This is a genomic window from Mucilaginibacter oryzae, assembly GCF_003148845.1.
Lineage (GTDB): Bacteria > Bacteroidota > Bacteroidia > Sphingobacteriales > Sphingobacteriaceae > Mucilaginibacter > Mucilaginibacter oryzae.
Genome location: NZ_QGHA01000005.1, coordinates 115,344 through 173,014, shown reverse-complemented (window position 1 = coordinate 173,014; position 57,671 = coordinate 115,344). Strand labels below are relative to the sequence as shown.

The window sequence follows — 57,671 nt, the reverse complement described above, 5'->3', positions numbered from 1 at the left end:
CTTCCAGGTGGTAAAAAACCAGGGTTTCCAAAACCAGTTCAGGTCTTCGCCGGTGGCATCGTTCATGGCACGGAAAAGATCATATGGTAGCGGGTGTTTAAAAGCCCAGTTTTTAACATATTCACGCAGCGCATAATCAAAACGCTCCGGGCCCACCACCACATTGCGTAAAATATCCAAACCCAGGGCTGTTTTTACATAGTATTGTCCATAATCGTTCAGGCCTATGGCTTCAGGCGCCGTCATGAGCGGATCTTTACTGTTGCGGTAACCGGCCAGGATGTTCTGTGCGGTATTTCCTCTTTCAGCGTATTCGCCGTTGTTAAACTCCTTGCTGGCATATTCATTAATAAAGGTATTAAAGCCTTCGTCCATCCACATATACTTGCGCTCGTTTGATCCGACGATCATCGGGAACCAGTTATGACCGATCTCGTGGGTAACATCGCCCCACAACTGGCCTTTTTTAAGGTTGCTGAGACAAAAGATAGCGCCTGGATATTCCATACCTAAAGCTACGCCCGATACATTGACTGCTGAGTTCCATGGATATTCAAAATACAACTTCGAATAAATCTCCATGCTATTTTTCAGATATTCGGTAGAGCGGCCCCAGGCATCATTGCCGGAACTTTCAACCGGATAGGCTGATTGGGCTATACCCTTGCGGCCTGATGGTAAGTTAACCCTTGCTGCATCCCAGATAAAAGCATCCGAAGCGGCCCAGGCAACATCGCGGGTGTTCTGCATTTTAAAATGCCAGGTGAGCGTGCCTTTAAATGGGCGGGTGGCACCCTTGCCAACCTCGCCCGCGCTGATGATGGTAACGGTTTTATCGCTGTTGCGGGCTTCCTGCAAGCGTTTTTGCTGGGTAGCAGTTAACACCTCATCGGCGTTTTGTAAATCGCCGGAACCTACAACTATTTTACCCGCCGGGGCGGTGATGTAATAATCAAAATCTCCGTATTCGCAATAAAATTCACCTAAACCCATGTAGGGCAAGGTATTCCAGCCCTCCACGTCATCATACACGCACATGCGCGGGTACCATTGGGCAATTTCGTAAACGTAGCCCTGTTTAAACTTTTTACGCCCCATGCGGTCGGCCCCGTAAAACGGGATAGCAAAATCATAGTTAATTTTCACTTCTATTTTTTCGCCTTTACCATCCATAGGGGTGTTGAGGCGTAATTGCATACGGGCATCGGTTATAACAGGATCAACTTTATAGGTTTCGCCTTTGTAAGTAACGGTAACCGATGCAATGTGGTAACCGCCGCGGTTAAAGCCGCGCACATCAAAGCGATCGCCCGATATTGGCGTAACTGCCGCCCCGCGAGAATCTGGTTTAAACAAGTTTTGATCCAGTTGCAGCCACAGGTAATCTAATTTATCGGGACTGTTGTTGGTATATGTTATGGCTACCTCGCCGGTGATGGTGGTGTCTTTACCTTCGTTAAGAGCGGCCTTGATATGGTAGTCGGCGCGGTTTTGCCAATAAGTGGGCGACGGCTTACCTGCTGCCGAGCGTGTGCCGCCACTGGTAACCGGCCAGGTGATTGGGCCGAATACATCCTGGTGATTGTATTTTGCTGTGTCCGCGCTTTGTGCCGATGCCTTTTGCGTTAAAGGTATCAACGCCACGGCGCATAATAAATAATTCAGTTTTAAACAGTTCATCTTAAATTTTTAGCAATAAAGGGGCAAATAAAGGGAAATAATTTGTGAGTTTGATAATTTCAGGTGATTGTATCAGGTAAATTGCTTAACAGGTAGATGATATTAAGCATAAGGTAATTAAGGAATTTTTACACAAATTTTTTCGAATTGAATCACACGAATTCAATTTCATCGGTTTGAATAATTCGGGTAATTCGATTTAATTGTGGCCCGACCGAAATCATTCGTGTTAAATTGTATAACTATAAATTCATAAATAGTTAACACAGATAGCAACATTTTTGCGCCATTCCGAGCAATCTGTTTTACAGCGCTACAGTAAACTCCGTTCCGCGGATAACTATTAACTATGAAAAAACAACTATCTATCGCGCTGCTTGTCTTGTTTATGGCAAGCGGTCAACTTATGGCTCAAACCGCCAAACACGTTATTTTTATTACCATCGATGGCTTTCGCCCCGATTTTTATCTCGACAGCGAATGGCAAACACCCAACCTGCGCGCGCTGATGCAGGATGGTGCCTATGCCAAAGGGGTAAACAGCGTATTCCCATCCATGACGTACCCTTCGCATACCACTATTGTTACCGGTGTACAGCCTGCTAAACACGGCGTATTTTATAATAACAAGTTTACGCCAGACGGCACTCCGCAACAGCCGTACTGGCAGGATAGTTCTATTCATGCCCCAACCATTTGGAAGGCGGCCAAAGATAAGGGCATGACCGTTGCCTCCTTATACTGGCCCGTATCTGCCAATGCCCCGGTTGACTATAATATCCCGGATATTGGCAGCCTGGGCGATGGTGTGCGCGAACAGTATTCATTACCGAAAGGCTTTTATGCTGAGGTGAAAAAAGAAGTTTTTGGCGGCATTGATAAAATAGATCATGGCAAAAATCAAAATATAGCAAAGATTGCCGCCTATGTAATCAGGAAAAGCAAGCCGCAGCTAATGACCATCCATGTGTTTTCGGTAGATGGAGCCGAGCATGCCGTTGGGCGTTACGGAACACGTGTGCAGGAAGCTGTGGCCGATGCGGACGAGGCCGTAGGTATTATTGTTAATGCACTAAAAGACGCAGGTATATGGGATAGTACTGTACTGCTTATTGGCGGCGACCACGGATTTTATGATGTAAAGAAAACGATCTCGCCCAATGTATGGCTTAAAGAAGCCGGCCTGATCACGGATTTGAAAACCGGCGACTGGAAAGCGCAGTTTAATACCGTTGGTGGTTCGGCATACCTGTACCTGAAAGATCCAGCCGACAAAGCGACCGCCGAAAAGGTAAAAGCTTTATTGGCGGCTCAACCAGATAGCGTGAAGCAGTATTATCGTTTAATTACCAAAGAACAACTTACCAAAGGCGGTTACAATCCTAACGTAGCTTTCGCTCTTACAGGTGAGCAGGATGCCTCATTTAGTCCGGCCATTAACGGCAATGCAGTAAAACAAGGTAAAGGCGGTACCCATGGGCATTTTCCGGATACAAAAAATATACGTACAGGTTTGATCGCTCACGGTCCGGGTATCCGTAAAGGCGCGGTGATTGAAGAAATGAACCTGCGCGATATGACGCCAATTATGGTGAAATTGCTGGACATCCCGTTTGGCAAAGTGGATGGGAAAATACCGACTGGGTTGTTGCAGTAAGTTATTACCAGTTTGTAAAAGGTGCGCAAAGCCGTGAGTACGCAGGGTTTCCTTATCGGCTTTGCGCCTTTGCGCGTTTCATTCACTGCTTTTATATTCTCTCCGTAAAAACTTTTCTAAATAACCTGCATTTATCCTGCAGGTACAATTATATCTGCACCTTTGCAGTAAATACATTACATATATGAACCGTCTGGCTAATTCAACATCTCCATATTTATTACAACATGCCAATAACCCGGTTAATTGGTACCCATGGGGAAAGGAAGCCCTGGATAGGGCCAAAGCCGAGAATAAACTCATTTTAGTGAGCATTGGTTATTCGGCCTGCCACTGGTGCCATGTAATGGAGCACGAAAGTTTTGAGGATGAGCAGGTAGCGGCGGTAATGAACGAATATTTTGTTTGCATTAAGGTGGATAGGGAAGAGCGCCCGGATGTTGACCAGATTTATATGAGCGCTGTACAGCTGATGAGCGGTAGGGGCGGCTGGCCTTTAAATTGCATTTGCCTGCCCGATCAGCGGCCAATTTACGGCGGCACTTACTTTCGTAAAAACGACTGGACTTCGCTGCTGTTTAACCTTGCGGATTTTTATAAACAAAAACCCGAAGAAGCTGAAGATTATGCTGTACGCTTAACTGAGGGGATCCGGAATTACGAGTCGATAGATTTTGTGGTGGCGCAGGCACAGTATGCCAAAACCGATCTGGAAGCCATAATAAATAATTGGAAACGCTATTTTGATAAGCAGGAGGGGGGCAGCGGCAACGCGCCTAAATTCCCGATGCCCAACAACTGGCAGGCATTAATGCGTTATGCGTATCTAATGAAGGATGATGAGGTTACCGCCCAGGTAAAACTTACGCTGCACAAAATGGCTTTCGGCGGTATTTATGATCATGTGGGCGGTGGTTTTGCCCGCTATTCGGTTGATGGACGTTGGCACGTGCCGCATTTTGAAAAAATGCTTTACGACAATGCCCAGCTTATTAGTTTATATGCCGAGGCCTATACCTGGCAGCCCGACGAATTGTATAGGAAGATTGTTGACGAAGTCATCACTTTCAGCACCGGCGAACTCATGTCGGCGGATTATGGTTTCTACTCCGCGCTTGATGCCGACAGCGAAGGCAAGGAGGGGAAGTTTTACATTTTTACGAAAAAGGAGATAGAAGAAGTTTTGGGCGATGACGCGGGGCTGTTCTGTATCTACTACAATATTACCGAAGATGGTAATTGGGAAGAAGAAGAATCGAATGTATTATTCCGAAAAGATAGCGACGAAGACTTGGCTCAAAAGTTAGGCTTATCAGTTGAAGAATTATCCGGCAAGATCCATACATCCCGTCAAAAAGTACTTGAAGCGCGCGCATCACGGGTGAGGCCCGGGTTGGATTATAAAATCCTCACCTCCTGGAATGGTTTAATGCTGAAAGGCCTTGCCGATGCCTATCGCGCTTTTAATAAACCGGAGTACCTTGATATCGCGCTGAATAATGCTGAATTTATTTTAAATAACCTTGTTAGCCAAAGTGGCAGGCTATCACGTGTTTATAACGCCACATCGGCACATGATAAACCGGTAGCGTTTTTAGATGATTACGCTAATGTGATTGATGGGTTAATTGCTTTGTACGAAGTTACCTTTAACGAACGCTGGCTGATGGAAGCCCGTAAACTGGCAGATACGGCTTTAATTCATTATTACGATGAAAGTAAAGGCATCTTCTTTTTCACTGCCGATGATGACGAACAGCTGATTGCCCGTAAATCGGAAATTATGGATGGCGTGATTCCCGCCTCCAATTCCGTAATGGCACGGGTACTTAAAAAATTAGGCTTGCTTTTTGATAATGAAGAATACACGGAAGTTTCGGCACAACTGTTACGCAATGTAATGCCGCAATTAACAAAGTACGGCTCGGCCTATTCAAACTGGGTAGCGCTTTTGTTGGATGAGGTGTTTGGCGTAAATGAAATTGCCATAACCGGCAACAATGCCGAAGCTTTTAGAAGGGAAATAGAAAATAGTTACATCCCCAATAAAATTATGTTGGGGGGTATTACAGGAAGTTTACCTTTGCTACAGGATAAGTTTGGTGCATCAACGCAAATTTTCATTTGTAAAGATAAAACCTGCGGATTACCTGCACACAACCCGGCCGACGCCCTGAAAGAGGTGGAAGCCAGATTTTAAAATTAAAAATAATTTACAATGAAGATTGAACCACAACACGTAGTATCGTTAACCTACGATTTGTACGTTGACCGCGAAAACACCGGCACTGAAGATTTAGTAGAAAGTGCCACTCAGGAACAACCGCTTACATTTTTATTTGGCGCAGGCCAGATGCTGCCTAAATTTGAAGAAAACCTGAGCACACTTTCAACCGGCGACAGCTATGAGTTTCGCCTTTCGCCCGAGGATGCTTACGGTGTATATGATGATGAGGCAGTAGCCAACCTGCCTAAAGAAATGTTTCAGGGAACTGAAATGCCTGAAATTGGCAGCGTTTTGCCTTTACAGGATAACCAGGGCCATCGTTTCCAGGCTGTGGTAGTTTCAATTGCCGAAGACGCGGTTATTGTTGATTTGAACCACCCGATGGCCGGCCAGGCCTTACATTTTAAAGGCGAAATTATCAACGTGCGCCCTGCAACTCCCGAAGAGTTATCGCATGGGCATGCACATGGCCCGGATGGTCATCACCACCATTAATCCCCCCAAACCCCCTAAAGGGGGAGTAAGATATAAAAAAGGGTGGTTTCAGATTTGAAACCACCCTTTTTTATTTTAACACTATCCGTCGCTAAACCCGCGATAGTGGGATGTTGACTCGGCTTAAAAAAACTCCAAACCTCCATCACTTCTAAAGGCGCATTTAATAGCTACCCTGCAACTCACCGCTTCACCGTTCACCGTAGCCGGGATAAAGATCTTATCAGCTTCATCAGGCACATCAATGCTCATGTTAAAAATTTTATGGTAAACCGGTCCGCTATAAACGTGAACCTTAAAAGAGGCCAGCCTGCCGAGCGGACTGATTAGCAATTCTACCATTCCCCATGACATATTCGGGTTGATGTTAATCAGGTCGGGCGGGAGTTTAAACAGGTTAAGATAAGGCAGGTAACCAAAATATCTTCCTCCGACTTTAAGCGGTTTGGTAACCTTCGAACTATCGTTTAACGGCACATCTACACTATATTGCAGATTTGACGTGCTATCCTCCGGCGCTTCGTAGGTGATTTGGTTGGTGTTATAATCAAAGTTTTGAACCAGGTTGCCGCGGGTATCAAAAAAATGCCAGGTGCCCGTTTTTTTACCATTGGTATAATAGCCGCTGGCCAGGGCGTAGTTTTTTTGATAAATGGCCTGGTATAACCCCTGCCGGGTATATTTATCGCTTTTAAGCACACTGTACCGTTCCAATACCGAATCGGTAAGGCGGTGCTTCTGGATGATTGTTTCAGGTTGCGGAGTGGCAGGTTTGGTTTGTCCGGATGCTGTTCTCCACAAAAAAAATGACAGCAGCGTAATGATAATGGTTCTCAATGCAGGTATTTTGATTTGTGTAAATATAAAGCAGGTTTGCATATCTGCAAGTATTAACTATCAATTAACCCCTGCCACCGCGCCTGCTGCCGCCGCCAAAGTTCCCACGGTCGCCCCCGCTCCGCCCACCTTGCGGACGGCTTCCGGCAAATTTTTGCAACCTCAGCGTAAAGCTGAGCATAAAATACCTGCCCAGCCGGTTAGTGCGGGTGTCAATAACCTGGTTGCCGGATACCGTGCGGCTTATGCCTTTATTTTCATCAAAAATATCAAAAGCCTGGAAACGGATGGCGGCTATGTGCTTAGCCAAAAACTGGTATTCAACATAGCTGCTCAGCAGGGTAGGGTTGGCCTTTACCGTGCTACTGAAACCGTGATTAATGGTTTGAGTGAGGTTATAGCCCAATACCCAGCTGTAAAAAAAGAAATTGCGGCCATCAAGTCCCAATGTCCAGGTCTGGGCATCGGTGTTGAGGGATGAAGGCAGGCTGTAACGCGTGGTGTTGATGCTGTAATTGGCGCTCACTTCGCTGTCCATAATGCTGTCCAGGTCGAACCTGATTTTGGCGCCCTGGTTAAACACCCAGTTTTTGCCCTCGTTACGCTGGTTTTCGATATAGGAGATGTTGTTGCTATAGCTTGCGCCGCCGTTTAACGATACGGTGTATTTACGCTCGGCAAAAGGTTTTGAAAACGAGTAGTTACCGTTTACGTTGTAAAAGCCGTTGGTGTTGATGTAACGGGTTGCCTGTATGGTGTTATTGCCCTTGGTTAAAGTACTATCTGTAACAGGCGAAGAGTTGGTTACAATTTTATCCTGTGTTTCAGCAAATGATAAACTGGTGAACAGTGAGTTGCCGCTGGCAATATCAAACTGGTTGTACCTGATATTGAAGCTGTTGGTAAACTCCGGTTTTAAATTGGGGTTGCCATACACCCGGTTTTGCGGGTTCGAATAATCGGGCTGTATTTGCAGTTGGGCGAACGAGGGCTGAGCGTTGGAGCCGCTGTAATTGAATGAAAATGAATGGTTTTTTGAAAAGTTATAAATAAACCTGGCGGTAGGGATAATATTAAAAGTGTTGGTAGTAGTATGGAAATTATGCGATTCGCCATCAAGCTTGGATGGCTGCACGGCAAGGCCCAAGGTATAATTATACTTAGGCTGCGCACCCCGAAGATTTAAGCCGATGCGGTTAGTAATAAACTGGTAGTTATACAAAGTGCTTAAAGAATCTACATAGGTTTGATTGCCCGTTAGCGGATCAACCCGGTAATTATACCGGTTATTATCGGTATTTGAATAGTTGTAGGCGTAATTGGTTTCGAGATAGGTTGTTTTACCAACCGGTTCGATGTACGAAAAACGCAACCCAACCCGGTTTGATTGATTATCTGAATTGATTTGCTGAAATAAATTAGTTGTTGATGTATCCTGATGGGTGGTATACTGGTCATTTAGCTCCTGGGTGTTTTTTGAGTGACTTACATTGACGTTTACGCTAAAATTGCGGCCTTTTTTATGAAACTTATGGTTGTATAATACATTGAGGCTTTCCGAGTTCGAATTGTTGTTGGTTAAGGCCAGCTCGTTGCCGGTTACCAGTGTTTCGTTACGCCTGTTGCTGAATGCATCGGTGCTTGTATTTTCGGCAGTAGCGTAGGAGACGCCCGGGTTGATTTTAATATAGTTGGAGGTATCTATTTTGTATTCGATATTAAAATCAAACCGGTGGTTAATGCCATGGTTATAATTGGTGCTGTTATCGGTGTTGATAATACTGCCCGATTGATAAAGGTTTTGCTGTACGGTGGTGCTGTTAATGTCCCTGTCTTTATCGGCAAAACTATAGCTGCCATACACCGTTACTTTTTTGCTCCAGTCATCACGATAGTTTGTTCCTATCGACCGGTTGGTGGTAATGCCGTTGGCGGTACTTGTGCCGCCCGCGCTTCCGCCACCGCCCCGGCCTGCGCGCCCGCCGCCTCCTCCGCTGCTGCCCAGGTTAAACGAGTTGGTGTTGTTGTTATTCCAGGTACCGATGAGCGAGAGTTGCCTGGCATCATAAAATGAATTAGCCGAAAGACGGGCCTGGTACCTGTCGTCGTTACCAACGCCAACGCTGCCCTGGCCAAAGTTGCCCTTGTTTTTACCTTTTTGTATGGTAATGTTCAGAATCTTGTCCGGATCGCCGGTTTTTATGCCGGTAAGGTTGGCCTGGTCGCCGTAATCGTCAATTACCTGTATGTTTTCAACAATATCGGCAGGGAGGTTTTGGGTAGCGGTTTGCACATCACCGGTGAAATAGTCCTTGCCGTTTACGCGTACCTTGGTAACCTGTTTGCCATGGGCGGTTACATTTCCGTCTTTGTCAACAGTAACGCCAGGTAGTTTTTTTAACAGGTCTTCAACCGGCGAACCTTCACGTACCTTGTAGGCGGAGGCCTTATATTCAACCGTATCTTCTTTAATGGTGATGGGGATCACTGCCGATACCACCACCGTGTTGAGCATATTGGTTTGTACGTTTATCTTAATAGGATCGAGCCTGATCGGTTTGGTGTCATTATCCATTACATATTTCCTGCTTAGCGCCTGATAGCCAATGCCGCTTACAGTGATCTTAAAGCTCCTGGAAACTACCGAAGGGAAAAAGAACGCCCCACCGGTGGTAGTTGCTACCACTATACTGTCTTTGTCCGAGGTAAGTTTTACGGTAAGGCCGGGAACCGCGCCGACACTGTCAACAACAGTCCCGTGAACTTCACGGGCTTGTTGTGCATACGCTGCCTGTAAAATAAGAAATGAAAGAAGCGTTACGAGTAAGTGTTTTTTCATAGTTTAGGGTCAATTTAGGGTATTGAACTTTAAAGTTTAACTAAGGTTTAGTGATTTGCCCCTATGTAATACTAATGTTGCAGTAATTGGTGAGTGTGGAAGCCCGGACTTCCGACTTTCCACCTCATCCAAATAAAAATTCATAATATATAACATGACTTCTATTCCCGACACTTCCAACTATAAAACGGTTGGCTTTTCGCAAACTACCATTACCGAGTTGATGATTCCTTCTTACTCTAACTTTGGCGGTAAAATACATGGCGGCATCCTGCTTTCGCTGATGGACAAAGTAGCCTACGTTTGCGCGGCCAAGCATGCTAACAACTATTGCGTAACAGCATCGATAGATACGGTTGATTTTTTGCACCCGGTTGAAGTAGGAGAGCTGGTATCATTGCTGGCTTCGGTAAATTATGTGGGTAACACCTCGTTGGTAGTGGGGATCAGGGTGATATCGGAAAATATCAAAAATAATTCAGTTAAGCACACCAATACCAGCTATTTCACCATGGTAGCCAGGGATGAAAATAATAAACCTGCTAAAGTACCGGGCTTGATTCTTGAAAACCGAGACCAGGTACGCCGGTTTATAGAGGCCCGCCGCCGTAAAGAAATAAAGCAAAGCTACATGCAGGAGGTGCAACAAATAGAGGTGCCCGATAATTACCAGCATTGCATTGAATTGTTGCGCGGCGAACGCTGTCTGGTGGCAGGATAGATATCTTTGAATATCAACTTTTTATTACATTGCAGTCCTGATTATAATTAACTGTTTGACAAATGAGGTGGTATGCCGCACTGATATTGCTCATTTTGATGCCGCATAGCGCTGCGCATGCCCTTTTTTTTCATAACGAGCGCCCCGGCCAAAATATAGCTGTCACAACTAAAACCGTCGATAGCCTTAATAAACTTGCCGAAGAAACCTATCTTAGCGCGCCCTATGAAGCCAGGGCATTGGCCGAGCGGGCGCTTTTGCTGTCTGAAAAAATAAAATACCAGGAAGGTACGGGATATGCCTTTTTAAATCTGGGGCATGTGTACTGGTCGCAGTCTTATTATCCCATCAGCTTATTTTATTTCAACTCTGCGTTAGGTTACCTGTCAAAAAATAAGCCGCTTGCCCTCGCTATGTGCTATAGTTCTATAGGCCGTGTTTATATCGATTTGCAAAACTATGCAACAGCCTTAAAAAACCTTGACATTGCCGGCCGATACGCGGGCACTGATCAGGCCATGCTTTCGGAGGTTTACAACGAACGGTCGTTCCTGTATCTTAAACTTAAGCAATTTGATAAGGGTATAGCCGATGCCAGGCTGGCCATGCAGCTAAGCACTGCCATTAATGACAAGCCTGCCCTGTGCATATTATACAGCAGACTGGCAAATGCCTTCAGGTTAAAAAAACAGTACGGGCGGGCTCTTGCCTGTTCAGATACCGCCCTCCACATGAGTTACGCCGTTAACAACAGGCGGTTAAGGGCAATATCATTTATTGAACGCGCCAAAATTTTCAATGCTTTAAACCGGTACGACGAAGCCATTGCTTTGGCTCAAAAGGGCGTGGCCTTATCTGATAGCATCGGCATTATGGATGGAATCTCATCGGCCTATAATGTAATGGCTTACAGTTTTGAGCAAAAAAACAACCTGAAACAGTCGTTGGTTTACCAGAAGCTTTATACCGGCGCGCTTGATAGCGTTGATAGTGTTAACAAGCGTAACAACACCAGGCTGATACAAAGTTACTTCGAGCTTAATAATCGTTTAAACAACATCGCTACTGTTGAACGTAGCGCCAGAACTTACCGGGAAAAACTTCATTCGCAAAGAGCAATTATTATTACACTAATTGTGTCGTTGCTTTTTGTTATCGCAGCCCTGTCAGCTACTTATCGTCAATATAAGTTAAAACGAATTTTACTTGAACAGATGCACGGGCAGCAGGAAGCTTTGCTTAGTCAGAAAGAGCTGATTGAGGCGCAATCGGTAAACCTTACCAATCTTAATAATTTAAAAGATAAGTTGCTGGCTGTGATAGGGCATGATCTGCGTACGCCCCTGGCTAATTTAAATGCCATACTGTACTTGTATAATACCGACGATGCGCTGAGCCCCGCCGAGATTGGCGACCTGATGAAGAAAATTGAACCGGTAGTGAAAGGAGCCGAATTAACACTGGCCAACCTGCTTGAATGGGCCGGTAACCAGATCAAAGGCATTCATGTTGAGCCCTCGGCGGTTAATATCAGCTGCACAGGTAATGAAATGTTGCGGATGTTTGATTACCAGCTAACGCAAAAAAGTATAAAGTTTAAAAACGCTGCGCATCCGCAATTTTTTGTAAATGCAGATGAAAAGCATGTTAAAGTAATACTGAGTAACCTGATAAGCAATGCCATTAAATTTACCAATAACAATGGTGTGATTACACTTTCTGCCCAGGTAGAAGGGGAGAACCTTGTGGTAAGCGTAGCGGATACGGGCCGTGGAATTCCGGACGAAAAATTAAGTACGCTTTTTAAACCTGATAGCCGCAGGCATATTGCCACCGGCACATTGGGCGAAAAGGGTACCGGGATCGGTTTGTTTTTATGCCGGGAACTGGTTGAGTTTAATGGCGGTAGATTATGGGTAAGTTCGGAAATAAATAAAGGAAGTACGTTTAGTTTTAGCCTGCCACTGGCAGATGCAGAGGGAGCAGCCGTTGCATAAGTACAGCTGCATTTGTGGTATCGGTAACTGTAGCGGGGGGGGATTTTGCGCAGCAACTTTATTTAAAGTAATGTTGTTTTTGTAATTACTTATAAAGTAATTTAATTGTACTGAAAAAAATTTAAATCTCTCGTGGGGTAATTTAAAAGTATTTGTTCCGTTTATACATTTAAGTAGTTATAGTTTTTACTATATTGTGACAAAATCAACGGAAATAAATCCACTTATAAATTAATCTCCCCACCATTAATGGCTTTTTTAAACACAGTGCTCCAACCACCTGCGTATGGTTGGACTGATGAACTGGGCAACTTATCTAAACCCACCAACAAACAAATTATCGCTGAATTTTTTAAACGACTTAATGTTTTCAAGGACAAAAAGAACTGGTTATCGTTTTTAAGCTGGATTTTGGTGCTGGCCTTGGTGCCTTTTTTGGGGCTTTTTATATTTAAATATTTCAGTATTAGCGGGCTTATTGTAGCCTTTATTTACAGCATGATCATTATGGGCACCCATGGTACCATCTGGCATCACAGATACTGCACGCACGGCGCTTATACCTTTAAAAATAATTTCTGGCGGTTTTTTACGCAAAATCTAACCCTTAAAATTATTCCGGAGGAGATTTACGCGGTATCGCACCACGTGCATCACGCGTTATCTGATCAGCCCGGCGATCCGTACAACGCGCAAGGCGGTTTTATGTATTGTTTCCTGGCTGATGTAAACCACCAGCCTATAGCGCGCGGTATGAACGAAGCCAGCTATGCTAAATGTGTTAATTTAATGAAGCATACCGGCGTAAAGGTAAACACCTATAAACAATACCAAAAGTGGGGAACCCTCGCCAACCCGGCCCGTACCATTATCGGGATAGTGTTAAACTGGGGTTTTTGGTTTGGGGCATTTTACCTGATAGGAGGTTTGGCGCTGGCATGCGCCGTATTCGGTTCGGCAGGCATCTGGGCCGTAGGTGTGCGTACTTTTAATTACGAAGGGCATGGTAAAGGTAAAGACATGCGCCGCGAAGGTATTGATCATAATCGTGAGGATATGTCAATAAACCAGCTTTGGCCGGGTTACGTAGCCGGCGAGTGGCATAATAATCATCATTTGTATCCCAAAAGCGCCCGTTCTGGGTTTAAGCCTTATCAGTTTGATCTGGCCTGGTGCTATATTAAAATGATGAGTGTTTTGGGTGCCGTTAGCTCTTACCGCGATTCCAAAGCCGAATTTTTGAAAGTTTATTGCAGCCCTGTTCCTGTTGTGTTGCCTGGTGCGGTACCTGTTACCGAACTTTAATTTCAGCTGAACAGGTTGGTTTAAAATATATTGAAAAGCTGTAGCAGAATAATCGCTATGGCTTTTTTAGTGTAAAACTGGTGCGCTGGGTAAAATACTGTGTGTTTTTTATAAAATATACCTTTAACCTGCTGTTGTGTTGTACATCAAACCGTTTTTGTGCATTATATTTGCCCACTGATCACCTTTTGCAATTGAATCATTTATGATTAAGCTTTTTATAGTGGGTTTTCCGCGGGATATGGAAGAGATTGAGCTTGTTGAGCTATTTAGCGCCTACGGTACGGTAAACTCCGTTCGCATTATTACCGACAAGGACAGCGGGATAAGTAAAGGGTACGGGTTTTTGGAAATGAGTGATGAAGCCGGTGCCCAGCGCGCCATCGACGCGATGAACGGCGCTACCATAGACGACCGTGAGATCAGCGTACGCATAGCCGAACTTAAACACCAGCCACAGGCAAGGCAGCAGCAATTTGCCAAACCTAAACCGGCTTTTAATAAAGTAAAGCCGCAGGGTTATAACAAGCCTCGTTATCCGCAGCGCGATAACAATGCCCGCCAGGAATTTGAGCCTGCCGCGCCCGTTAGGGCAAAGCGCCCGCGCAGGCAGCAGCCTTAATTTTTACACTCTTAACCGTACAGTACGTTTGTTAAAAACTGGTTCCTGAATTTCCCGTCGGGATCAAATTCATCCACCATCGCCTTAAATGCCTCCATTTTTTCGTAGCGGGAAGCTAATGTTTTGGCGGGTATTGTAAATATTTTGCCCCAGTGCGGCCGCGCGTTAAACGGCGCGAGTTCCTTCTCAATTTGAGGCAGTAATTGCATTACGGCTTTGGTTTCCTGTTTCCAGGTAAAATGTATCGCTACAGATTTTTGATGGTACGCGGGGCTCATCCACAGCTCGTCGGCGGCTACGGTGCGGATCTCTGAAATAAATAAATGCGGACCGATTTGCCTGCCTAACCTCGAAACAGCTTCTATCGCTTCAACGGCATGGTTAAAGGGTACAAAAAACTCCGATTGCAATTCCTTGCCGCTGCTTGGCGTAAAGCCCATTTTAAAATGCGGAAGGCGTTCGTGCCACGGCCCTGCAACGCCCATTTGCTCGGTACAGTTTTCGGCGGAGATGCCCATAATAGGGTGCAGGTTCCCAGTGGCCGCTTTCGCTCCATAAAACTCTTGAAGGTTTTCGATTTCGCCTGAACCGACCCGGCTCTTGATCCAAACTTCGTTAATGCTGTCGGCCTGCCAGTCGGTAAATAAACTTACACTGTAAGCGGCAGATACAATCGCCTCAAAATGCTGTTTTAACCGGCTCATGGGCAGGTGGGTAAAAACATGCTGTTTCATCATAAAAGTGGGCTCAACCTGCAGCGTTACTTTGGTAATTACGCCTAAAGCCCCTAAGCCCACCGCCGCGGCGTTAAACTGCCCGTTGTTTTTTGATGCGGATAATTGCACTATACTTCCATCGGCTTTCACAAGCTCCAGCCCGGTAACCGCGCTCGATAAATTCCCGTTTTTAATCCCTGAACCATGGGTGCCTGTAGCTATGGAGCCTGCCACGGAGATATGCGGCAGCGAAGCGAGGTTATGCAAGGCAAAACCTTCCTGGTGCAGGTATGGGGCAAGTTCGCCGTATTTAATACCACCTTCAACGGTTACTGTTCGGTTTTGCTTATCCAATGATAAGATCTTATTCAAATCGCGGCTGGAAATCAGGTTGTCCTTACTATCGGCAATAGGGTTAAAACAATGCCTTGTACCTAACACTTTTATTTTACGATGCTTTTTAACCAGTTGCTGTACCTCCTCAACCGTTTGCGGATAAAATATGTTCGCGGTACTGAAAGCTAAATTACCCGACCAGTTTTGCAGCCCTGGTTGCTGTGCCCATGGTTCGGAGGAAGATGATAGGGGAGTTGTCATTTAAAGTAGCACTTGATTGATGAAAGTTTTTCTTATCAAAGCCAAGTTACTTAATAATTAACCGCAAAAGCAAAGGCTTTTTTATTGAACTGATAAGAACATGTAATAGTTGAAAGTTTTTGTGTTTTTTTAATAAGTAAAATTTAGATTTTTAATTTTTTTATAAACTTTTGTGTATTTTGCTAACAAAATGCGGCGGTTATTGCAGATTTTTTGTTGATGATTGCTTATTGCTGCGTTTTTAATAAATTGACTTCAAGTAATTTTAATCATTGGTGAAACAACTACACGCGGCATTCATTCCTGGAATTGACACGGCCGAAAATTTATCCGGACTATCAGCAGCACTCGATCTGTCCGGGAAGCATGCCATAAATAATTTATTGTGGACAAAGAGCGGTTACCGCCCTGAGGTTAATTTCGTCATCGGATATACAGAACAAGGCATCGCGCTGAAGTATTTTGTAAAGGAACAACATACCGCGGCTGTTTATACCACCGCTAACGCCCCCGTTTATAAAGATAGCTGTGTAGAGTTTTTTATCGGTTTTGATACCGACGGCAGTTATTATAACCTTGAATTTAACGCGCTTGGTACCGCGCTTGTTGGTTATGGCATAAACAGGCATAACAGGGAAGAGATCCCCCGCGCGAAAGTTGAAAAGATCAAAGCGCTAAGCAACATGAGTTTGGCCGATGGTGACGCCACGCTTAACAGCTGGGAGCTTACTTTATTGATCCCGTTCGAGGTTTTTATTCATCATCACCTGACCACACTGAAGCAGCGCGGGTGCCGGGTTAACTTTTTTAAGTGCGGCGACGACCTGCCAGAACCTCATTTTTTAAGCTGGAATAACATTCCAACCGCCGATCCTGATTTTCATTTACCGCAATTTTTTGGTACGCTGCTATTTGATTGAACAAAATAATCCCCTAATTAAACTATATACTATGGCCCAAACAGCAAGTTCAGTTATTGATTCGCCGGTAAAAAAATCGGCGATAAACCCGATAGTAATTATCGGGGCGTTATTTTTCATTTTCGGTTTTGTAACCTGGATGAACGGAACCCTTATTCCTTACTTAAAGATAGCCTGCGAGCTCACTACCAAGGAAGCCTATTTTGTAACCACCGCTTTTTACATCGCCTACGTGGTGATGGGTATTCCGGCAGGTAAAACCATCAAAAAATTCGGTTTTAAAAACGGAATGGCCATCGGCCCGTTTGTAATGGCCATAGGCGCGCTTATATTTATCCCCGCAGCGGTAACGCGTACCTACAGCATATTTTTAATAGGTTTATTTGTGCAGGGAACAGGGCTAACGGTATTACAAACGGCATCAAACCCCTATATTACCATTTTAGGCCCTGCCGAAACCGCCGCCAAACGAATCAGTATAATGGGCATCTGTAACAAAGTTGCAGGCGCCTTAGCCCCGGTAATTTTAGGTACTGTGGTACTTGACAATATTGACGCGATAACCGATAAGCTGAAAACACTGAATGCCACAGAAAAAACGCTCGAATAAAACCAACTGGCATCAAGGGTAATACTTCCTTACGGCATTATGGTTGTGTTTTTAGTGTTACTGGCCGTTCTGATTTATTTTTCTTCACTACCCGAAATCAATACCGAGCATGAAGATGAAACCTTTGCCGCGGCCAATACCAACAAAACAAGTATTGTGCAGTTCCCGCACCTGATGCTTGGCGTGGCCACGCTGTTTGTATACGTTGGCGCCAAAGTTATAGCCGGCGACTCCATTTCACTTTATGGCACGTCTCAGCATATCCCTCTGTTAACCGCTAGGTTTTTTACATCGTGTACCCTCGTATCTATGATAGTTGGCTATTTGTTTGGGGTTTTCTGTATCCCTAAAATTATCACGCAGCAAAAAGCGCTGATTGCTTCGGCAATATTGGGTGTTGTTTTAACCATCGCTACTTTACTAACTCACGGTTACGCCTCGGTATTTTGTATCGCTTTGTTAGGCCTTGCCAATCCGTTAATGTGGCCTGCTATCTGGCCGCTGGCATTGGCCGGTTTGGGCAGGTTTACCAAAATAGCTTCGTCATTGCTGGTAATGGGTATTGCAGGTGGTGCTGTGCTGCCGCCGTTATACGATTACTTCTCAGAAAAATTCTCGGCGCAATCAGCCTATATCATGCTGATACCCATATACCTTTTTATCCTTTATTTCTCAACACTGGGTTACAAAGCCGGTAAAACGGCAGTTGCCAAAAACTGAGTGTAACCAATAAATATATAACACGTAAAACAGCCGGTCAAACAACAATTGACCGGCTGTTTTGCGTTGTGTGGGTTGTATGTGCTTGTTAAATAATGGATTATGATCAGCTATATTTCGTTTTTTTAATGTTGATATCCTGAAATATAGTTATAAATTTATTGTTAATTTCTATTTAAGCTATTGAAAGTTAGTGTTTTGCAATTTTGGTTTGATAATTGATGCTAAAGTGACAGAATGAACAGCGTTTATCATCAAATTAGTTGGTAGCCTTTATAAACTAATTGATAGTTTTTGTGTTAATAACTTAAAAATCAGCGTCATGAAAAGCTTAAAAACCTGCAAAAAAATGAATCGTACATTAACCAAATGGGTAATAGATCTGCATGGAAAGGGCTATACAGACGATTTTTTGCAGTTAAATAGCCAGCGCCTCCGCTGCCTGCAAAACAGCGAAGATTTTCCGATCACTGATCTTGATATCAAGGTGATTCACCAGGGTTTTGATCAGCTTACCAAAACCTATAAATACATCCACACTATCGAAACCATGGATGGCGCTAAAGGGCTGTTGGTGGTTGAAGATGTTTGCCCAAACTATTTGCCCAATTAGGTTTTGGCCCCCATCGTCGTTTTCCAGTATAGTTGTTGGTTTACATTGCGGATATGACTACCCTGGTTGTATTGCATCAATCTGTTATAATCTGTTTTGATGTGGCAGGACAGGGGCGTGTTTTCCACTAATCTGCGAATCCAAATTACTTATGCCAGTTACCAGCCGGATGTTTAGCAGTGGTAGGTTGCTTGTTGTCTGGTTTTGAATAGTTTACGTTGCGAAATTCCATGCGCGTTTTAGTAAATCGCCGATATATAGTAACCTGGTGTTCGATTTGTTTTAGTTAAAGTTTTGTTAAACAACGTATTAAGTATATGGCATAAAGCCTGTATACGTTAGTAGTAAAAGCTAAAACATTTAAAAGCTACCACTATGGAAATGTGCATTTTTTTATTTACGCGTGTTATACTGCTGGGCTGCCTCGCGGTATTGATCTACATCATGATTCCAAATTACGCGGGGCAAAACGATGATGGCTGGGAGTAAGGTGCCTTCTTTTATTAGTGATTTTAATTAACTAATACTAAAACCATAAATAGGTTTTATTGGTTAATGTATTTACCAATCATAAATATAAGTATGGAAAATACCAACAAAATCTCCTGGACTAACGGTAACCTTATCAACACCAGCGAAAACTATGAGGTTGAATATTGGGCGAACAAATTTGGTGTGCGCCCCGAAAGGCTGAAAACAGCGGTTAGGGCGGTAGGTAATTCTACAGCTGCGGTAGCCAAGTTTTTAAGTAACAAATAAAACACCTGTTTTATGAGCCTGGATAAATATGTAGAAAAACGGGATTTTAGCAAAACTGAGGAACCGAAAGCGGGGAGGAGCAAGGATAAAAACCACCTGATGTTTGTTGTGCAGAAGCACAATGCCTCCCGGCTTCATTACGATTTCCGGCTTGAGATGGATGGCGTACTTAAAAGCTGGGCTATACCTAAAGGCCCTTCTACCGATCCTAAAACCAAGCGCCTGGCCGTGATGGTTGAAGACCATCCATTTGATTACCGCAACTTTGAAGGCATTATACCCGAAGGTGAGTACGGCGGCGGTACGGTGATAGTTTGGGATGAAGGCACTTATGAGCCTATTGAAGAAATTAAAGGTAAAAAAGCGCAGGAAAAACACCTGCTTAAACAACTCGAATCAGGCTCGCTCAAAATTAAACTTCATGGCGAAAAACTGGAGGGCGAGTATGCCCTGGTGAAAACCCATGGCATGGGCGAAAACGGCTGGCTGCTTATTAAGCATAAAGATGAGTTCGCATCAGAAAACGATATCACCAAAAAAGATAAATCCGTTCTTTCGGGCAAAACCATCGAAAAGATGGAGAAAACCAGCGAAAAAGTTTGGCAGCATGGCCACGAGGAAGAGATAGAAAAACCCGGAAAATCATCGGCCAAAGCAAAAGCGCTTGCCGAACCTGTTGAAAAACTATCTGCAAATGTAGATACCGATGAGCAGGAAAGCTTTGATGTGGAGGCGTTAATAAAAAAAGCGCCCAAAGGTAAGGTACCCCGCAATATTAAACCGATGAAGGCTACGTTGGTTGATGAACCTTTTGACGATCCGGATTGGGTTTATGAAATAAAATGGGATGGATACAGGGCCATCGCCATTATTGATGATCAGGACAACGCTGAGCTCATTTCGCGTAATAACCTCCCTTTTGATAAGTATTATCCTATTAATAAAATATTGAAAGGCTGGAAGCTTAACGCGGTGATTGACGGAGAAATATTGGTGCTGAATAATAAAGGGATTTCTGATTTCGGAGCTTTGCAAAATTGGCGGAGCGAGGCAGATGGTAACCTTGTGTATTATGTTTTTGACATCCTTTGGTACGAAGGCAAAAATCTTACCGGGTTACCCTTAAAGCAACGCCAGGCAATATTAAAAAAAGTATTGCCAACTTCCGACGACCGTGTTCGCCAGAGCGAAGCATTTAACGCCAATGGTATCGAGTTTTTTAACGCTGCTGAAAAGATAGGCCTGGAAGGGATCATTGCTAAAAAAGCAAGCAGCTTTTACACGTCCGATCTCCGCTCTAAAGAATGGTTGAAAATTAAAGTTCACCGCAGACAGGAGGTGATCATAGCCGGTTTTACCAAAAACGCCGGTACTTCAAAAGCTTTCAGCGCGCTGATACTTGCTCTGTATAACGACAAGGGCAAACTGCAGTACGTAGGCAAGGTTGGCACCGGCTTTTCGGATAAGTTACAAAAGGAAATGATGGTAGCTTTTAAACCCCTCATTACCGATAAAAGTCCATTTGATATTGAGCCTGATGTAGACAAACCTTCACGTTTCAGGCCGCAGCGAATGGGGGCGAAACCAACCTGGCTTAAACCCGAATTGGTGGCTGAGGTAGCCTTTGCCGAGGTAACAAGCGACGGTGTATTCAGGCAGGCCTCGTTTAAAGGCTTGCGCACCGACAAAAATGCCAAAGACGTAATATTGGAAACCCCAAAACCTACCACCGAAACCGTGGAGAAAACCGAAGCCGAAAATAAGAATAAGCACACCAAGGTCATTAAACCGGTGAAGGATACCGACCGCAAAACACTACTCAACCCCAAAGACGAAACCCAGGTTAGAAAAATATGCGGCCATGAACTGAAATTTACCCACTTAAGTAAAGTTTACTGGCCCGAAGATCAGGTTACCAAGCGTGATATGTTCAATTACTACTACCAGGTAGCAGAATATATTTTGCCTTATTTGAAAGACAGGCCGATGTCGCTCAATCGCTTTCCGAATGGCATTCATGGCTCAAGCTTTTACCAAAAAGATGTGAAAGGCAAGGCGCCCGATTGGATCACCAAAACTTTTCCTTACACAACAAGCGATGGCGAGCATAAGAAGTACCTGGTAGGATCAGACGAATCATACCTGCTTTGGATGGCTTCTTTAGGCTGTATTGAAATGAACCCGTGGTTTAGCCGCGTACAATCTCCGGATAACCCGGATTATTGCGTGATTGATCTTGACCCTGATAAAAATACGTTCGACCAGGTAATTGAGGCGGCGAGGGAAGTGAAAAAGGTATTGGATGCCATCGATGTGCCGTCCTGCTGCAAAACTTCCGGCTCAACAGGGATGCATATTTACATCCCGCTGGGCGCTCAATATGATTATGAACAATCGCAGATGTTTGCACGCCTGATCGTTAATATCGTACATAAACAAATACCGGATTATACCAGCCTGGAACGTATGATAGCCAACCGTAAAGGCAAAATGTATCTCGACTTTCTGCAGAACCGTCCCGGCGCTACCATTGCCGGTCCGTATTCATTAAGACCAAAACCCGGCGCTACAGTTTCGATGCCCCTGCATTGGGATGAGGTAAAGCCGGGCCTTACCATGAACGACTTTACCATTTTTAACTCGATTGATCGCCTTAAGGAAACAGGCGATCTGTTTAAAGGCGTTTTAGGTGATGGGATAGATCTGGAAAAAACGCTTAAAAAAGCGAAGGGTATTTTTTAATAACACAGCGACCTGTCAGGATTAAAAGCCGTAATATCATGCCGGATTTGTTACGGAATCCTACTTTAACCAATAGGTTAATTGATCGAGTAATGCCGCGATAAACCCGGTATGAGGATCATTGATGTTTCTTTCTGTTTGCTGATTGAATTATGAAGTCAGATCAATATCAGCAGCGGATAAAATAACACCATGATGCGCGTTTACTACGCCATTGGCATAACCATTCTGATCAATAAACATTTTTTCGTTCTCAATCAGGAAGTGGGCATCGTTCACGGTAAAATTACCTTTAACGGAAACTACATGGTCCGGGTGCTGCGCATGGATCTCGTTTAATATATGGCTTGATAAACCATGGTATTCATGTGAGTTAAGCTGGTAAATGTCCAGCACGGGTTCATCATTGTCAGGCTCAAACACTTTTATTCGTCCGGCAGAGACATCCGTCCTGATATTGGCGCCGTTGATATTATTATTGGCCGATATTTTGATCTCGTTACCTGCCTTACTTGTAATATGAGCATCGATGGTGAGTACGCGGTTTTTGCTCTCATCATGAAATGATAAAATCTTTAAAAATTCAATATGAGTGAGCCCATCGCTGTAATTAAGCGTGTTGTTTTCGCTTAAAAATATGGTTGTCCCAAAAATGAATGCATGTTTCATAACCGGTATGGTTTAATGGTTAACTGATGTAGTTACAATTATTAAAACCATAAAATGTTTCAGTTATTGTTGTTTACACAAAGTTCTTTTACAATCTATCCAGTTTAAAATAACCGAGGTTTATAGCGTCTTCGGGTAAATTACTATTTGGAACAAGCGCAATGCGGAAGCTTTCTTTTTGCGAGGGACTGAGAATATCTTCCACCAGGTAAATATCATCCACATCAACCCCGTATTTGTCGTCGATGTGCGCGTTGGCACCGGCAAAATGATTGTGCTTAAAAAAGTGAGTTGCTTTGGCCGCTTTAGATGCCGAAGCAAAATCTTGCTGTACGGTAAGTACTATGTGGTGCTGCTCTTCAAACCTGTTGGGCTGGTAGCCGCCTAAATTAATGAAAAAAAGCTTGTTGGTCTGACCAATATCATTATCGCGGGGTACGATATTTACCTCATACCCGTCAACTTTATTAACCTCGCGCCAGGCATCAATATGGATTTTCTGCGGCCCGGGCCAAAAGGAATGAATCTGTGGTACCAGGTCGCGGAGGCTTGCCGCTATCCCGAAGAAAATATCGTGTTGTTCGGTATGTCGGCCCGGCGGTTTGCAGCCCAGCATCAGCATAAATAGTTTCAGATTCTCCATCAGCTAAAGGTATTACATGCCTCAACCTTAAACAAAGCCTTTTGTCAACCAACTATCACATTGCTGTAAATTGATAACTTTGTTCATCTCCCCATGCATTTTTTTACGTTAGTTATCCTGAATACATCTGGTATTGATAAATAAAACCATAAATGAAAAAGATAATTTGTTTAGTGATCGTGCTATCGGCGGTCGTTGTTAATTCGTTTGCATCGGCCCCGCCAAAAAAGGTTTTGGATACGGCCACTTTTGCTACCGGTTGTTTCTGGTGCACCGAGGCTAAGTTTCAGCAGTTAAAGGGTGTAGAGAAGGTTATTTCCGGCTTTTCCGGGGGGCATGTGGCCAACCCTTCATACGAACTGGTTTGCACCGGTACCACCGGTCATGCCGAGGCTTGTAATATTATTTATGATCCGGCAATCATCTCGTATGATGAATTGCTCGCCGCTTTTTTTGTTGCGCATGATCCTACCCAACTAAACAGGCAGGGTAATGATGTAGGCACGCAATACCGCTCGGCCATATTTTACCATAACAACGCGCAAAAACAAAAAGCGCAGTATTATATCAGCAAGCTGAATGCCGAAAAGGCTTATAAAAACCCGATAGTAACCCAGGTGGTACCTTACAAAGCTTTTTATAAAGCCGAAGATTACCATCAAAACTATTTTAACCAAAACGGCGAACAGCCGTATTGTAAATACGTGATCCAGCCGGAGTTAGAGAAATTTAAAAAAGTATTTAAAAATAAACTGAAGCAATAATGAAAGGGATATATGTATTAGCGGCTTTATTGCTCTGCTATAGCGGTGCCTTCGCGCAGCAACTGAAAACTGAAAAAGGCCATGAAAACAACCCGTATTATTCCACTACAGATACCCGGCATTTAAACGTATCAAACGCCGAATGGAAAAAGATACTGTCGCCGGCGTTATATGCCACCGCGAGGGAGGTGGCTACCGAACGTGCCTTTACCGGGCAATATTGGGATAAAACAACCAGGGGCACTTACTACTGTGCCGTATGCGGTAATAAACTGTTCCGATCGGATGCCAAATTTGCCAGCGATTGCGGCTGGCCAAGCTTTTTCGAGCCGGTGCGTAAAAACAGCGTGATTTATAAACAGGACAACTCATACGGGATGAGCCGTACCGAGGTGCTTTGCGCCCGTTGCGATTCGCATCTGGGGCATATATTTGATGACGGTCCGCCGCCAACCTATAAACGTTTTTGCATGAATTCCGTGTCGCTTGATTTTGTGCCCGATGGCTTTGCCAAATAAGCGTTAACGTACCATAATGGTATCATAAAAGTCACATTTAAGTAAATGTGGCTTTTGTTTTTTAAGTACTGAAACAAGTGTGCTTAACTTGCGTTGTTCACTCATTAATACCACCACCTATGGAACTGCAAAGCCTGAAAAATATAGCGAAGCAACTGATGGCCGGCAACAAAGGCCTTTTGGCGATGGACGAAAGTACATCAACCTGTAACAAGCGTTTCCAGGCGCTTGATATTCCGCAAACCGAAGAGTACCGCCGTAAATACCGGGAGCTGATCGTGACCACGCCCAGGTTGGAAGAAGCTATAAGCGGGGCTATTTTGTTTGATGAAACCATCAGGCAAAGTACAGCCGACGGTAAGTTATTTATTGAGACACTGAAAGAAAAAGGTATTGTACCCGGTATAAAGGTAGATGAAGGAGCGATAGATATGGACGGCTTTCCGGACGAGAAGATAACCGAAGGGCTTGATAATTTACATAAACGCCTTACCGAATACTACGCGTTAGGCGCCCGTTTTGCCAAATGGCGTGCGGTGATCACCATTGGTAATAATACGCCTACCAGCGGCAACATTAAAGCCAACGCTTTTTTACTGGCCCGCTATGCTATTATTTGCCAGGAAATTGGCATGGTGCCCATTGTTGAGCCGGAGGTGTTGATGGATGGCAACCATTCGCTTAAAACCTGTGCGGAAGTTACTACCGAGGTGTTGCACACGGTATTCAACCAACTTTATCAGCAAAGGGTGAGTTTTGAGGGCATGATATTAAAACCCAATATGATTGTGCCCGGTCTGCAATCGCCACAGCAGGATAACGCGGATGCCGTGGCAGACGCCACCATCAATTGTTTTTTAAGGTGCGTACCCGCTTCAGTACCGGGTATCGCCTTTTTATCCGGCGGACAGTCGCCTGAACTGGCCTCTGAAAGGCTGAACGCCATGCACGTACGTTTTAAAGATAAAATGCCATGGGCGCTAACTTTTTCGTATTCAAGGGCGGTTCAGCAACCTTGTTTGGAGAAATGGGGTGGAAGGGACGAAAATATTGCCGAAGCTCAGCGCCTTTTATATGAGCGGGCGCACATCAATACCCTCGCGCGCGAAGGGAAATATACAGCCGAGCTGGAGCAACAAGAGATTTAAAACGATAAGCCGCCTTGTTTGGGCGGCTTATTATTTTATTACAGGTAACTGTTATGGTACTGGCATTGACTGTTTACTTGTCCAGTCCGCCGCGTCGCGTAGCTTTTACCTGAGCAGGCCACTTAATGCCTTCAGTTTTGGTATTCACCGTTTTAGCAGGATCCTCACTTGCCATATAAGCTAAAATGGCCGCTAAAATGGCGTTGTTTTTCAAATCATCAAACACCACCTTATCATAGGTATCCCGGTTGGTATGCCAGGTGTACGATCCGTACGACCAGTTGAGCGAGCTTAAAGAAAAGCCCGGTGCGCCCACGGCCACAAACGAAGCAAAGTCTGATCCGCCGCCACCCGGTTGGCCCGGAAATACGGTTTTAATCCTGTTTTTTATAGTATCAGGTACAGCACTCAACCAACGGGTTAAATAATCCTTAGCCTCCACAAAGCCTTGCCCTGTCAAGTTAACCACGCGGCCTGTACCATTATCCTGGTTAAACAAGGCCTGCAGGTTTGCAACAATTTCAGGATGATCTTCAACAAACGCGCGCGAGCCGTTCAGGCCTTCTTCTTCACTGCCCCAATGGCCAACCAAAATGGTGCGTTTTGGGTGCGGGTAAAACTTTTTCAATAAACGCATCGCCTCCATCATGGTCAGCGTACCTGTACCATTGTCCGTAGCGCCGGTACCGCCATCCCACGAATCGAAGTGGGCGCTCAGCATTACATATTCATTAGGTTTTTCAGAACCTTTTATCTCGGCAATGGTGTTAAAGGTTGGTACAACACCCAATTCTTTTGATTCGCAGTGTATGCTGATTACCGGTTTATCGCCGTTTTCAACCAGGCGGTACAGCATGCCGTAATCCTCTAAAGCGATGTCCACAGTAGGAACTTTTTTAGTATATGCCGAAAAGATCTTGTCAACCCCAAAGCCAGCCGACCAGTTATTGGTTAAAATGCCAACGGCACCTGCATTTTCCAGCGCTACCGGCAATGTACGTGTGGTAAAGCCCGTTTTAGTGATCCGTTTTTTCCATGCATCCGTTTGAGCGGAGCGCTCAGCTTTCATTTTATCAAACGATTCTTTCAAGGCAAACTCCTGCCAGTTATAATCAGGCCTGCCCGTTGGCTGGCACATGGAGATCATTACAAACTTACCTTTTATATTGGGCAGCCATTGCTGAAATGCAACAGAATCGGCCACATCCGGCAGGATCACAATTTCGGCTGTGGCAGTTTTTTTGCTCATACCCGGGCTCCAGGCCAGTTGCGTACCTTCCAGCGATTTTACCCTCGGCGATACCATATCAATATGCGATACGCCGCGTTCCCAGCCGCGCCATTCGCCCCATTTTTCGTTTTTGGCCTCAATATCCCAGCTTTTGTATTTGGCCACGGCCCAGTCGTTGGCCTGTTTCATTTGCGGAGTGCCTACCAAACGCGGGCCAATACCGTCAAAAAGTTCATGAGCCAGCTTTTCAAGTTGCGAATTGCCGGTTTCTTCATTCATGATATTGTTAATAACCGGGTTGTTGGATTGGGCCGAGGCTATGCTGCCGCAAAGCAACATGCCTAAAACAAACGGCCTTGCCTTGCTGACAAGGCTGCAGGTAGGAGCGTAAAATTGTTTCATAAAGCCTAAGGTAATAAAAAGTGCATTTTGTAGCTTATTTATCCCTGTTGATAGCTATAAGTAACATAATTATTGCATTGTTCCTGATAAGTGATTACTTTGGGGCCTTTAAAACCGATTGCCTTATCATGAAAACCCATTTGTTGCCTGTAGGGATATCATTGCTGGCGCTGAGTTGTAATCAACAACCAAAAGTTGTTGTTACAAAGAAAGCAGACACTATTAGCGCTAAGCAAAAACCAGATTCCCCGAAGTATGTACAGGAAGCCGAAAATGAAAAAATTGATTATCCTGATACACCGCCGGATCATGGCTGGATAGATTCGCTGTTAACGGCATATGTCAAGAATTCGGGCAATGAATTAGTGTAAATGTCTGTAGCTGATACCTCGATAAATGAACAATGGCTGTTTGACAGCATACGGCAGCGGGGCAAATCAAAATACTTTATTTATAACGTTGGCCACGACAACATCGATGATGAAATCGCTGTATTTGTTTCTGATAGCTGGGTTTATATTGACACCCTTACCCGGAAACTTTACGGAGGCCAGCCGGATGAAAGTTTAAAAGAGTGGAAGCCGTAATGCCATTGATACGGGTTCTTGATTAATTTTAACAATCGATTGCGGTAAATGATTATATTGCAGGCAATAAATTGGTGATGATGTCTGATCGTCCCTAACTAATAAACCATATTATAATCAATAGCAATGCGTTGTATTAATCCGTCAGCTAAGCTTTTTCGCGGCAAAAAGTTTTGGATGGCACTGGTATGCACCCTGGGCTTTCAAAACCTGATGGCGCAAACACAGGTGCCTCTCCGTGACCTTTCTTTTTTTGATAACCCGTCCCCCAACTGGAAAACGGCATCCAACGTGCAGGCCGACCTTGCCCAACAGGAAGTGTTAACCACTAAAGATGGCGCTGGTATCCTGGTAAACCAGCCCGGTAAAAAAGGCGCTAAAGATCTGTTTAGCAAAACCACTTATGGGGATATGGATCTGGAGCTGGATTACATGATGGCCAAAGGCTCAAACTCGGGCATCTATTTACAGGGCCGGTATGAAATCCAGTTGCTGGATAGCTGGGGTACGGTAAACCCTAAGTCGGGTGATAATGGTGGTATTTATGAACGTTGGGATGATAGCAAACCCGAGGGGCAGCAAGGTTACGACGGCCATGCCCCGAGGCAAAATGCCAGCAGGGCGCCAGGTTTATGGCAGCATATCAAAATTTCGTTCCAGGCAGCGCGTTTTGATGCCAACGGGCAAAAAAATGCCAATGCCAGGATGCTTTATGTTTGGCTAAACGGCGTACTGATACAGGATAATGTAGAACTTGCGGGCCCAACCCGGGGAGCCATCGATGCCCGGGACGCGGCACTCGGCCCGTTGCGCATTCAGGGCGATCATGGGCCTGTGGCTTTCCGTAATATCAAAATCACCGCGTTCGATAAGCCTCACCCTGCACTTTCCGGTTTGAAGTATAAAGTATATAAGGCAACAAACCTTAGCGTAAGCGATTTGCAGAAACAAAAGCCTGATGCGGAAGGCTCATCTACCATCATGTCTTCAAACCAGGCCCGTTTAAATAACGATTTTACCATGGTGTACACCGGCAATATCGAAGTAAAAGATGCCGGTGAGTACGTTTTCAAAATAAACGTACCTGGTGGCAAAGGAGCTTTTGGTATTGATGGCAGCAGTGTGATAGCGATGGCTGATGGTTATGGCGAAAACAAAGTTCAGTTACAGCCGGGCAATCATTCTTTTGAAATATCCTATTTAAAAACAGTGGAATGGGTAAGGCCCGCTTTGGGCTTAACCGTTTCAGGACCGGGCATTCGCGAGTATTTGTTAAGCGATGCCAATGTGAGTAACAATGACCCGGTGGATCCGATCCTGATCGATGCAGCGGCGAACACGGTGGTGCGTAGCTTTTCTGATCTGCCAGGCGGCATCCGGGTAACTCACGGTGTTAACGTAGGCAGCCCGGAGTTGTTGCATTATACCTATGACCTGGATAAGGGAATGATTGTACAGATATGGAGGGGCGGCTTTTTAGATGCTACCCCGATGTGGCATGACAGGGGCGACGGTTCATCCCGCCCGGCCGGCTCGGTGCAATACCTTGGCAAACCTGTTCCGGCCATCGAAAAATTAAGCGACGAAAAAGCGGTTTGGGCTTTAGATACCACAGGTACCGCTTTTAAACCTAAAGGTTACGTTTTAAATGCTGATGATGTGCCCGCTTTTAAATATATTGTTTACGGATCGGTTGTAAATGATGCCAGCAGTGTGATGCCGGGCGGACAGGGCATCCACCGGGAGGTGACTTTACAAAACCCGGTGGAGGGTTTGTATTATCATTTAGCCTCGGGCAATATCGAAACGCTTGGTGATGGTTTATACGCCATCGATGATAAATCGTATTACATCCGGCTTGATGAAGCGGACCGTGCTAAAGCCATTACCCGGCAGATGGGCGATAAACAGGAGCTGATCGTCCCCATTAAAAATAAATTAACCTATTCCATTATTTTTTAAGCTGCCTTGGTTATGAATACAATAGTAAAACAAATAGTAAGAAAAGGCACGTTTTTATTTACGCTGATAACCGCCGCGCTGTTGAGCGGTACCCAAAATACATTTGCCCAGGCCGAATCGCCCAAAGAAGACGATTTTTTTAAGATCATGAAAATACCGGCTCCCGAAGGTACCATATTGGAGGTAGGCGGTTTATGCACCTTACCCAATGGCACACTTGCGGTTACCACCCGGCGGGGTGATATTTTTATGGTCGAGAACCCCACCGGGCGGCATCCATTTTTCAGGAAATTTGCATCGGGGTTACATGAAGTATTAGGGGCTGCCTGGAAAGACGGCGCCCTGTACGTGGTGCAGCGCGGCGAGCTTACCAAACTGGCTGATACCAATATGGATGGTAAGGCCGATGTTTTTGAAACCATTTACGCCTGGCCGTTATCCGGTAATTACCACGAATACAGCTTCGGGCCTAAATTAGCGCCCGATGGTTCATTTTTCGTTACGCTTAATCTGGGTTTTCCGTATGACTGGTGGCACCCCAAAAGCTTTGTGCCATGGCGAGGCTGGGCTTTAAATATTAAGGAAGATGGTACCGTTACCCCCTGGGCGGCGGGTTTCCGCTCGCCTTGCGGCATCAGTATGATTGATGGTGAACTATGGTATTCAGATAACCAGGGCGATTGGGTTGGCTCGGGTAGTATCATGCCGGTTAAAAAAGGGGCTTTTATGGGGCATCCGTCAAGTTTGGTCTGGACGGGCTTACCCAACTCGCCGCTAAAGCTAACTTCCGAACAGTTCTTCGCCAAAAATAACCCTCGTATTGAGTTTGATAAAGACGGTCAGCCGGTAAAACCGCAGGATATTGTAAACGAAAAGTTTAAAACCGAATTTGAAGCCAAAAAGGAAATTCCGGAATTACAGTTACCTGCCGTTTGGTTGCCTCACGGTATTTTGGGCATCTCCAATTCCGAAATTGTTAAAATTCCGGAGGGCGCTTTTGGTCCGTTTGAAGGGCAATTGCTGGTATGCGACCAGGGGCAAAGCATGGTAGACAGGATTTTTCTGGAAAAAGTAAACGGCGAATACCAGGGCGCTGCCTGGGCGTTCAGGAGCGGTTTTCAATCGGGTATTGTAAGGCTGGCCTGGCTGCCCGACGGATCGTTAGCTGCCGGAGAAACCAACCGCGGATGGGGATCTGCCGGGGAGGCCACTATGGGCCTGCAGCGTTTGGTATGGAATAATAAAGTACCATTCGAGATGCGCACCATCCGCGCCATGCCCGATGGCTTTGAGATAGAATTTACCAAACCGGTTGATAAAAAGGTTGCCGAAGATCTCGCTTCGTACTCGATAGAGAGTTATATCTACAAATATCATGGCGTTTACGGGAGCCCGCCGGTTAATACCGAAAAATGCCCGATTACCGGTGTAAAATTATCTGCAGATGGTTTAAAAGCGAGGCTGATAGTTAATAATCTCCGCCGTTATTACATCCATACCATTACCCTTGGCGCTATCCGCGATAAGGAAAATTATTTTAACCTGGTACATCCAACGGCTTACTACACTTTAAACAATATCCCCGAAGGGCAAAAACTTTCCATGAGTGAGGTGAGTACCTTTAATTCGGCCAAAACCGCGGCAACTACAGCGGTGAAGAAAGCTGTGCCAGGAAAAAAAGTTGTTCCTGCTAAAGCTGTGGCGCCTAACGCCATCCCAACTTACGCCGAGGTGCAACCCTTATTACTGAAAAATACCTGCCTCTCGTGCCATAACGCAACAAAAAGACAGGTTGGTCCGGCTTATGTTGATGTGGCCAAACGGAAATACAGCGTAAACGAATTGGTGCAGCTGATTCATAACCCCAAGCCCGAGCACTGGCCGGATTATTCAACACCTATGCCGCCAATGCCGCAGGTGCCTAAGGAAGAAGCCCGTAAAATTGCCTTATGGATCAAATCGCTGGCTAAATAAACAAAGTTTTACCCTGATTTAAATTTGAACAATGAAACGCAAACTTATTTTGGCCGCATTACTGGCCGGCAGTTCTTTAACAACCTTAGCGCAACAAACCGCCAAACCCGAGGATACCGAAATCTGGTCGCCGGTGCCTGCTGTGGTTACGCCGGGAAAAGCGTTGGGCGATGCCCCCTCGGATGCAATTATTTTATTTGATGGTAAAAACCTGGACGAATGGGTGGCTACCAACGATAGTACCTCCAGTCATAAATGGAAGGTTGATGACCAAGTCATCACTGTTGATAAAACCGCGGGTGATATTCAAACCAAACGCCGTTTTATGGATTTTCAGTTGCATATCGAGTACCGCATCCCTTCAAATATTACCGGCAGCGGACAGGCGCGGGGCAATAGCGGGATTTTCCTGGCCGCGCTGCCATGGGGAGCCGGTGGTTACGAATTGCAGGTGTTAGATAACTACAACAATAAAACTTATGTAAACGGGCAGGTAGGCAGTTTATATAAACAGGCCATTCCGCTGGCCAACGCCTGCCGCAAACCCGGCGAATGGCAAACTTATGATGTGATCTGGACGGCTCCGCGGTTTAACGAGGATGGTTCCTTAAAATCTGCCGCCCGTGCTACGGTGCTTCACAACGGGGTGCTGGTTCAAAATAATACTTCATTGATAGGGGATACCCCTTACATCGGCAAGCCCGAATATCGCAAACATGGCGCTTCGCCTATTAAACTGCAGGCGCACGGTGATAAAAGCGAGCCGATCAGTTACCGGAATATTTGGGTGAGAGAGTTGGGGAAATAAACTTCTCTCGTTTCTGGTGTTTAGCTTCCGGTTCCCCAGGGTTTCTCGAAGAGGACCCTGAGGGCAAAGCATCGGTTAAATTAACACATTAACTAAAAACGAATTTTTATCCAATTAAATGGTAATATCTCAGGGTCCTCTTAGAGAGACCCTGAGGGGCCGAAAATTAACGCATTACCTATACAAAACGAATTTTTATCAAATTAAATGGTAATATCTCAGTGTCCTCTTAGAGAGACCCTGAGCGGACGAAAGGGAGTTAGGCGACAAATACAATTCACACCATTATGTAAATGAAATTAATGCTGCCGGGCTTAACCGGTAGCATTTTTTGTTCCGGGTATTTTCTAAAGCATTAATATATCCTTAAATTTAGCTTAACATTTGTACCCTTACTTTGTCGCTGTAAAAATACCCCTGTGAAGCAATACCCGGACACGCAACTTTTACTCCAACTGCAAAGCGGTGACGATGGGGCGTTCAGGGAAATATATGAGCGCTACTCGGATAAGCTTTTATCATTTGCTATAAAGAAGACCCAAAACGAGGATGAGGCTATGGATATGGTACAGGAACTGTTCCTGTCTATCTGGAAAAATCGCTCTACCATCCAGGTGAACGGCTCGCTCGAGGCCTACCTCATGGTTTCTATAAATTACATGAGTTTTAAGTGGTATAAAAAACAGAGCACAAAACCCCGCCCGGTAGAAGATATCGCCTCGCTGCCCGAAACTTACGAACATACCACCGATCAGAAATTATCCCTTGCAGAGTTGCGTGTACTGATTAACCGGGAGATAGCGGACATGCCCGAAAAAATGCGCGAGGTTTATTTGTGCAGCCGCGAGCATGACATGACCGGTCCGCAAATTGCCGAGTTTTTAGGTTTATCGCACCAAACTGTACGCAACCAGATCAGCAATGCCCTCGGCAGATTAAAGAAATCAGTTCAGCGCTATTACGACGTGATCCCCTTTGATAATTACGGGCGTTTTTTACTGCTGATTATTTTTTTAAAAAAGTTATAGTACACCTGCCCGTTTCCTGTCACTTGTTTGATATAAGGCCATATTAGGTGAATCAACAGGAAATAAAAAAACTACTCGATAAGTTCAACGCCGGTAAATGCACCGATGAGGAACTGCAATTACTGCAGCACGTATTGCAGCAACTCGACACGGAGGCTGAACCCGGCGGTGATACCCAACATCTTAAACAACCACTTTGGGACAGGATAGAAAGTCAAACCATTAATAAAGGAACAGTACGCAGGTTAAATACCGCCTGGCTGAAAGTTGCCGCCGCCGTTTTGGTAGCCGTTTGCGCCGGATTGTTTTACACCAGGCTATCGCGCCGCAAAACCGAGGCGCTTGCTTATCAAACCATAACCGCCCCCAGGGGCAGTATGAAACAGATCATGCTGCCGGATAGTACAATGGTGCAGTTAAACGCGGGCACGGCCATTAAATTCCCGGTTACTTTCAGCGCTTCAAAAAGAGAAGTAACGCTGCTTGGCGGCGAAGCCTTTTTTGATGTAAAGCACGATGTTAAAAAGCCGTTTTTGGTACACACCGCGCAGGTTACCACCCAGGTGCTGGGTACATCATTTAATATCAAATTTTATAAAGAGCTGCCCAATATCCAGGTGTTTGTAAACAGCGGTAAAGTTGAAATACACAGTCCAAAGCGCACCTTCGGCTTTTATACCCCTCAACAACAACTTACTTATAATAAACAGGATCAAAGCTTTACACGGCAGCAAATCAGCGGCGATCATTCATTGAGCTGGATGCATGATGAATTGATTTTGGATAGTGTTTCATTTAACGAGATAGCTGTTTACCTGCAAAACCGCTACAGCGTAACATTTAACTATACCAGTAAAAAGCTTAACAAGCAACGGTATTCGGTAAGGTTTTCGAACAAGCTGAACATTAAGCAGGTGCTTGATATACTGCAATTGATTGATGGCCGGAAGTACAAGCTTACAGGAGATACGGTAAATATTAAATAACAATATCAAAGAGAAACCAATGCCTGGTACGAACAGGCACTGGCTAATGTAAATGTAGCTGCCAAAACTAAAAGCCAACAGGCAGTTACTGATCACTTTAAAAACAAATGTATGGAAAAATCTTTAACCCGGATTTCAAGAAGTTTAACAACGGCAATTTTATTGCTGTTAACCAGTTTGGCCATATCGTGGCCTGTACATGCCAAAGCAGAGCGTAGCACCTCGGTGATCGATCAGCCGGTTACGGTAAAATTTGCCGACGAAACCATGGATGCATCGCTCGAAAAGTTAAAAAAAGCTGCCAACAGCGTAGCTTTTAACTACAAAATGGATGATGTAGCGGCAGTAAAAGTTAAAGCCAATTCGTTCATCAACAAGCCTTTAAAGGATGTTTTAAACGCCCTGACTGCCAATACACAGTTGGAGTACCGCGAAAAGTATGGCACTATCATTATCTCGCGTAAAAAGCCCGTTCGCGTTGCCGATAGGATAACCATAACCGGTACTGTAAGCGATAAGGACGGCCCCCTGGCAGGTGTGGCTGTGCGCAGCAAAACTTCATCGGCTGCAACCTCAACTGATGTAAATGGTAACTACAAAATTACAGTTGAAAAAGGAGAGGTGCTGGTTTTTACCTTTATAGGTTATAGAAGCCAGGAAGTTACTGCCAATCAATCGCCGCTTAACGTTACTTTAGATGCGGATGTTACCGGTTTGAACGCCGTAGTAGTGGTGGGTTACGGTACACAAAAAAAATCGGACGTAACAGGTGCTGTTGGTTCCTTAAAAGTAAGCAATGTTAAAGACCGCTCGGTAGGATCAGTTACCGAGATGCTACAGGGGCAGATTGCCGGTGTAACCGTATTGAACGAAGGCGGCGACCCAACTTCGGGGCCGAGCATCAGGCTGCGTGGTCAAAGCTCGTTCAATAACGAAGGCCCGCTGATGGTTGTTGACGGAACCATTTACAATGGCGGCCCGATAGATCCAGCTGATATTGAATCGATCGACGTTTTGAAAGATTCGTATGCTGCTATCTACGGCGCCAAGGCTGCGGGCGGCGTAATATTAATTACCACCAAACGTGGTAAAGAAGGTAAAACCAATTTAGAGATCACAGCTAAAGGCGGTGTACAAAACGCGCTGAAAATACTACAGGCTTTAAATGCTGCTGATTACGCCGATGCCATCAATACCGCTTATGATAACGCCGGAAAAACGCGTCTCCCTGCTTTTGATGCTACGGTAAACCCGGATTCGCGCATAACCCGTACCAACTGGACCGACGCGCTTTTCAGAACCGGTTATTTACAGGATTATAACCTTAACATTAGCGGAGGTACGGAAAAATCGCATTTTTATGTTTCAGGCGGCTATCGTAAAAACGATGCTATCCTGTTAAATACCAATGCTATTCGTTATAATTTCCGTGTAAACTCTGATCATCAGATCAATAACTGGTTGAAGATTGGCGAAAGTATGTCGTACTCGTACAATAACGGTCAGGGTGCAAATACTACCAGCGCTTATACCGGTGCTATTTTGTCGGCCATCTTTTATCCGCCTAACGCATCTATTTATAATGCTGATGGTAGCTTTGGTGGTGTGCCTGCACAATACGCCGGTTCATATGGCGACGTAATTAACCCTGTTGCTTACTTAAAACGTTTAGATAACAGCGATGCTGTAAATAGTTTCAATATCAATCCATATGTGGAGGTTAACCTGATCAAAGGCCTGAAATTTCGCTCGAACCTTGGCATAACCAAAAATCTCGAAACCATCAAAAACTTCAGCACGAGAGTGCTGGAGCCAGGCAAAAAGTTTTTTGATAACTTCCTTTTCCAGGAGCAGTTTAACGCCCGTACCATTCTTGCCGAGCAAACTTTAAACTACGACCGTACTTTTGGTAACCACCACGTAACCGCTTTGGCCGGTTATACCTATCAAAACGATACACAGGAGTTTTTTAGTGTAAATACAGATAATTACTTAAGTGAAGACCCTGCTTACCGCTACATCATTAACGGTACCCTTAATCCAACAGGTGTTCCTTTGCAAGGCAACAAAAACGAGTCGGCCCTGATTTCGTATTTAGGAAGGATCGGTTATGATTACGCCGGTAAATATTTCATCAACGGTATTATCCGCCGCGATGCTACATCGTTGTTAACAAGTAAGAACCGCGCGGAGGTTTATCCTGGTGTGTCGGCAGGTTGGTTAATTAGCAAGGAGTCATTTTTTCCTACAGATGCTTTGGTATCTTTTGCTAAGTTGAGGGCAAGCTACGGTCAGTCGGGTAACCTTGCCGGTTTGCCAAGTTTCCCTACTTCGGTATCATTAACTAAAACTGCAGGGTATTTAGGTAGTCCGGCTGCTGGCATTACCGGTTCGGCTGTTGATGGTTTGGCCAACCTTAACCTTAAGTGGGAAAAGGCGACTCAAACAGATATCGGTTTTGATTTAGGTTTGATGAACGGGCAGATCAATGTTACCGCCGATGTTTTTCAAAAAACAAACACCCGTTTCCTGTTCCAGCCGCCGGTAGCAGCTGTTTATGGCGTATCAAATCCACCATTTGTAAATGGCGGTAAAATCCAGAATAAAGGTATCGAGCTTTCGGTAAAATACCAGGGCAGTGTAGGCGAGCTGCATTACAATTTAACCGCGAACGGCTCGTATATCAAAAATAAAATTGATGACATCCTACCAGGGCAGCAAACCATATTATCTAACCCAACTGTGAGGGATAACCTGGTGCCCGTTTGGTTAAAACAAGGTTACTCACTGTATTCTTTTTTCGGATACAAAACTGCCGGTTTATTCCAATCGCAGGATGAGGTGAATAATTACAAGGGTCCATCGGGAGCCTTGATCCAGCCAAACGCCAAACCGGGCGATATCAAATTTCAGGACCTGAATGGCGATGGTAAAATAACAGAAGCTGATAAAACTTATTTAGGTACACCATTTCCTAAAATCAGCTATGGTTTTACGGCCAACTTTAACTATGGCCCGTTTGATCTGAGCGTGTTTTTGCAGGGCGTTACCGGTAATAAGCTTTTCAACGCGGTTAAATATACCGGCCTGAACGCCTCTATCCAGAACTACAACCTGCTGGCCGATGCTAAAAACGCATGGTCGCCAACGCATACCAACACCAATATTCCGCGTTTATCGGCAAGTGATGCCAACGGTAACTTTGGTAACGTGTCTGATTTTTATGTGGAGAACGGCGCATACATGCGTATTAAAAACGTAACCCTCGGTTATACTTTGCCAAAAGCCCTGATGACAAAAATCGGCGTACGTAGTGCCCGTGTTTTTGCAAATGCCCTAAACCTGGCAACATTTACCAAATACAGCGGTCTTGACCCGGAAGTGGGTATCAATCAAAACGGTGTTGATCTGGGCTTATATCCGCAGGCCCGCGTAATATTAATAGGTGTTAACGTAGGCTTATAATAAATCAAGGCAACATAATTAAAAGAGACAATTACAATGAAACTTAAAAATATAATTAGCGGCGGTTTATTAGGTATAATGGCCATTACACTTGCCCAAAGCTGTAAAAAAGGAACTTTAGATAATATTAAGCCCACCGGTACGCCAACCAGCGCGAACTTTTGGAAAACCGCTGCCGATGCACAGGCTGCTGCCAACGGTTTATACGAAAAGCAAAGCAACAGCGAGGATTTGTATGGCCGCGGCTTTTTCTGGTTCATCAACGCCAGCGATGATATGGTGGTAGGCCGTACATCTGCGGATAGGGAAAACATCAAAAACTTTGTTTGTACAGGTAACGAGAACAGTATTTATGCCCCGTGGTCTTTACATTTTGTGGTGATGAAACGGGCTAATGATGTGATCAACAATGTGCCTGCTATTAATATGGATGCGGCCACTAAAAACTTTATTTTGGGCCAGGCTTATTTTGTTCACGCCGTTATGCACCTGGAAATTGCCGATTTATATGGAACTGATAAACAAGGCGCGCCTCTACAAAACCGTGCTAATCCCCTGGCTTTCCCGGCGCAGTTACCATCTGTAAAAGATAATTACGCCTACATTGAGGCCGACCTGAAAAAAGCAGCATCATTATTGCCTTATTTTGATAAGCTGGCTAAAGGCGATTATGGCCGTGCGCACAAAACAGCTGCCTGGGCCTACCTGGCAAAAACTTACCTTCACGCTAAAGATTATGCTAACGCCGAAAAATATGCCGATTCAGTTATTTTAAGCGGCAAACATGCTTTGTTAAACAACTATGCGGATGTATTCAAGATTGCTAACAACTACAGTTCAGAATATATTTGGTCGGTAGCAAGCAGCCTTAACGGGCAAAGCATTTTGCCGGGCGCCATGCTGGAGAATAAAGGCTGGGGCTTATACAACGGCTTCGGTTATTTTCAGCCTACCAAAGAATTGGTTGACGAGTTTGAAACCGGCGATAAAAGGCTTCCGGCTACGATCCTGCAAAAAGGCGATAGCTTTCAGTATTTCGGTCAAACTTATACTTACCCAATCGGCGGTAAAAGCAATAGTTTAACCGGTTACCAGTTTAATAAATACATGGAGCCGTTTAGCTATGCGGGCGGCATTCACGTGAGCCCTAATGGCGACGAGCCATCAACAGATTTGAACGTGCCATTATTGCGCTATGCCGAAATTTTGCTGATTAAAGCCGAAGCACAAATTATGCAGGGCAAAAACGGCGATGCCGCGCTTAACCAGGTACGCGTTCGTGCCGGTTTGCAACCAATTACCAACGCTACCATGGTTAACCTGAAGCACGAGCGCCGGGTTGAACTGGCCGGCGAGTGGAGCGACCGTAACTTCGACCTGGTGCGCTGGGGTGATGCACAGGCAACCTACGCCAAGCCTTTACACGGATCGGATGGTTCGGTTGTGTGGAAAGCGCGTAACTTTGACCCGGCACGTGATAATGTTTGGCCTATCCCGCCAAAAGATATCCAGATTAGCCAGGGACAGCTAAAGCAAAACGCAGGCTGGTAATTTATTTGAAATGCTAACAACTATAAAACCGGGCACAGCCCGGTTTTACTATTAAATAACATATGAAAAACTGTACCAAAATTATCCCGCTGGTATCGCTGCTTGCGTGCGCCGCGCTATCGGCTAACGCGCAGCAGAAAACGTTGTATACCGTTGCCGATGCCCATTCGCACAACGATTATAAAAACAGCATTCCGTTTTTAAGGGCTTATGAAAAAGGCTTCGGCTCGATAGAAGCGGATTGTTTCGCTGTTAACGGGGAACTGATGGTGGCACATGATAAAAAGGAGATAGACCCTAAGCGGTCGCTTAAGATCCTTTACATCGATCCGCTGATTGAGAAGTTTAAGCACGACCCGCAGCGCCATTTAAGATTATTACTCGAGATTAAGGAAGATCATAAAGCGGTTTTACCCCTGGTAATTAAAGAACTAAAGCCGTTGGAACAATATTTTGATTACGAAGGCCACCCCGGCAGGTTATCTATCGTGATGACAGGCGCGGTACCGCCCGCGGCCGAGATGACCGCTTACCCGGCCTGGATCTCGTTCGACGTTGATCATATGAACGGTTTTACGCCTGAGCAGTGGAAAAAGATTGGCCTCGTCAGTTTTCCGTTTGGCAAATACATACATTGGAATGGCAAAGGCGTATTAAACCACGAGGAAATAGCAAGGATAAAAGCCGGTATTGACAGCGTACATAACGCCGGAAAAAAAATCCGCTTTTGGGAAACCCCCGATACCAAAAGCAGCTGGCTGGCGCTCATTCGCCTGGGTGTAGATGTGATCGGTACGGATAAGATCGAGGAACTTGGTGATTTCCTGAATAAAAAAACGGCTGATGAATACACCGCGCCGCAGCCTTACGCCATTTATAAGCCTACCTATAAATCGGACGGTTCTGTTAAGAAGGTCAAAAATATCATTCTTTGTATTGGCGACGGCATGGGCTTATCGCAGATCTATTCAACTTATACAGCCAACCGCGGCCAGCTGAATATTTTCCGGATGTTAAACATCGGTTTTTCTGTAACCAACTCGGCAGATGCTTATATTACTGATTCGGCGGCCGGTGCTACCGCCTTCGCATCCGGTCAGAAAACCAATGATAGGGCTATAGGTGTTGATCCATCCGGCAAACCTTTAAAATCGTTAGCTGATTACAGCGCGCAGGCCGGAAAGAAAACCGCCGATATAGTGGTTTGCGAATTAACCGATGCCACGCCTGCGGCTTTTTATGCGCACAATTCAGAAAGAAGTAATTCGGTAGCCATAGCCGCCAATATTACTTCGTCACCGGTCGACATTTTTTTAGGATCGGCTTACAAAGATTTCGCTCAGCCTGTTAATGGCGAAAGTACCGTTGATAAAATGAAGAAGAGGGGATATGCGGTTATCCGGAATTTCGATGAATTTTTAAGCAGCACATCGCCTAAAATACTCGGTTTGATGGATGATAGCGTAACCCGCCCCAAAATGCAGGGCCGGGGAAACTATCTGCCTTTGGCTTTCAATAAAGTGACCCGTGCATTTAAAAATGCGCCAAACGGCTTTTTTATGATGATTGAAGGCTCGCAGATAGATCATGGCGGCCATGCCAATAACCTGAAGCAGATCATCACGGAAAACAGCGACTTCGACCGTGTTGTTGGCGATGCCCTTAAATTTGCCGATGAAGATGGTGAAACCCTGGTAATTGTTACCGCCGATCATGAAACAGGCGGTTTAACGCTGTTGGATGGCGATATCAGCAAAGGCTACGTATGGGGAGATTTCAGCACTAACGATCATACAGGTACCCCGGTTCCTGTATTTAGCTACGGGCCGCATTCGCTGGATTTTAGGGGCGTTTACAGCAATACCGAAATTTTTAATAAGATCAAGGCTTTATTGCAATAACGGAGGCCAGCCGATTCCCGTGATAATGATAAAAAGAGGTTGTATCATATTCATTGATCAACCTCTTTTTTTAAGCGCTATAGTCGCTGTTAACCGGTTTCAAATAAAGGATTAATTTTTTTGAGATGACGATCTTACAATTAACTCCACATCAACCTTTTCCGTATTGAACTCATAAACCGGCCATTTGCTTTCTATGGTTTTGATCAGCATTTCGGTAGCCATTTGTCCGATCTGGAAAGCGGGCTGCCGCACTACGGTTAAAGGCGGATCAAAAAGCTGCACCACATCCGAATTGGTGAAACCCGCCAATGCCACATCCTGCGGGATTTTTATCCCCATTTTTTTTAGTATCGATATCGAACTGATGGTTAACCTGTCGCTGCCGCTAAAAATGGCCTGGGGGGGCACATCCATACTTAACAGTTCTTTAAGCGCCAACTCCACCTCACCCTGGATCATGCCGCCGTGATCACAATGCTTTACGAAGGCAGGGTTAAATTCAATACCGTATTCATGAAGCGCGGCTTTATAACCTTCAAGCCTTTCAAGACTGATGAGCAGGTTTTTTGAATTGGTAAGGTGGGCAATTTTGGCGAAACCTGCTTTAATCAATGCCTCGGTGGCATCAAAAGCCCCTTTAAAATTGTTGGCAATTACTTTATGGGTATTTAAACCAGGCGCTGCCCGGTCAAAAAACACAATCGGGAAACCTTTTTCTAAAAGATCCTGATATTGTAACGTGTCGGTGGTTTGTGCCGAAAGAGAAACCAGCAAGCCATCCACATGGCGTGAAAGGAGGTGCTTTACGTTGGCGGTCTCCCTGTCGAACGATTCGTGTGTTTGCGTGATAATTACATGGTAACCCCGATTATAGGCAATGGATTCGATACCGTTAATGGCCTGCGAAAAATAATCATTCGCAACCTCGCAAACAACTACGCCTATCGAATGGCTTTTCTGTTCTTTTAAACTTAAAGCGATGGGGTTGGGGCGATAGTTGATCTTTTCGGCGTATTCAAGTACCAGCTTTTTGGTTTCGGTGCCTATCTCATAGCTGCCGTTCAGCGCCCTTGATACCGTGGATGTTGAAACACCAAGCGCTTTGGCAATATCTTTAATGGTAACTGATTTGAACATAACGGGTTATATAACTGGCGCTGGCGCGTATCCCGCCGTCTCAGCACGGCGTAAGTTAAGCAAATAACCCATTTGTTTATGGTGGCCTGTGTTGTTGTTTGTAAGTCATTTACCATCAAAACAGTAATATGATTAGTTGTTTGTTTTAGCATCGCCAGTGTGTGCGAAAAATAAATTTATTGAAATATGTTTGCTTTTTGGTTAAAACATAAAACGGGCTGAAGTTGTTAAAGGCGTAAGTAAATTTAAACCTTTATGGCACTCAAAAAATTCGCGCAAACCCGCTGGGAAATTGAAACGCAGCGGGTAACCCTTTATCCATACCGTATTTTTACGGCATTGAGCATCGGCTTCGGGATTGTTTTTGCTGGTTTTATTGTTTTCTTCTGCCTCACCCTTTATCCCGGCCGTCCTGAGCACGCGGTATCGTCTATGATTTCCCTGCTTATCGGCCTGGGGGTTATAGTAGCCCTTGTTTGGGCGGTAAGCCGCACAACAGTTGTTTTTGATAATGATACAAGGATGATGCGAAAAAAGCTGTTCGGGGTGTTAAGTATCCGTTCCGAAAAATTTGAAGACCTCCAAAACATAGGTATCGTGCGGAATACAACCGGTGGCTACAATTTCAGAGCTTTCCTCAAAAGGAATAAATACGGCAAAGGGATAGTGGTTTCCGCATCGTACAGTAAAGATGATGACCCCAACGCCATCGCCCTTAATCATGAGGCTTTCACTGTGATAGATGGCTTTCTCGCTGCCGGTTTTAATCACGGTGATAATCAGGGCGAAGCAATAACCGATTTTAAGTATTACACTGCTAATCCCCCGTATTATACCATTAAGCGTAATATGGGCGGGGTAGTTGTCGGGTTGATTTTAATAGCTGTTGCTGTTAACGAGCTTATTAACCACAGCCTTACGCATGATTCGGACACCTTTCATAAAGTACTGGTAATTGGCGGGTTTTTGTTTATGGGCGTGGCTTTTATATTCGGCACACTAAACAAAGTTGTTTTTGATAACAACGCTAAAACAGTAAGCAGTATCAATGTTCTGGGTATTAACAATCAAACTTTTAACTTTTCAGATTTTATAAATTTCCAGATCACCAGGCGCACTACCAATATGATCTACTCGGGTACGGATGTGAAAATGTACTTCGAAATTCCGGGAAGCAATAAGCAGAAGGTGCTTGCTATTAAAAGTTTTTCGAACACCAAAAAAATCGACAGGTTTTTACAGGAGAGCCGTTATATCATGGACTCTGGTAAATTAGTTATCGTTGATTAACACGTGGCTTACGCAACAGGTATATTAAGCGACTTGCCCAGGCTTAGCAACTCAGAGGTAATAGTACGGGTATAGGTTTTGATCTCTTCCTGGAAATCAGTTACCGATGCCCCTGAGCGGATCTCTTCCAGCCGTTTTTCCCAGTTGCCCGTCAGTTCAGCTTGTGCTATCTGCTGGTTTTTAACCACCTCGTAAACGCCGAGGCCTGTTTGTGTAGGTACCAGGTTTTTTTTCTCGCGGATGATGTAGTTGCGTTTTAACAGCGTTTCGATGATGGCGGCCCTGGTGGCGGGTGTGCCCAAGCCGCTATCTTTCATGGCATAGCGCAATTCCTCATCGTCAATTTCTTTTCCAGCTGTCTCGAGGGCTTTTAATAAGCTGGCCTCATTGTATAAGGGTTTGGGTTTGGTTTGTTTCTCGAGGATAGCTTTGGCGGTTACCGGCAGGTTTTCGCCCTGCGTTACCTTAGGGAGGGTAGCATTCTCCTCATCCTTTTTATCGTCTTCCTTATCGTTAAAAACGGCGCGCCACCCTGCTGTATGGATCACCGTGCCGCTGGCCACAAACTTTGCGCCCGATTGCATCGTTATTTTGGTTACTTCCTTAATACAATCCTGGTGAAAGGCCTCGAGCATCCGCCCGGCTACCATATCAAACACCGCCTGATGATCTGGCGATAAATGACCGGGAGTTTCGCCGGTTGGCAAAATAGCATGGTGATCGGTTACCTTTTTGGCGTTTACGCTTCGTTTGCTCAATTTAGCGCCGGCAAGGGCCTGGGCCTGTTTGCCGAACAGTGGGTGTTGCTCCTGCTTTTCTATCAGCGCAGGTACGCCTGCAAAAACGTCATCGCCTATGTAGCGGCTGCCGGTACGGGGGTAGGTAACCAGTTTACTTTCGTACAGGTTTTGAAGAATAGTCAGCGTTTGATCGGCCGTGAACCCTTTACGTTTGTTGGCCTCCTGTTGCAAACTGCTTAAGTCGTGCAATAACGGCGGCGGCTCTTTGCGGGGCTTAGCCTCCACCTGCAAAACATGCCCGCCCTGAGGGTGGCCGCCTTCTACGTCCAGTACCTTTTTAAATACGGCCTCAGCTTCTTCTTTAGTAGCATAGTTTTCGGTAGATATGGCTTTAAACACCTGGCCGTCCTTATCCGGATGGATACTTACCTGGTAATAAGTTTGCGGTACAAAATTCCGGTTTTCAATAAACCGGGAGCAGATCATGGCAAGGGTAGGGGTTTGCACCCTGCCTAAAGATAGTACCGCCCGGTTGCCCGATGATAAGCTGAGTGCCTGTGTGGCGTTCATGCCCACCAGCCAATCAGATTGCGAGCGGCAGTGGGCCGAGTTGAACAGTGTATCGTAATCGCTGCCGGGTTTAAGGTTGCGAAAGCCCTCTTTGATAGCTTCGTCGGTTTGTGAAGAGATCCACAGCCTTTTAAAGGGCTTTTTGCATTTCAGGTAATAGTAAATATAACGGAATATCAGTTCGCCTTCGCGCCCGGCATCCGTTGCCACGATGATCTCTGTGGCCTCGTCAAAAAGACTTTTTATCACATCCAGTTGCTTTTTTACTGCCGGATCATCAACCACGCCATCTTTGGTTTTAACCTTGCGGATAGAGAGTTTGAACTTAGCGGGCAGCATGGGCAGGTTCTGGATATTCCAGCCGTAGTAGCCGTATTCCTGCGGGGCGGCCAGTTGTAATAAATGGCCGAAAGCCCAGGTGAATGTGAAACCTTTACCTTCAATATAACCGTTTTTTTTAGTGTTGGCGCCAAACACCCTGGCAATTTCGCGGGCTACAGAAGGCTTCTCGGCAATAATCACTTTCATATCGGTTTCACGGAGCTGTTAAGGGCAACGAAATTATGAATTTACCGATAGGGCCGCAAGTTATGTTGGTAAGTGACGGTAAATCGTTAGCTAACAATTAAAGGAAAATTTCAGGATTGAATTTAAGAATTGTTTTTACCTTTAAGCCGAGTTTTAACTTTTATCTAAATGAAACCTATTTCCTTATTCACAAAACGTTATTATATCATAACGCTGTTGGCACTGGTAATTTTATCCTGTACAAAAAACAACGAACCTCAAAAAGCTATTACGGGCTCCGGCAAAATTACCTATGTAGCAACGGCAAACACTTCGGGCACAAAGCTGAAAACCAACGCTGTATCTGATAGTACAGTAAAGCCAATTGCTGTTAACTGGTCGTCTGCTACTGTTTGGGTAGAAAAGATTGAGCTTGTTGCACAAGGTAGTAATCCTCTTGATTCGATTATTACGGTGGGAAAGAAACTTAATATTTTTGGTACTGATGCTTTAGCCGGGGCTATTCAATTACCTGCCGGTTCATATCAGGATGTGAAAGTAACGATGTTTTGCCGCAAATCTCCAAACTCAGATTATGCTTTTGATTTTAGGGGGACGTTCACCAATTCTTCAGGTAGGGTAGATAGTATAATGATAGGAAGCTCGTACCCTTTTGAAGCAAACCTTGCTGTATCGAACATCGTAATTGGCCCTTCGGATAATTACAAAGCAACATTTAACTTCAATCTTAACAATACAATAACCGGATTTACAAATTGGGCTATTCAATCTTCAGCCAGGTTTTATATCGGCGCGGATAATAAAAAGACCTACGTTATTTGGAAAGGCGGCTCGGCAGATGAACCATTTTACAATGAGGTTATTCAAAACTGGCAAACTGTAGCGAGCGTTGTTATAACCAAGGGCTGAGAAACCGATTAGTATAATATCTGCCTTTGTCAAAAAGTCTAAATCAGGCAAAAAGCCCGCTTTCTGAAAAGAAAGCGGGCTTTTTGCCTAAAGTGTAACTATTTGTTATTTTCTTTCGGGTGCAAAAGCACTAACAGAAATACTTGTTGGCTTGCCCGATATAATTTCGCTGGTTAATAAGCCGGTAGCGGCACCCAGGCTCAATCCCATCATGCCATGACCGGTTGCTACCGTAAGGTTATTGAATTTGTTACTGCGACCAATATACGGCAACCCATCCGCAGATGACGGCCTGAAGCCAAACCAGATATCTTTTTCTGCCGGAACAGCAGGTTTTAATCCCGGAAAATATTTTGGCACCGACTCAACTATACCTTTTACACGGTTCATGTTGATGCGGCTGTTGATCTTATCCAATTCCATGGTACCACCGTAACGTAACCCGCCATTCATAGGGGTAATGGCAACGCGGGCTTCGGCAAGCAGCGCCGGGATCTGCATGGTTTGTTTTTCGTCCTTTACATTAAAGGAATAACCTTTGCCCGGCATCAACACAATATTCAAGCCCAGTAATTTACCCACCGCAGGCGACCATGAGCCGGTAGCAATTACATAGTCATCAGCCGTAAATTCTTCATGATGCGATAACACGCGGCTTATTTTATTCCCGGCGGTTTCAATTTTGGTTACCTCTTTATTGCTGATCAGTTTTACGCCGGCGTTTTTTAGATAATTCAACAAAGCTGCCATTAATTTATTTGGCGAAAGATGCGCGTCGCAGCGATAGTGTACCGCTCCTAAAACGTCCAGTTCCAGATCGGGTTGCAAAGCTTTGCATTCCGCCACGCTTAACACGGCCATATCCAAACCAAGTTCCCTGGCTTTTTCGGCCAGATGGGCCTCTTCTTCACCCGCTTTCTCGGTTTTGTAAAACATCAGGATCCCTTTTTCAACAAGGTCGAAATTAAAGCCCGGCTCGCGGCTCAGATCCTCATAAAGCTTTTTACTAAGGAGTGAAAGTTCAGTTAAAGGCATTGCCGACTGTTGAACATGCGCCGCGTTTGCCTTTTTCAGAAACTGCAACCCCCACGAAACTAATTGAGGATTTAGCGACGGACGTACGTAAAAAGGGCTTTTGCTGTTAAACATCCACCTGATGCCCTGCGCAACCATCCCCGGAGTAGCCAATGGTATAAAATGGCTCGGTACAATCATCCCCGCGTTACCATACGAACAATTGTCCGCCATGTCGCCTTTATCAATTACTGTAACCTCATACCCGGCCTTTTGTAAATAATACGCGGAACTTAAACCAACTATACCTCCGCCAATAATGAGCACCTTTGCCATTTTCTTTTTTAAGCTGAAAGCTTAGGGCGTAAAGCCGAAAGCTTGTTAATATACTGTTCGATCTAATTAAAATACGTCATTGCGAGATACGAAGCAATCACGAACTATACAGGGCGGACCTGCTTCCGTACGATTGCTTCGTATCTCGCAATGACGTTGTGGGAATAGTTTTATATCACCTGGAAACCATGGGCGTACGGATCGTCATCATCAATTTTGATGTTGTTGTAACCGTAAACCCGGGCCCAACCTTCAACGCTTGGTACAATGGCATCAATATCATTGATCTTTACCACATCCTCTACCTTGCCAATGAATTTACTGCCGATGATGCTTTCATGAATAAACGGCTCACCAACCTTCAATTTACCTTTGGCAAACCACTGTGCCATACGGGCCGATGTGCCGGTGCCGCAGGGTGAACGGTCGATAGCCTTATCGCCATAAAAAACGGCGTTTCGGGCGGTGGCATCGGCAGATAGCGTAACGCCTGCCCAAAGGATATGCGTACAGGTATTGATGGTAGGATCAAGCGGGTGTATAAACTGGTATTTCTCGTTAATACGTTTACGCAAAACCTGGCTCCAGGCCACCAACTGGCCTGCGGTGTACTTTTCAATACCCTCAAAGTTAGCCTGCGGATCAACAATGGCATAGTAATTACCGCCGTAGGATACGTCGATGGTCAGCGTACCCAAATCAGGGCATTCTACCTCAAGATTTGTAGCTGCGAGATACGCGGGCACATTCCTCAGTTTTACCGAGGTTACTTTTTTACCTTCCTGTTTGTATTCGATCAATACCAAACCTGCGGGCGCTTCCATCCGCACAATACCCGGAACTTTAGGTTGGATCAACCCTTCCTCAATAGCGATGGTTATTGTACCGATAGTGCCGTGACCGCACATGGGCAAACACCCGCTGGTTTCGATAAACAAAACTGCTACATCATTTGCCGGATCATGAGGCGGGTACAAAATACTTCCCGACATCATATCATGGCCGCGTGGTTCAAACATCAGGCCGGTGCGAATCCAGTCGTACTCTTTTAAAAAGTGCTGGCGTTTCTGGCTCATGTTATCGCCCACCAACTGCGGACCGCCACCTGCAACAAGCCTTACCGGGTTGCCGCAGGTGTGCGCATCAACACAAAAAAAAGTTTTACTTGCCATAGTAAGTTAAGCTACCTCTTCAGCTACTTTGCCCCAGCTGCCAACAGGCAATTCCGGCCTTACAGCCAATGCATCGTCAATTACTTTTTGCACGTAAGTACGCTCTTCACCGACCAAAGCCAGGCGTGGCGCACGTACATTTTCGGTGCCAATTCCGGTAGCAACTTCGGCCAGTTTAATATATTGTACCAGTTTTGGATGGATATCCAACTCCAATACAGGTAAAAACCAACGGTAGATGGCCAAAGCCTCGTCATATCTTTTCGCTTTCACCAAACGGTAAATAGCAACGGTTTCTTTCGGGAAGGCGTCAACCAAACCGGCAACCCAGCCATCTGCACCCATTACCAAACTTTCCATCGCCAAAGGATCAACACCGGTGAAGATCTTGAACCTGTTGCCGAAACGGTTGATCATGCGGGTAACGTTTGATATATCGCGGGTTGATTCTTTAACAGCCTGGATGTTGCTGTAAGCAGCCAGTTGCTCAAACATATCAAGTGTAACCTCAACTTTATAATCAACCGGGTTATTGTATATCATTATAGGCAGCGGCGTACTTTCGGCAACTGCGGCGAAATAAGCTATAGTTTCGCGGGCGTCGCTCTTGTATCGCATCGGTGGCAATAGCATTAAACCAGAAGCGCCTAATTCAAACGCTTTTTGCGCGCACCTTACGGCAGCTTTGGTAGTTTGCTCGGCTATATTCAATATTACCGGCACTTTACCTTCAACAAAGGCTACGGTATGCGCAAGCAGGTCGTATTTTTCCTGCTCGTCAAGCACGCTGGCCTCGCCTAATGATCCGCCTAAGATAAAACCATCAACACCGGCTTCAAGCTGGGCTTTCAGGTTAACATCAAAAGCTTCAAAATCAAGCTCATCATTATCTGTAAATTTTGTAGTTACTGCTGGGAGTACGCCTTTCCAATCAAAAGTTATCATTCTTAAATATTTTTTACAAAACTAAAATACTATTAAATAGGGTTTATCTAACAATTTAGCATACACTAACCGTATTTTAACTAATAATGCCATTTTACCGGTCAATGCCTGCTAATTAATGCTTATTGTGCATCCCACCAAACCCTGTCTGTAAGCTTGGCGTTTTGCTGCGGCTGCGGGTTTGGTACTATTTCCGATTGCGGATATAATACCCTGCGAGGGATATCAGACAGGGCGTTTTTTACTTTGGTTAAAGCCGGGTAACCGGTTCGCCGCCAGTCATTATAATTTTCCATGGTCAGGAAATTTGCAATTACCTTTTCTTCTATAATCAATTGCTCGGCGTTGGCACCGGTAAGCGTACCGCGGGTAGCCAGATAGGTAACAATATCACTCTCGGCAATTCCCAGTTTAGACATATGCGAGCGTACAGCAGATACATAAACCGGCTGTGCAGCAACGGCCCCGGAAATGATCAGAGTGGCCTCGGCTTTTAAAAACAATGCCTCCGAATAGTTGAGCAGGTAATTATTTGAACCCGCACTGGCATAAAACGAACCTCCTAACGAGTATGATTCCAGGCTGCCGATATCATCAGCTCCTATCTGCCTTCCGGTATACAATCCTGTTTCTATTGCAGGGGACACCATTTTTGACAAGCGAGGGTCTTTGCGCGTTTTAAAACCATCCACAAAAGTTGAAGCCAGCACCAGTGTGGAACCTGGCAAAAAGTTTTGCTGCCATGGATTTTCGGCACCGGCGGCGCCGCTGAAAGGCATTTTCATATCGTCATCATTACTGGTCATGCCGTTTTGCAAAGCTGTTAAGGCTAACTGGGCCTGTGTGGCTGCTGTATGGCCGGGTGCTTTTGTCAGGTGCATGTAATAACGGGCTTTTAAGGTATATGCCGCTTTTTTCCATTTACTCATATCGCCGGCATAATAGTAATCATCGCCGGCAGGTATTACAGTGCTGTTTTTGGCTATATCGGCAATTGCTCCGTCAAGCAAGGTTTGTATCTGGTTGTAGATGGCTTCCTGGCTATCATAAGTAGGTGTAAGGTTATTGATGCCTGTAAAACCCTTTGAAAAGGGTACATCGCCCCAAACATCGGTAGCAGCACCAAGCGTATAGGCAGTAAGTACCTTGGCAATAGCCGCGTAATTCGCGTTACCATCGGCCTCCGCTTTTTTATTAAGAATAACCAGGTTATTGAGTACCTGCGGGTAAAAATTATACCAGTCGCCATCCATATCCTGGTGGTACATCAGGTAGGTGCCAAAGTTTGGCGGCACCTGATTAAGGGCTATTACCTGCATATACTGCTGTAACACTACAGCAAGGTTAGCATTGCCTGCGGCAGTAATGTTCTGTGAGATGGCGGCCTCTACCGGTGCAAGGATCAATGATTCTTTAACATCGGTTGGCCTGTTTGGGTCCTGGTTTACGTCGATAAATTTTTTACAACCTGTAAAGCTTATTAAGGCGCAGGCAGCTAATGCAATATATTTATTTTTCATGCTGATTTCTTGTTAATGATTAAAAATTACAGGGTCACCTTTAAACTAAAATCAACTGATTTTGAAGTTGGGGTTGAAAATGAATAAATACCCTGCGAACCGTTTGACGCTCCGAACGAACTAACCTCGGGGTCGCCGCCGGTAAAGTGCGGAGCGTGGATCCAAAGGTTACGACCGGTTACGCTGAAGGTTGCCGATTTGAACGGACTTTTTGTTAACCAGGATGGTTTTAAGGTATAGCCTAAACTAATGTTACGCAGTTTAACATAGCTACCGTCCTGTATCACCGATTCAAGGATACCATTTAAACGCTGGTAGTATTGCTGCCCGTTAACTGATACGGTATTTGGCTGTCCGGTAGCGGCGTTTATGCCATCAACCACCCTTGGGCCGCGGTTTTCGGTAACTTTTGGTGTTCCGTAAAAGTAGCCGTAGCCATCAACGTTGTTCTGAATATCGCCGCCGTGTTTAATATCAAAAAAGAAGCTGAAGTTAAATTGCTTATACCTGAAACCGTTGTTGATGCCACCTAACCATTTAGGGTTAATATTGCCTATTATGCCCTGGTTGTCATCGGCAAAAGGCAGGCCATCGTCGCCGGTAAGTATTTTGCCTGCGGCGTTACGTGCGTAGCGGGTACCATATATTACGCCATAAGGTTGCCCAACTATAATATTGGTAAACCCATTTCCCAGTTGCTGCTGATCCTGGTAAATAGATAGTACCTTGTTACGGTTACGGGTAAAATTAAGGGTAAGGTCCCAGTTAAAGTCGCGGCTTTTTACCGCGTTTACATTCAGTAAAACTTCGATGCCGCGGTTACGCATAATGGCCGAATTTACCGCTGTAGAAGCATAACCTGTTGATGGAGCGATGGCTACGTTAGGAATGATACCATCAATAGTTTTTTTGCTGTAAAATGAAGCTTCGAGTGAGATACGGTTATTAAAGAACCCAGCTTCAATGCCAGCCTCAAACTCGTTAATACGCTCGTTTTTAAGCGTAGGGTTTCCAAGAACATCATTGATCAGAAAACCTGCCTGTCCGCCATAAGGAAAGCCAAGGTTACGTATGGTAGCCACGCTGTAAGGGGTTAACAAACTGTAAGGATTAATGCTGCCATCGTTACCTACTGTACCATATGATACCCTTACCTTAGCCAAATTCATCACCCTTGAAAATTCGGGGCTGAAGAACTCAGAAAAGATAAAGCTGGTTGCAGCCGAGCCGTACGGATAAAAATTATGGTTAGTTGATAACACCGAATTACCATCGTACCTGCCTGTTAATGACAGGATCAGGAAGCGTTTATATTCGATGTTTGATTGCAGGTAAAAACCAATTTTTCGCTGTAAGGTTGAGTTTTCTTTATAAGTAACCGTTGATGCAGACGCCATATTATACAAGCCCGGAACCGTTAAACCAACACCATTGGCATAGGTGTATTCATTATAGGTAGAGATAATGTTGTTACCCAATACTACATCAACATTAAAATTACCAAAGGTTTTATTAGCCCCGATTAGCAAGTCGTTATTAAACTGGCGGTAATTAATATTCTGATCAACCAGGCGGCCATTAGGGTTTGATACTGATTGGGTTGATTCATGGTAACGGTCCATTTCAGTATAAACATCAGCGCCAAAACGCTCGGTTATGGTTAACCACGATAACGGCTTATAATCTGCCGTAAACGTAGGCAGGAAGCGGTTAACACCCGAATGGTTTTTGATGTTGTCTAATACCCAGTAAGGGTTGTTACGCGAAAAACGGTAAAGGCGCTGTGTACCATCCGCATTTAGCGCGGGCTGCAAATTGTACGATACCGGTGCGGTGAAGATGGTCCATACCGGGCTTTCCAACGCGTAACCTTCCGGCAATCTGTCATTTTGCGAATTGGAGTAGTTTAACTGGAATGTGGTATTTAGGTTATCCAACATTCGGGCGCTATATTTAGCAAAAAAAGTATTGCGTAAAAATTTGGTGGTTGGCACTGTGCCCTGCTGGTTAAAATTTGAGTACGATACAAGGTAGGTTGAATTATTGCTGCCGCCACCTATGTTAATGGTATTATTGTAGGTCTGACCGGTTTTAAAAAACAGGTCAGACTGGTTATATACCTTCGCGGGCTGGCCGTTTATTTTCAATGTATCCATATGGGCACCCCATGAGGTACTCGTTTTCTGATTTACCCCATCGTAATAAACGCCATTGGTTCCTTGTGAGTATTTATTTTGGATTTGAGGCAACAAAGGCTTTTCGAACGAAAAATCAGAAGTAAAAGTAATAAGCGGCTTCTTGTTCAATGCGCCATTTTTTGTGGTGATCATAACTACACCGTTGGCTCCTTTTGATCCATATAAGGCGGTTGAGGCCGCACCTTTTAGTACATTAATACTTGCAATAATAGAGGGATCGATATCGGCAATACGGCTTGTACCTGGGCCTGAATTTAAGTTGCCTGTTTCGGAGTTATCAACAGGTACACCGTCAATAACCATTAGGGGCTCGTTATTTCCGTAAAACGAAGTGGTTCCCCTTATGATGATCCTGGCCGAGCTGCCTGGCGTACCCGAAGAACTTGTAACCTGCACCCCCGATACTTTACCGGCAATACCGTTTACAAGGTTAGGTTCTTTTGATTGTGTTAACGATTCTCCTTTAACCTCCTGTGTACTATAAGTAAGGATGCGCTTATCGCGTTTTATACCCAAAGCGGTAACCACTACCTCGTTCAGGGCTTTACTATCGCTGTTAATTGTTACGCTGACGCTGGTTTGGCCGGTAAGTTTAACTTCGGTGGTGGTATATCCTATAGCCGATACAACAAGTGTACCTGTGCCGGTGTAAGCAATATCGAAAGCACCGGTGATGCTTGTTACCGAACCTTTATTGGTTCCTTTTAATTTAACTGAGGCTCCTGCTACTGCTTCGCCCTTTTCATCGGTTACTTTGCCTTTTAGTGCTATTGTTTGTGCATAAGTGTAATTAAAACACATAAATACGCTCAACAAAGGCAGCATGAATTTTTTGAGTAAATGTTTAAACTGCATAAAATTAATTGAGGTGATTAACTGTTGATTTTTATATCTGATTTACAGATATGTAAAACTATCTTCTGCATCACCTTGTTTTTTTATGAATTTTGCCAATACTGCCCATATCTTAACTTGATTGTTAAAATACTGTTATTTAATTGTGTTTTTTACAATAAATTTAATTTTAAGGAGGTAGCTGATCATCATGTTAAACCCCATTTTAATATCCATAATTTGATATTTTGGTTAAAAACGGGTTAATATCCGGTTAACACCGGCAAAAAATCATCCATAATTATCGCAACACGAGGGCTACTTTTATAAACTCATTTTGATTAAAACAAAACACAGTATTATGCCTGCCAAAAATTGGTTAAAAATAAACACCTGTATTATTGCCTGTTTAACAACAGCGGGCATGGTGCAGGCGCAATCATACCTGCCCCTGCAAAATGATAGCCGGATGGCTATAAAGCCCGTTGTGCCTATTAAAGCTTATGCGTTTGATTTGAAAGACGTAAAACTGCTTGACGGTCCTTTTAAAACAGCGCAAGAGGCAGATGTTAAATACCTGCTTTCTATCGAGCCCGACAGGCTCCTTTCGGCATTCCGCTCGCACTCCGGCTTGAAACCAAAGGGTAAAATGTACGAGGGCTGGGAATCATCAGGTTTAGCAGGCCATACATTAGGCCATTATCTTTCGGCTATTGCCATGCATTACGACGCCACCCGCGACCCTGAATTTTTAAAACGCGTTAATTATATAGTTGCCGAACTTAACGAATGCCAGGTGGCACGTAAAACCGGCTACGTTGGCGCTATTCCGAAAGAAGATACGCTTTGGGCCGAAGTGGCCAAAGGTGATATCCGTTCGCGCGGGTTTGATTTAAACGGGGGCTGGTCGCCATGGTATACCGTACATAAGGTAATGGCAGGTTTGCTGGATGCCTATTTATATGCCGGTAATAAACAGGCCCTTAAAATTTGCAAGGGTATGGCCGACTGGACCGGCGAAACCATCAAAAACCTTGACGATGAGAAGCTGCAAAAAATGCTGCTTTGTGAGTACGGCGGCATGGCCGAAGTTCTGGCTAACTTATACGCCATTAACGGCGACAAAAAGTATCTGGAGCTATCGTATAAGTTTTATGATAAGAAGATTCTCGATCCGCTATCGCAGCAACAGGATATTTTACCGGGCAAGCACTCCAACACACAAATTCCGAAAATAATTGCCGGCGCGCGCAGGTACGAACTTACCGGCGATAAAAAAGATAAAGCCATTGCCGACTTTTTTTGGGAAACAATAGTCGACAATCATTCATACGCCACAGGCGGCAACAGCAACTACGAATATCTGAGCGAGCCGCGTAAACTGAATGATAAGCTTACCGAAAATACTACCGAAACGTGTAATACTTATAATATGCTGAAGCTAACCAGGCATTTATTTGCGGTAGCGCCTTCGGCGAGGTTGATGGATTATTATGAAAAAGGTTTATATAACCATATCCTTGCCTCGCAAAATCACAGTACGGGTATGATGTGCTATTTCGTTCCGTTGCGGATGGGCGGCACCAAGCAATACAGCACCCCGTTTGATGATTTTACCTGCTGCGTTGGCTCGGGAATGGAGAACCATGTTAAGTATAACGAGACTATTTATTTTAAAGGGGCCGATGGTAGCTTATATGTTAACCTGTTTATTCCATCGGTGCTGAATTGGGCATCCAAAGGCATCAGTATAAAGCAGCAAAGTAATTTGCCTAATACAGATCGAACTACTTTTACCATAACTGCAAATAAGCAGGTTAACATGCCTATCCGCATCCGCAAACCCAAATGGAGCAATAACGTGACGGTTAGCATCAATGGCAAAAAACAGCCTGTTAGTGTTGATGCGGAAGGATACCTTGTATTGAACCGTAAATGGCGCAACAATGATAAGATAGAATTGACAACCCCCGAAAGTTTGTACACCGAGGCTATGCCTGATAACGCCAACAGGCGCGCGGTATTTTACGGCCCGGTTTTATTGGCGGGTGTTTTGGGCAATACGGAGCCTGATCCGCTAAAAGGTGTCCCCGTTTTTGTTACCAGCGAAACTGATCCTAATAAATGGCTCCAGATGGTTGATCGGAAGCAGTTAAGCTTTCGCGCTGCCGGGGTATCTAAGCCCGTTGAGGTTAACCTGATCCCTTTCAATCAAACTAAAAACGAATATTACTCCGTATATTGGGATGTATTTACCCCGGATGCCTGGGTTGTACAGCAAAAAGCATATGATGAGCAACGCAAAAAACAGCAGGAACTGGAAGCCCATACTACCGATATGCTGCGTATAGGCGAAATGCAACCCGAGCGCGACCATAATTTCACCAGTGAGAATGCCACCACCGGCGAGGACCATCAGAAAAAATGGCGCTCTACCGAGAACGGCGGATACCTGCAATACGAAATGAAAGTTGATGCAAACGCTCAAAATACACTCATTAATACCTATTGGGGTATGGATAACCGCGGACGTACATTTGATATTTTGATTGATGGTATTAAACTATCAACCGAAGATTTGAACCAGTACAAGGAAAGCCGTTTTTACGATATCAGTTATACCCTGCCTATTGAGCTGACCAAGGGAAAGCAAAAAGTAACAGTAAAACTGGTGGCTAAAAAAGATAACAGTGCCGGTCCGGTTTATGGCAGCCGGATGGTTAAGAATTAAGCTAAACGCTGAAGGCGGAAAGCCGAAAGCTATTTAAGAGCAGAAAGCTG

Annotated in this window: 44 protein-coding genes (1 of these 44 only partly in view); 29 read left to right on the top strand and 15 right to left on the bottom strand. The window is 44.8% G+C overall.

Features of this window, described 5'->3' with window-relative positions; genetic code table 11:
- A protein-coding gene (locus LX99_RS14750) for a M1 family metallopeptidase (protein WP_109608580.1) crosses the window boundary here: on the bottom strand, positions 1–1,680 show its 5' portion. 285 nt of this gene lie to the left of the window's left edge; only the first 1,680 of its 1,965 coding nucleotides appear in the window; its start codon is at positions 1,678–1,680; its stop codon lies beyond the left edge, outside the window.
- A 349-nt stretch (positions 1,681–2,029) separates the two neighbouring features.
- Between LX99_RS14750 and LX99_RS14745 the strand changes: the two genes are divergently transcribed.
- The 3 genes from LX99_RS14745 to LX99_RS14735 all read left to right on the top strand — a co-directional run bounded on the left by LX99_RS14745 (position 2,030) and on the right by LX99_RS14735 (position 6,059).
- Positions 2,030–3,337, top strand: a complete 1,308-nt coding sequence (locus LX99_RS14745; protein WP_109608579.1) for an alkaline phosphatase family protein — start codon at positions 2,030–2,032, stop codon at positions 3,335–3,337.
- A 184-nt stretch (positions 3,338–3,521) separates the two neighbouring features.
- Entirely contained in the window at positions 3,522–5,537 is a 2,016-nt protein-coding gene (locus LX99_RS14740) for a thioredoxin domain-containing protein (protein WP_109608578.1), read from the top strand.
- An 18-nt stretch (positions 5,538–5,555) separates the two neighbouring features.
- On the top strand, positions 5,556–6,059 hold the full coding sequence (locus LX99_RS14735) for an FKBP-type peptidyl-prolyl cis-trans isomerase (protein ID WP_022830931.1): 504 nt from the start codon (positions 5,556–5,558) through the stop codon (positions 6,057–6,059).
- A 123-nt stretch (positions 6,060–6,182) separates the two neighbouring features.
- Here LX99_RS14735 and LX99_RS14730 read toward each other — a convergent pair whose 3' ends face one another.
- Together LX99_RS14730 and LX99_RS14725 are read right to left on the bottom strand one after the other, a co-directional pair.
- Entirely contained in the window at positions 6,183–6,938 is a 756-nt protein-coding gene (locus LX99_RS14730; RefSeq protein WP_109608577.1) for a toxin-antitoxin system YwqK family antitoxin, read from the bottom strand.
- 22 nt (positions 6,939–6,960) lie between these two features.
- Positions 6,961–9,735 (bottom strand): TonB-dependent receptor, encoded by a 2,775-nt coding sequence (locus LX99_RS14725; RefSeq protein ID WP_109608576.1) that lies wholly within the window; start codon positions 9,733–9,735, stop codon positions 6,961–6,963.
- A gap of 154 nt (positions 9,736–9,889) precedes the next feature.
- Here LX99_RS14725 and LX99_RS14720 point away from each other — a divergent pair, with 154 nt between their 5' ends.
- The 4 genes from LX99_RS14720 to LX99_RS14705 all read left to right on the top strand — a co-directional run bounded on the left by LX99_RS14720 (position 9,890) and on the right by LX99_RS14705 (position 14,380).
- The gene (locus LX99_RS14720; protein ID WP_022830934.1) at positions 9,890–10,456 is read left to right on the top strand and encodes an acyl-CoA thioesterase; all 567 of its coding nucleotides are present in this window, start codon (positions 9,890–9,892) and stop codon (positions 10,454–10,456) included.
- Positions 10,457–10,518: 62 nt separating this feature from the next.
- Positions 10,519–12,453: an ATP-binding protein gene (locus LX99_RS14715; RefSeq protein ID WP_109608575.1), complete on the top strand. Its 1,935-nt coding sequence runs from the start codon at positions 10,519–10,521 to the stop codon at positions 12,451–12,453.
- A gap of 267 nt (positions 12,454–12,720) precedes the next feature.
- On the top strand, positions 12,721–13,758 hold the full coding sequence (locus tag LX99_RS14710) for a fatty acid desaturase (RefSeq protein ID WP_245927928.1): 1,038 nt from the start codon (positions 12,721–12,723) through the stop codon (positions 13,756–13,758).
- Between the two features lie 205 nt (positions 13,759–13,963).
- Positions 13,964–14,380 (top strand): RNA recognition motif domain-containing protein, encoded by a 417-nt coding sequence (locus tag LX99_RS14705; protein WP_022830938.1) that lies wholly within the window; start codon positions 13,964–13,966, stop codon positions 14,378–14,380.
- Between the two features lie 11 nt (positions 14,381–14,391).
- Here the strand turns inward: LX99_RS14705 and LX99_RS14700 are convergent, their stop codons facing one another.
- Positions 14,392–15,693: an FAD-binding protein gene (locus tag LX99_RS14700; protein ID WP_109608573.1), complete on the bottom strand. Its 1,302-nt coding sequence runs from the start codon at positions 15,691–15,693 to the stop codon at positions 14,392–14,394.
- Positions 15,694–15,968: 275 nt separating this feature from the next.
- Here LX99_RS14700 and LX99_RS14695 point away from each other — a divergent pair, with 275 nt between their 5' ends.
- From LX99_RS14695 to LX99_RS14685, 4 genes are all read left to right on the top strand, one after another.
- Positions 15,969–16,613: a carbohydrate-binding family 9-like protein gene (locus tag LX99_RS14695; RefSeq protein WP_170122708.1), complete on the top strand. Its 645-nt coding sequence runs from the start codon at positions 15,969–15,971 to the stop codon at positions 16,611–16,613.
- A gap of 31 nt (positions 16,614–16,644) precedes the next feature.
- The gene (locus LX99_RS26385; RefSeq protein ID WP_342769426.1) at positions 16,645–17,223 is read left to right on the top strand and encodes an MFS transporter; all 579 of its coding nucleotides are present in this window, start codon (positions 16,645–16,647) and stop codon (positions 17,221–17,223) included.
- 39 nt (positions 17,224–17,262) lie between these two features.
- The gene (locus LX99_RS26380; protein WP_342769425.1) at positions 17,263–17,943 is read left to right on the top strand and encodes an MFS transporter; all 681 of its coding nucleotides are present in this window, start codon (positions 17,263–17,265) and stop codon (positions 17,941–17,943) included.
- 349 nt (positions 17,944–18,292) lie between these two features.
- The gene (locus LX99_RS14685) at positions 18,293–18,556 is read left to right on the top strand and encodes a hypothetical protein (protein WP_146203132.1); all 264 of its coding nucleotides are present in this window, start codon (positions 18,293–18,295) and stop codon (positions 18,554–18,556) included.
- On the opposite strand, the gene LX99_RS26265 is transcribed toward LX99_RS14685, so the two are convergent.
- Positions 18,553–18,684 (bottom strand): hypothetical protein, encoded by a 132-nt coding sequence (locus tag LX99_RS26265; RefSeq protein WP_281270963.1) that lies wholly within the window; start codon positions 18,682–18,684, stop codon positions 18,553–18,555. The two genes, LX99_RS14685 and LX99_RS26265, sit on opposite strands and share 4 nt — an antisense overlap.
- 454 nt (positions 18,685–19,138) lie before the next feature.
- Here LX99_RS26265 and LX99_RS14680 point away from each other — a divergent pair, with 454 nt between their 5' ends.
- Positions 19,139–19,315, top strand: a complete 177-nt coding sequence (locus tag LX99_RS14680; protein WP_022830944.1) for a DUF3606 domain-containing protein — start codon at positions 19,139–19,141, stop codon at positions 19,313–19,315.
- 12 nt (positions 19,316–19,327) lie between these two features.
- The gene (gene ligD, locus LX99_RS14675) at positions 19,328–22,057 is read left to right on the top strand and encodes a DNA ligase D (RefSeq protein WP_109608571.1); all 2,730 of its coding nucleotides are present in this window, start codon (positions 19,328–19,330) and stop codon (positions 22,055–22,057) included.
- A gap of 150 nt (positions 22,058–22,207) precedes the next feature.
- On the opposite strand, the gene LX99_RS14670 is transcribed toward ligD, so the two are convergent.
- Together LX99_RS14670 and LX99_RS14665 are read right to left on the bottom strand one after the other, a co-directional pair.
- Positions 22,208–22,726, bottom strand: coding sequence for a hypothetical protein (locus LX99_RS14670; protein ID WP_109608570.1), 519 nt, complete (start codon positions 22,724–22,726; stop codon positions 22,208–22,210).
- Between the two features lie 88 nt (positions 22,727–22,814).
- A complete protein-coding gene (locus LX99_RS14665; protein WP_109608569.1) occupies positions 22,815–23,369 on the bottom strand; it encodes a DUF1543 domain-containing protein in 555 nt (184 codons plus the stop codon).
- Positions 23,370–23,521: 152 nt separating this feature from the next.
- On the opposite strand from LX99_RS14665, the gene msrA reads away from it, so the two are divergent.
- The 3 genes from msrA (at position 23,522) to LX99_RS14650 (ending at position 25,799) form a co-directional block, all read left to right on the top strand.
- The gene (gene msrA / locus LX99_RS14660) at positions 23,522–24,133 is read left to right on the top strand and encodes a peptide-methionine (S)-S-oxide reductase MsrA (protein WP_109608568.1); all 612 of its coding nucleotides are present in this window, start codon (positions 23,522–23,524) and stop codon (positions 24,131–24,133) included.
- A complete protein-coding gene (msrB, locus tag LX99_RS14655) occupies positions 24,133–24,651 on the top strand; it encodes a peptide-methionine (R)-S-oxide reductase MsrB (RefSeq protein WP_109608567.1) in 519 nt (172 codons plus the stop codon). The genes msrA and msrB overlap by 1 nt, the downstream gene beginning before the upstream one ends.
- 119 nt (positions 24,652–24,770) lie before the next feature.
- Complete coding sequence (locus LX99_RS14650; protein ID WP_109608566.1) at positions 24,771–25,799, top strand: class I fructose-bisphosphate aldolase; 1,029 nt, start codon at positions 24,771–24,773, stop codon at positions 25,797–25,799.
- A gap of 73 nt (positions 25,800–25,872) precedes the next feature.
- On the opposite strand, the gene LX99_RS14645 is transcribed toward LX99_RS14650, so the two are convergent.
- A complete protein-coding gene (locus tag LX99_RS14645; protein ID WP_245927927.1) occupies positions 25,873–27,432 on the bottom strand; it encodes a M20/M25/M40 family metallo-hydrolase in 1,560 nt (519 codons plus the stop codon).
- 128 nt (positions 27,433–27,560) lie between these two features.
- Here LX99_RS14645 and LX99_RS14640 point away from each other — a divergent pair, with 128 nt between their 5' ends.
- From LX99_RS14640 to LX99_RS14595, 10 genes are all read left to right on the top strand, one after another.
- Positions 27,561–27,803 carry a hypothetical protein gene (locus LX99_RS14640; RefSeq protein WP_146203131.1) on the top strand — a complete coding sequence of 81 codons (243 nt, stop codon included), beginning with the start codon at positions 27,561–27,563 and terminating at the stop codon, positions 27,801–27,803.
- Positions 27,804–28,019 carry a hypothetical protein gene (locus LX99_RS14635; RefSeq protein ID WP_109608564.1) on the top strand — a complete coding sequence of 72 codons (216 nt, stop codon included), beginning with the start codon at positions 27,804–27,806 and terminating at the stop codon, positions 28,017–28,019.
- Between the two features lie 126 nt (positions 28,020–28,145).
- Complete coding sequence (locus tag LX99_RS14630; protein ID WP_245927926.1) at positions 28,146–29,981, top strand: family 16 glycoside hydrolase; 1,836 nt, start codon at positions 28,146–28,148, stop codon at positions 29,979–29,981.
- A gap of 12 nt (positions 29,982–29,993) precedes the next feature.
- The gene (locus LX99_RS14625) at positions 29,994–31,955 is read left to right on the top strand and encodes a c-type cytochrome (RefSeq protein ID WP_109608563.1); all 1,962 of its coding nucleotides are present in this window, start codon (positions 29,994–29,996) and stop codon (positions 31,953–31,955) included.
- A gap of 31 nt (positions 31,956–31,986) precedes the next feature.
- Positions 31,987–32,763, top strand: a complete 777-nt coding sequence (locus LX99_RS14620; protein ID WP_109608562.1) for a 3-keto-disaccharide hydrolase — start codon at positions 31,987–31,989, stop codon at positions 32,761–32,763.
- A 419-nt stretch (positions 32,764–33,182) separates the two neighbouring features.
- Complete coding sequence (locus LX99_RS14615; RefSeq protein WP_170122707.1) at positions 33,183–33,791, top strand: RNA polymerase sigma factor; 609 nt, start codon at positions 33,183–33,185, stop codon at positions 33,789–33,791.
- Between the two features lie 47 nt (positions 33,792–33,838).
- A complete protein-coding gene (locus tag LX99_RS14610; protein ID WP_109608560.1) occupies positions 33,839–34,777 on the top strand; it encodes a FecR family protein in 939 nt (312 codons plus the stop codon).
- A gap of 111 nt (positions 34,778–34,888) precedes the next feature.
- On the top strand, positions 34,889–38,242 hold the full coding sequence (locus LX99_RS14605; RefSeq protein ID WP_109608559.1) for a SusC/RagA family TonB-linked outer membrane protein: 3,354 nt from the start codon (positions 34,889–34,891) through the stop codon (positions 38,240–38,242).
- 36 nt (positions 38,243–38,278) lie between these two features.
- Positions 38,279–39,793, top strand: a complete 1,515-nt coding sequence (locus tag LX99_RS14600; RefSeq protein WP_109608558.1) for a RagB/SusD family nutrient uptake outer membrane protein — start codon at positions 38,279–38,281, stop codon at positions 39,791–39,793.
- Positions 39,794–39,855: 62 nt separating this feature from the next.
- On the top strand, positions 39,856–41,694 hold the full coding sequence (locus LX99_RS14595; protein ID WP_109608557.1) for an alkaline phosphatase: 1,839 nt from the start codon (positions 39,856–39,858) through the stop codon (positions 41,692–41,694).
- 111 nt (positions 41,695–41,805) lie between these two features.
- Here the strand turns inward: LX99_RS14595 and LX99_RS14590 are convergent, their stop codons facing one another.
- A complete protein-coding gene (locus tag LX99_RS14590) occupies positions 41,806–42,834 on the bottom strand; it encodes a LacI family DNA-binding transcriptional regulator (protein WP_109608556.1) in 1,029 nt (342 codons plus the stop codon).
- A 255-nt stretch (positions 42,835–43,089) separates the two neighbouring features.
- Between LX99_RS14590 and LX99_RS14585 the strand changes: the two genes are divergently transcribed.
- Entirely contained in the window at positions 43,090–44,124 is a 1,035-nt protein-coding gene (locus tag LX99_RS14585; RefSeq protein WP_109608555.1) for a hypothetical protein, read from the top strand.
- Positions 44,125–44,132: 8 nt separating this feature from the next.
- On the opposite strand, the gene LX99_RS14580 is transcribed toward LX99_RS14585, so the two are convergent.
- Positions 44,133–45,962: a DNA topoisomerase 3 gene (locus LX99_RS14580; protein ID WP_109608554.1), complete on the bottom strand. Its 1,830-nt coding sequence runs from the start codon at positions 45,960–45,962 to the stop codon at positions 44,133–44,135.
- A 168-nt stretch (positions 45,963–46,130) separates the two neighbouring features.
- On the opposite strand from LX99_RS14580, the gene LX99_RS14575 reads away from it, so the two are divergent.
- Positions 46,131–46,871, top strand: a complete 741-nt coding sequence (locus LX99_RS14575) for a hypothetical protein (RefSeq protein ID WP_109608553.1) — start codon at positions 46,131–46,133, stop codon at positions 46,869–46,871.
- Between the two features lie 105 nt (positions 46,872–46,976).
- On the opposite strand, the gene LX99_RS14570 is transcribed toward LX99_RS14575, so the two are convergent.
- The 5 genes from LX99_RS14570 to LX99_RS14550 form a co-directional block, all read right to left on the bottom strand.
- Positions 46,977–48,221 (bottom strand): NAD(P)/FAD-dependent oxidoreductase, encoded by a 1,245-nt coding sequence (locus LX99_RS14570; RefSeq protein ID WP_109608552.1) that lies wholly within the window; start codon positions 48,219–48,221, stop codon positions 46,977–46,979.
- A gap of 170 nt (positions 48,222–48,391) precedes the next feature.
- On the bottom strand, positions 48,392–49,393 hold the full coding sequence (locus tag LX99_RS14565) for a 4-hydroxyproline epimerase (protein WP_109608551.1): 1,002 nt from the start codon (positions 49,391–49,393) through the stop codon (positions 48,392–48,394).
- A 6-nt stretch (positions 49,394–49,399) separates the two neighbouring features.
- Complete coding sequence (locus LX99_RS14560) at positions 49,400–50,338, bottom strand: dihydrodipicolinate synthase family protein (RefSeq protein ID WP_022833316.1); 939 nt, start codon at positions 50,336–50,338, stop codon at positions 49,400–49,402.
- Between the two features lie 122 nt (positions 50,339–50,460).
- A complete protein-coding gene (locus LX99_RS14555) occupies positions 50,461–51,858 on the bottom strand; it encodes a SusD/RagB family nutrient-binding outer membrane lipoprotein (protein ID WP_109608550.1) in 1,398 nt (465 codons plus the stop codon).
- A 26-nt stretch (positions 51,859–51,884) separates the two neighbouring features.
- Positions 51,885–54,911, bottom strand: coding sequence for a SusC/RagA family TonB-linked outer membrane protein (locus tag LX99_RS14550; protein ID WP_211319026.1), 3,027 nt, complete (start codon positions 54,909–54,911; stop codon positions 51,885–51,887).
- Positions 54,912–55,251: 340 nt separating this feature from the next.
- Between LX99_RS14550 and LX99_RS14545 the strand changes: the two genes are divergently transcribed.
- Positions 55,252–57,621 (top strand): glycoside hydrolase family 127 protein, encoded by a 2,370-nt coding sequence (locus LX99_RS14545; RefSeq protein WP_109608549.1) that lies wholly within the window; start codon positions 55,252–55,254, stop codon positions 57,619–57,621.
- The last annotated feature ends 50 nt before the right edge of the window (positions 57,622–57,671 follow it).

What these genes read in the sequence shown, in the direction of transcription:
- LX99_RS14625 (WP_109608563.1), top strand. Translation starts at nt 29,994, where the DNA reads ATGAATACAATAGTAAAACAAATAGTAAGAAAAGGCACGTTTTTATTT.
- LX99_RS14620 (WP_109608562.1), top strand. Translation starts at nt 31,987, where the DNA reads ATGAAACGCAAACTTATTTTGGCCGCATTACTGGCCGGCAGTTCTTTA.
- LX99_RS14645 (WP_245927927.1), bottom strand. Translation starts at nt 27,432, where the DNA reads ATGAAACAATTTTACGCTCCTACCTGCAGCCTTGTCAGCAAGGCAAGG.
- ligD (WP_109608571.1), top strand. Translation starts at nt 19,328, where the DNA reads ATGAGCCTGGATAAATATGTAGAAAAACGGGATTTTAGCAAAACTGAG.
- LX99_RS14605 (WP_109608559.1), top strand. Translation starts at nt 34,889, where the DNA reads ATGGAAAAATCTTTAACCCGGATTTCAAGAAGTTTAACAACGGCAATT.
- LX99_RS14715 (WP_109608575.1), top strand. Translation starts at nt 10,519, where the DNA reads ATGAGGTGGTATGCCGCACTGATATTGCTCATTTTGATGCCGCATAGC.
- LX99_RS14555 (WP_109608550.1), bottom strand. Translation starts at nt 51,858, where the DNA reads ATGAAAAATAAATATATTGCATTAGCTGCCTGCGCCTTAATAAGCTTT.
- LX99_RS14575 (WP_109608553.1), top strand. Translation starts at nt 46,131, where the DNA reads ATGAAACCTATTTCCTTATTCACAAAACGTTATTATATCATAACGCTG.
- LX99_RS14680 (WP_022830944.1), top strand. Translation starts at nt 19,139, where the DNA reads ATGGAAAATACCAACAAAATCTCCTGGACTAACGGTAACCTTATCAAC.
- LX99_RS14595 (WP_109608557.1), top strand. Translation starts at nt 39,856, where the DNA reads ATGAAAAACTGTACCAAAATTATCCCGCTGGTATCGCTGCTTGCGTGC.
- LX99_RS14700 (WP_109608573.1), bottom strand. Translation starts at nt 15,693, where the DNA reads ATGACAACTCCCCTATCATCTTCCTCCGAACCATGGGCACAGCAACCA.
- LX99_RS14685 (WP_146203132.1), top strand. Translation starts at nt 18,293, where the DNA reads ATGAATCGTACATTAACCAAATGGGTAATAGATCTGCATGGAAAGGGC.
- LX99_RS14635 (WP_109608564.1), top strand. Translation starts at nt 27,804, where the DNA reads ATGTCTGTAGCTGATACCTCGATAAATGAACAATGGCTGTTTGACAGC.
- LX99_RS14670 (WP_109608570.1), bottom strand. Translation starts at nt 22,726, where the DNA reads ATGAAACATGCATTCATTTTTGGGACAACCATATTTTTAAGCGAAAAC.
- LX99_RS14580 (WP_109608554.1), bottom strand. Translation starts at nt 45,962, where the DNA reads ATGAAAGTGATTATTGCCGAGAAGCCTTCTGTAGCCCGCGAAATTGCC.
- LX99_RS14590 (WP_109608556.1), bottom strand. Translation starts at nt 42,834, where the DNA reads ATGTTCAAATCAGTTACCATTAAAGATATTGCCAAAGCGCTTGGTGTT.
- msrB (WP_109608567.1), top strand. Translation starts at nt 24,133, where the DNA reads ATGAAAGGGATATATGTATTAGCGGCTTTATTGCTCTGCTATAGCGGT.
- LX99_RS14665 (WP_109608569.1), bottom strand. Translation starts at nt 23,369, where the DNA reads ATGGAGAATCTGAAACTATTTATGCTGATGCTGGGCTGCAAACCGCCG.
- LX99_RS14585 (WP_109608555.1), top strand. Translation starts at nt 43,090, where the DNA reads ATGGCACTCAAAAAATTCGCGCAAACCCGCTGGGAAATTGAAACGCAG.
- LX99_RS14745 (WP_109608579.1), top strand. Translation starts at nt 2,030, where the DNA reads ATGAAAAAACAACTATCTATCGCGCTGCTTGTCTTGTTTATGGCAAGC.
- LX99_RS14570 (WP_109608552.1), bottom strand. Translation starts at nt 48,221, where the DNA reads ATGGCAAAGGTGCTCATTATTGGCGGAGGTATAGTTGGTTTAAGTTCC.
- LX99_RS14565 (WP_109608551.1), bottom strand. Translation starts at nt 49,393, where the DNA reads ATGGCAAGTAAAACTTTTTTTTGTGTTGATGCGCACACCTGCGGCAAC.
- LX99_RS14705 (WP_022830938.1), top strand. Translation starts at nt 13,964, where the DNA reads ATGATTAAGCTTTTTATAGTGGGTTTTCCGCGGGATATGGAAGAGATT.
- LX99_RS14650 (WP_109608566.1), top strand. Translation starts at nt 24,771, where the DNA reads ATGGAACTGCAAAGCCTGAAAAATATAGCGAAGCAACTGATGGCCGGC.
- LX99_RS14560 (WP_022833316.1), bottom strand. Translation starts at nt 50,338, where the DNA reads ATGATAACTTTTGATTGGAAAGGCGTACTCCCAGCAGTAACTACAAAA.
- LX99_RS14550 (WP_211319026.1), bottom strand. Translation starts at nt 54,911, where the DNA reads ATGCAGTTTAAACATTTACTCAAAAAATTCATGCTGCCTTTGTTGAGC.
- msrA (WP_109608568.1), top strand. Translation starts at nt 23,522, where the DNA reads ATGAAAAAGATAATTTGTTTAGTGATCGTGCTATCGGCGGTCGTTGTT.
- LX99_RS14725 (WP_109608576.1), bottom strand. Translation starts at nt 9,735, where the DNA reads ATGAAAAAACACTTACTCGTAACGCTTCTTTCATTTCTTATTTTACAG.
- LX99_RS26385 (WP_342769426.1), top strand. Translation starts at nt 16,645, where the DNA reads ATGGCCCAAACAGCAAGTTCAGTTATTGATTCGCCGGTAAAAAAATCG.
- LX99_RS14735 (WP_022830931.1), top strand. Translation starts at nt 5,556, where the DNA reads ATGAAGATTGAACCACAACACGTAGTATCGTTAACCTACGATTTGTAC.
- LX99_RS14740 (WP_109608578.1), top strand. Translation starts at nt 3,522, where the DNA reads ATGAACCGTCTGGCTAATTCAACATCTCCATATTTATTACAACATGCC.
- LX99_RS14730 (WP_109608577.1), bottom strand. Translation starts at nt 6,938, where the DNA reads ATGCAAACCTGCTTTATATTTACACAAATCAAAATACCTGCATTGAGA.
- LX99_RS14720 (WP_022830934.1), top strand. Translation starts at nt 9,890, where the DNA reads ATGACTTCTATTCCCGACACTTCCAACTATAAAACGGTTGGCTTTTCG.
- LX99_RS14545 (WP_109608549.1), top strand. Translation starts at nt 55,252, where the DNA reads ATGCCTGCCAAAAATTGGTTAAAAATAAACACCTGTATTATTGCCTGT.
- LX99_RS14600 (WP_109608558.1), top strand. Translation starts at nt 38,279, where the DNA reads ATGAAACTTAAAAATATAATTAGCGGCGGTTTATTAGGTATAATGGCC.
- LX99_RS14630 (WP_245927926.1), top strand. Translation starts at nt 28,146, where the DNA reads ATGCGTTGTATTAATCCGTCAGCTAAGCTTTTTCGCGGCAAAAAGTTT.
- LX99_RS14640 (WP_146203131.1), top strand. Translation starts at nt 27,561, where the DNA reads ATGAAAACCCATTTGTTGCCTGTAGGGATATCATTGCTGGCGCTGAGT.
- LX99_RS26380 (WP_342769425.1), top strand. Translation starts at nt 17,263, where the DNA reads ATGGTTGTGTTTTTAGTGTTACTGGCCGTTCTGATTTATTTTTCTTCA.